Below are 57671 nucleotides of genomic sequence, written 5' to 3'. Positions count from 1 at the left end.
TCCAGGTACAGGTCCTGGATCTTTTCCGCCTCGGCCTCGTAGCCGTAGCGGCGCATCAGGTCGTTGTAGAAGTTGCGACCGCGTGCGCCCATGCCGCCGACGTAGAGCGCTACCACGGGCCGGGCGTACTCGCGCAGCGCGGTGACGTCCTCACCGATGGCCAGCAGCCCACCGGCCACCACGTCCAGCGGCCCCAGCTCCGGTGACCGCTTGGCGGCGCCCGCGCGCAGGGCCGCACCCCACACCTGGTCGGCCTTCTCCGGCAGGAACAGGGTGGGCAGCCAGCCATCGGCGATCTCGGCGGTCAGCCGCACGTTCTTGTCGCCCAGCGAGGCCAGGTAGATCGGGATCGAGGGGCGGACCGGGCGGCTGAGGATCTTCAGCGGCTTGCCGAGGCCGGTGCCCTGCCCCTGCGGGAGCGGCACCGAGTAGATGCCCTCGTGCTCGATCACCTCGCGGCGCCAGATGCGGCGGCACAGGTCGACCACCTCGCGGGTGCGGCCCAGCGGCCGATCGTAGGGCACGCCGTGCCAGCCCTCGACGACCTGCGGCCCCGAGGCGCCCAGGCCGAGCAGCGCACGGCCCTCCGACACCGCGTCCAGGCCCGCCGCCGTCTGCGCGATCAGCGCCGGGGTGCGGCTGTAGATCGGCAGGATGCCCGGGCCGATCAGCATGCGCTCGGTGCGCGCCGCCAGGTAGCCCAGCAGGGTCGGCGCGTCGAAGCCGTACGCCTCGGCCACCCAGACCGCGTCCAGCCCGGCCCGTTCCAGCACGACGACCTGTTCGATCAGTTCCCGGGGGTTCCCCGCGTACTGCAGGGGCACGCTCAGCCGCATCGCCGGCCTCCTCGTCTGGTTCACATATCATATATCTTATTCCCGGCCGGACAGACAGTACTGAGGAGGAGGGACCGTGGCCAGCCCGCTGCTACCCAGACCACAGCTGTCCGACGAGGTGGCCGCCCACCTGCGGGAATCCATCATGTCCGGCGAGTTGCGGCCCCGCGAGTTCGTCCGGCTGGACGCGGTGGCCGCCGAACTGGGGGTCAGCGTCACGCCCGTGCGCGAGGCCCTGCTGGCGCTGCGGGCCGAGGGCATGGTCGAGCTGCAACCGAGGCGCGGCTTCGTGGTGACCCCGCTGACCAGGCAGGACGTTCAGGACCTGTTCAGCCTGCAAGCCCACCTCGCGTCCCAGCTGATGGCGCGGGCCGCCGAGCGGATCACCGAGCAGCAACTGCTGGACCTGGAGCGGATGGCCGCCGACCTGGCCGCCGCCGCGCACGCGGGCAGCCAGTCGCTGGGCGCTCAGGAGTACGAGTTCCACCGGGCCATCAACCTGATCGCCCAGTCGCGCAAGCTGGCCCGGTTCATGGAGCTGGCCAGCCGGTATGCGCCCGGTCGGCTCTACACCGCCGACGAGGACTGGCGGCGGCAGGTGGTCGCCGACCACTCGGCGATCCTCACCGCGTTGCGCGAGCACGACGCCGAGGCCGCCAGGGCCGCGATCCTGCGCCACGCCGCCGACGGCGAACAGCGCCTGCTGCGGCACCTGGACTCGGTCGGCATCTGGGAGTCCTGAGCCGAACCGTCCGTCCACTATGGACGTACATGCTCGGTCACCGCGCGGCAGCACACCGTCACGCCGGAGCCGGCGTTGTGTCGACAGGTTGACGAGCAGGTCACGAAATGCCCCAACAGAACGAATTGCTGGGTGCCATTGTGCCTACTCTGCTGCACTCGACTCGCCGACTCGAAGGAGACTGGCATGACCACGACCCTCGGCTTCGTCGCTCACCAGGACGACTGCATCCTGTTCATGAACCCCGACCTGTGGGGGGACATCCTCGCCGGCCGTTCGCTGTGGACCGTGTACCTGACCGCGGGTGAGGTCCCGTACAGAACGGGGAGAACCTACGGCGGCATGGACTACGCGGACATGCGCATCCAGGGTGCGCGCGCCGCCTACGCCGAAGCCGCCGGCGTACCCAACAGCTGGAGCTTCGAGGCGAAGACCTGGAACGGACACCAGGTCGCCACCAACCAGCTCGACGGCACCGACATCCACCTCGTGTTCTGCTTCATCCACGCCGCGGCCGCGCCGGAGGACCCGACCGGGGACCTGTACCGGATGCTGCACGACCCGTCCTTCGTCGCCAACCCGATCGACGGCCGCCCCGGCTACACGCGGTCCTCCTTCGTGGGCATGCTCAGCGCGATGATCAACGACATCGGGCCGGACTACATCAGGACCCAGTCCACGCGGGGCCACACGGACCTCGCGCCGAACCGGGACCACGTGGACCACACCTCCGGCGCGATCCTGGCCGCCATGGCCAACCTCGACGCCTCCGGCCACACCCGGGTGCGCCGCGACGAGTACCTGGGCTACGTGATCCGCGACGACTCGACCTACCCCGAGGAGCCCTCCGGGCTGGCCGACTTCAAGACCACGATGTGGACCACCTACGCCCCGCACGACCCGGAGGTCTCGGTGAACACCTGGCTCCCGGTGATGGGCAAGCAGTACCGGAGGCAGGGCGGCAGCTACCTGCCCGGCGACCCGTGGACCGCGCCGGTGGACTTCACCAGCCCGGTCTGATCCACGTCGAACGGCAGCGCGCGGTCGGGCAGGACCGCGCGCCGCACGGCGGGACTGGCGCGCGTGGGAGCGGGACTCACGCGCTGGTGGGCGGGACTCGCACACTCCAGACCGGGACTCACGCACCTACGGGCGCGGGACTCGCCCGCCCCTCAGCGGGACCGCGCGCCGCAGGGCGAGACTCGCGCACCTGCGGGCGGGACTCGTGCTCCGCTGGCCGGGACTCGCGCACTGGCAGCCGGGACTCGCCCGCCCCTCAGCGGGACTCGCACCCCACACTGGGATTCACGCACCGGTAGCCGGGACTCGCGCACCTGCGGGCGGGACTCGGCTGCGGCAGAGCGGGACTCACGCACCCCCAGAGCGGGACCCGGCTGCCGCAGAGCGGGACTCACGCACTCCAGACCGGAACACGCGCACCACTCAGCGGGATTCGCGCACCGGTGGGCGGGACTCGCGCCCCTCTCAGCGGGACCCACGCACCAGCAGCCGGGACTCACGCTCCGGTGGCCGGGCCTCACGCTCCGGTGGCCGGGCCTCACCCACCGGTGGGCGGGACTCACGCACTCCAGACCGGGACACGCGCACCACTCAGCGGGACTCGCCCACCGGTGGGCGGGACTCACGCGTCTCAGAGCGGGACTCGCGCTCCACAAACCGGGACTCGCGCTCCACAAACCGGGACTCGCCCACCGGCAGCCGGGCCTCACCCACCAGCAGCCGGATCTCACGCCCACCTCAGCGGATCTCGCCCACCTCGGAGCGGGACTCGCGGGTGGGGTGTTCGGTGGCCTGCCAGCTGGCGAGCAGGCGCAGGCGTTCCTCGGCAGGTGAGCCCGCCGGTGCCGCGTAGGTGATCAGCACCTGGTCGCTGTCCCCCCGCAGGGCCATGGTCACGTAGCTCAGTTCCAGCTCGCCCACCAGCGGGTGGTTGATCCGCTTGGCGCCGTTGGTCTTCTGCTTGACGGCGTGCTGGGCCCACAGCGTGCGGAACTCCGGGGACTTCATGGACAGCTCGCCGATCAGCGCGGCCAGCTCGGGGTCCTCGGGGTAGTTGCCCGCGTCCAGTCGCAGGAGGGCCACGGCCTCGGCGGCCACGGTGGGCCAGTCCGGGTAGAACTCGCGGGCCCCCGGCCACAGGAAGGTGTGCCGGGCGGAGTTGCGGAACTCCGGGGACTGCGTGCTGTAGCCGTACAGCGCGTCTGCCAGGGCGTTCCAGGCCAGGATCTGCATGCGGCGGCCCAGCACGAAGGCGGGCACCTGCTCCATCATGTCCATGGTGCGCTGCACGATCGGGCGCACCCGCTGCTGCTGCGGGGCCGACCGGGACCGCTTGGCGGGCCGCACGAGGTTGCGCAGGTGCACCCGCTCGGTGTCGTCCAGGCGCAGGGCGCCCGCGATGGCGTCCAGTACGGCGTCGGACACCGTGGGGCTGCGCCCCTGCTCCAGGCGCACGTAGTAGTCCACGCTGACCCCGGCCAGCTGGGCCAGTTCCTCGCGCCGCAGGCCGGGGACGCGCCGCCGCCCGAACGAGGGCAGGCCCACCTCGGCGGGCTGGATGCGGGCACGCCGTGAGCGCAGGAACTCGCCGATGTCTTGGGCCACGTCGACCAGTATCGCCGCAGCGGCCGCTCTCAACCTGGTACTGCCACACCCACGGTAGAACCGTGCCCTGGGTAGGGCCTGGCGCGGGCCGCAGGGTTGTCGCCATGACCTCCTACGAGAACCTGACCGACCGCACCGCACTGATCACCGGCGCCGCCAGCGGCATGGGCGAGGCCATCGCCCGGCTGCTGGGCGCCTCCGGGGCGCGGGTGGCCCTGCTGTCCCGGCGGGCCGACCGGCTGACCACGCTGGCCGACAAGATCATCGCCGACGGGGGCCGTGCGCTCGCGGTGCCCGCGGACCTGACCGACTCCGCCTCGGTGGACGCCGCCGCGGCACGGGTGCGTGCCGAGTTCGGGCCGGTGGACCTGGTGGTGAACAACGCGGGCGTGATGCTGCCCAACCCGATCACCGATGGCCGCGAGGACCAGTGGCAGCGCATGATCGACACCAACCTGGTCGGGGCGCTGCGCGTGATCAGGACGTTCGTGCCCGACCTGGTGGAGTCCGCCCGCGCGGGCCGCACCGCCGACCTGGTCGACATCTCCTCGATCGGGGCGCACATGGTCTTCCCCAACTACGCCGTGTACAGCGCGACCAAGGCGGCGCTGACCCACCTGTCCGCCTCGCTGCGCAGCGAACTGGGGCCGCAGGACGTGCGGGTGACCAACATCGAGCCGGGCGCGACCCAGACCGAGTTGACCGACCACCTCGACAGCGCCGAGATGGTCGCGCAGCTCGACGCCCTGTTCACGACCACCGGCCTGCTCAGCGCCGAGGAGATCGCCGACGTGGTCGGCTACGTGACCAGCCGCCCCCGGCACGTCAACCTGCGGCAGATCGTGGTGCTGCCGACCAGGCAGGCGTGAACCCTCAGCCGTCGAGGTCGGCCAGGCGCTGGGCGACCTCCTCGGCCTCCGGGGCGCCCATGCCGGTGAGGATGTGCAGCGCCCTGGTCAGCGACTGCCGTGCCTGGTCCGTCCGCCCGCAGCCGAGCAGGGCCACTCCCCTGCTGTGCAGGGCACGGGCCAGGCCGAACCGGTCGTCGATCGACTCCCGCACCTCGATGGCCTGGTCGTAGTGGTCGACGGCCTCCTCGAACCGCTCCATGGCCAGGTGGACCTGGCCGAGCACGGTCAGTGCGGAGCCCACGCCGTGCACGTAGCCGACCTCGCGCCAGGCGGTGAGCGAGCGGTGGCCGTAGTCCAGTGCCTCCTCGTGGCGCCCCATCGCCAGGTACGCCGAGGCGGTGCCTTGTAGGGCCCAGGCCGCGCCCCAGTGGTTGCCGATCCGCTCGAACAGCTCGGCGGCCCGGCGCAGGCAGGGCATCGCCTCGTCGAACCGGCCCATGGCCACGTAGGTGTTGGCCAGCGCGTTGGTGGCGATGCCCTCCATCCACCGGTCCTCGGTGTCCGGGTAGACCTCCAGCGCCAGCCGGTAGTGCGTCACCGCTTCCTCGTAGCGGCGCAGGTCGTTGTAGACCACACCCAGCGCCGCATGCCCGTTGGCGATGCCGGAGGTGCTGCCGTCCAGACCGGCCTGGTGCAGGGAGAGCTCCAGCATCTCCAGCCACAGGTCCCAGCGCTTGTTGTAGACGTACCAGAAGCTGGACATCGTCTGCGGCAGCCGCCAGGCCACGCCGTGCTCGCCCAGCTGCGCGGCGCGGCGGATCGCGGAGACGATGTTGGCCTCCTCGGCGGCGAACCAGGCCCGGCACTGCGCGGGGTCGGCCGGGTCGGCGAAGGTCCAGTGCCGCGGCGGCGCGACGATGTCGTGCACCGCCTTCTGCGGGATCATCACCCGGTCCGCCGAGTTGGCCGCGTGCAGGTACCACCAGGCCGACCGCCTGCCCGCCGCGTGCCTGGTCTCCTCGTCCTCCTCCTCGAAGGCGCGTTCCAGCGCGTACACCGCGAGCAGGTCGTGGAACTGGTAACGGCCGTCACCGCGCTCCTCCAGCAGGTGCGCCCGCACCAGCTCCTCGAGCAGCGCCTCGGTCTCCGGCCCGGTGACGTCGGCCAGCGCGCCCGCGGCGTGCCCGCTGATGTCCTCGCCCTCGTGCAGCCCCAGCAGCCGGAACATGCGGGCCGCCTGCGGGCTGAGCGCGTCGTAGGACCAGGAGAAGACCGCGCGCACGTTGGAACTCACGTCGTCGCCGGTGTCCAGGGCGTCCAGCCGGAAGTGGGCGTCGCGCAGCTCGTCCACGAACTGGGCCAGCGGCAGGTTCGGGCTGCACCAGGCGCGGGCCCCGACGATGCTCAGCGCCAGCGGCAGGCCCGCGCACAGCTGGATCAGCTCCTCGAAGGCGGCCCGGTCCTCGGCGATCCGCTCGGGGTCGAGGTAGCCCGCGAGCAGCTCGGCGGAGTCCTGCGGGCCGAACAGCCCGAGGGTGAGCTGGCGCGCGTCCCCGGTGGCGGCCAGGCCGTCCAGCCGGTTGCGGCTGGTGACCAGCACCACGCAGCTCTGGTTCGCGGGCAGCAGCGGGTGCACCTGCTCGGTGGACACGGCGTTGTCCAGCACCAGCAGCAGCCTGCGGCCCGAGGCGATGGAGCGGAACAGGGCGGAGCGCTCGTCCAGGGCGGTCGGGATCTTCTCCGAGGACACGCCGAACGCGGTCAGCAGGGTGTACAGCGCGTCGTGGGTGCTCACCGGGTCACCGGCCACGTCGAACCCGCGCAGGTTCAGGTACAGCTGGCCGTCCGGGAACCGGTCGCGCACCCGGTGCGACCAGTGCACCGCCAGCGAGGTCTTGCCGATGCCCGCGGTGCCCTCGATGGTGGTGATCACCACCGTGCCCCCGGTGGTCGGTGCCGTCAGCGGGGGCAGCAGGCCGTTGAGCCGGGTCAGCTCCTCGCCCCGCCCGGTGAAGCGGCGGGTGTCGTGCGGCAGCTGGGAGGGCACTGCCCTGGTCGGATCGGCCGCGGCGGGCTTGTCCCGCGCCAGCAGCGTGTCGTGCAGTTCGCGCAGCACCGGTCCCGGCTGCACACCCAACCGCTCGGACAGCACCTGCTCCCCGGCCTGGTAGACCTCCACGGCGCTGTCGCGGCGTCCCTGGGCGAGCAGGGCGCGGATGAGCAGCGCCCTGGCCGACTCCCGCAGCGGGTGGTCCGCCAGCACCGCGGCCAGCTCCTCCACCAGCTCCGCGTGCCGCCCCATGCGCAGCAGCACCTCGCCGCGCTCCTCCACCACGTCCAGGCGCAGCTCCGAGAGCCTGGCCCGCTCGACGTCGGCGAACGGTCCGGTGATCGTCCCCAGCGGGGTGCCCACGCACAGCCCCAGCGCCTGGTCCAGCGCCCGCAGGGCACCGGCGGCCTCCCCGGCGGCCAGCAGGGTCCGCGCCTGCTGGCGGGCCGCCGCGAACCGCTCGGCGTCCACCGACTGCTCGGGCAGTCGCAGGCAGTAGCCCGAGCCCGCGCTGACGAGCACCTGGTAGGGCGCGCCCTCGCGGCGGTCCGGCTCCAGCACGCGGCGCAGACCGGCCACGTAGGTGTGCACGTTGCCCGCGGCCGTGGCCGGTGGCGTGGCGCCCCACAGGGCGTCGATCAGCTCGGCGCGGGAGATCACCTGGTTGGCGTTGGTGGCCAGCACGGCGAGCAGCGCCTGCTGGCGGGGCGGCCCCACCGGCACCAGCCGCTCACCGATCCAGGCTCGCACGGGTCCCAGCAGCCCGATCCGAACGGGCGTCACGGCATCGAGCACTGCGGGCACTGTCATCGGCGCTGCTCCGAATGTGAGAGCGATCCCTCGGCTCGGTCAACGCTATACCACCCGAGTGGGGGAACAGCAGCCCTGGATTTTCGATCGGTCGGCGGCTGGCCAAGCGGGACTCGCGTGCTGGAGAGCGGGACTCGCGCACCCCAGAGCGGGACTCGCGGGTCAGGTCAGTTCGCGGACCACGAGCTCGCTCACCGGGTCGGCCGGGTCGGTGAACTGGAAGTGGTCCACACCCGGTGGCACCACGAGGCGCACCGACTCCCCCGCCGCCTCGGCGAACCGCTTCGCGAGCTCGACCGGCACGTGCACGTCGGCGTCACCGTGCAGCACCACCACCGGCACGTCCAGTGGCAGCAACGCCATCGGGTCGGTCTCCGGCAGCCGCTCGGCCACCCGGGCTCCCAGCAACTCCGTCACGGCGTTATCGCTCAGGCCCAGCTCGTGCGCCCTGGCCAGGTCGCACAACGGGGCCAGCGCGAGGACCTTGGCCACCTGCGGGCGGCTGTCCCGGTGCCAGCGACTCGTCGGCGGCAGGCGGTGCCGCCCGCTGGCCCACAGCGCGAGGTGGCCGCCCGCCGAGTGGCCGACCAGCACCAGCGGCCGCCCGCCCAGCAGCTCGGGCAGTGCGTCCACGGCCTGGGCCACGTCGTCGAAGGTGCCCGGCCAGCCGCCCGCGCCGCGGACTCGCCGGTACTCGACCGACGCCACCGGGATTCCTTGCGCGGCAAGGTGTTCCGCGAACGGCACCAGGTAGGACCGGTCGTAGGTCTGCCGCCAGTAGCCGCCGTGCACCAGCACCGCGGCGGGCCGCTGCTCGCTGCCGGGCGGCTCCCACAGGTCGATCACCTGGTCGGCGTGCTCCCCGTAGCGGACGGTCCTCACGAGAGGACCTCCGCCAGCACCTCGGCGGCGCGCAGGGCGTCCACGTGGCGCGTGTAGAGCGGGGTGAAGCCGAAGCGCAGGATGTCCGGCGGCCGGTAGTCGCCGACGACCCCGCGGGCGATCAGCTCCTTCATGACGGTCTCGGCGTCCACACAGGACAGTGACACCTGGCTGCCACGCGACTCGTCGGCCGGGGTCACGCTGCGCACCCGGCCGGGCACCAACTCGTCCACGCAGCGCACGAAGAACTCGGTGAGCGCCAGGCTTTTCTGCCGCACCTGCGCGATGTCCACCCCGTCCCAGGCGTCCAGGGCGGCGTCCAGGGTCAGCAGCGAGATGATCTCCGGCGTGCCCGCGCGCGCCCTGGCGATGCCCGGCGCGGGCCGGTACCTCGGCTCCATGCCGAACGGGTCGGCGTGCGAGCACCAGCCGGTCAGCGGCTGGTCCAGCTCGGGCAGCAGGTCCGGCCGCACGTAGAGGTACGCGGGCGCGCCGGGTCCACCGTTGAGGTACTTGTAGGTGCAGCCCACGGCGAAGTCGACCCGGTGCCGGTCCAGTTCCACCGGCAGCGCCCCGCCGCTGTGCGAGAGGTCCCAGAGCACGCGGGCGCCAGCGGAGTGCACGGCCCCGGTCAGCGCGCCCATGTCCCACAACCGGCCGGTGCGGTAGTCCACGTGGTTGAGCAGTACCAGGGCGGTGTCCGGGCCCAGCTCCGCGGGCACGTCCTCGGGCCGCACCGCGCGCACCCTCGCACCGGTCATGCGTGCCGCCGACTCGGTGATGTAGCCGTCGGTGGGGAAGGTCGTGGCGTCCACCAGGACCTCGGTGCGGCCCGGGGTCATGCGCAGGGCCGAGACCACGGCGCGGAACACGTTGACGCTGGTGGAGTCGCCGACCACCACATGGCCGGGCCGGGCGCCGACCAGCGGGGCGATCCGGTCGCCGATCCGCTGCGGGGCGTCCCACCAGCCGCTCTCGGACCAGGAGCGGATGCGCAGCCGCCCCCACTGGTGGCTGATCACCTCGGCCACCCTGGCGGGCACCGCGCGGGGCAGCGCGCCCAGCGAGTTGCCGTCCAGGTAGACCACGCCGTCGTCGAGGTCGAAGCGCTCGCGCACCCAGGCGAGCGGATCGGTCAGGTCGGCCTGCTCGGCCCAGTCGCGGAGGTCAGACATAGCTGCGTGCCGTCCAAAGCTCGGGGAACACGATCTTATTGGCCCGCTTCTCCAGCCACGCAACTCCAGCGGAGCCGCCGGTGCCCTGCTTGGAGCCCATCGCCCTGCGGGTGGCCAGCAGGTGGTCGGTGCGCCAGCGCCCGACCAGCTCGGCGACGTCGGTCAGCGCCTCGCCCAGTTCCACCAGCTTCTCGTGCCTGAGGTCGGCATAGATCCGGGTCCACACCGCCTCCACCCCAGGGTGCGGCTCGTAGCGCTGGGACAGGTCGCGCTCCAGCACCTCGGCGGGCACCTCGAAGCCCTGCCTCGCCAGGTGGGCCAGCACGGCGTCGTACAGGCTCGGGCTGTGCAGCGCGGCCTCCAGCTCGGCGTGCACCCGCGGCACGCCCCGGTGCGGCTGGAGCAGGCTCGCGCTCTTGTCCCCGAGCAGGAACTCCAGGTGCCGGTACATCGCGGACTGGAAGCCCGAGCCCTCACCGAGGGCGGCCCGGTAGGAGTTGAACTGCCCCGGGGTCAGCGAGGCGATCGGCGTCCAGCTCGCGTTCAACGCGGTCAGTTGGGGCAGGCTGCGGTGCAGCGCGGCGAGCGCGTCCTGCGCGCGGTCCTGGGCCAGCGCGTCACGGGCGGTGCGCCACTCGTGCACGAGCAGCGTGAACCACAGCTCCATGACCTGGGTGGTGACCAGGAACGCCATCTCGGCGGGGTCCTCGGACCACGGCTCCTGCAAGGCGGTGAGCACGGACGCCTTGACGTAGCGGTCGTAGGGACTGGCCCCTGCGAACTCCAGTTTCGGCTCAGCGGTGTCCTTGGTGATCACGCCAAGAATGGTGACTCACCAACAGGTCCCGGACCATGGCCGACGTGATGCCCGTTCACGTTCTGGAATTGTGATCGTCAGACTGACAAGGATTTCGACTTACAATCGTCAAATGAGCCTCGATGATCTCGACTGGCGGCTGCTGGAGGAGCTGCAACAGGACGCGCGGACCTCCTTCAACGAACTGGCCCGCAGGGTCGGGGTCTCCGCACCGACGGTGGCGCAGCGGGTGCGCAGGCTGGAGGAGACCGGGGTGATCACCGGCTACCGGGCGACCGTGGAGCCCGCGGCGGTCGGCCTGGACGTGCAGGCGCTGGTGAGCATGCGCTGCTACGGGCCGCGCTGCATCACGCTGCAACCCGAGCGGGTCGCCGACTGGCCGGAGATCCTGCAGATCGTCCGGTTGACCGGGGACATCTGCTCCATCGTGCACGTCGCCGCGACCAGCGTGCAGGAGCTGACCAGGGTGCTGGAACGACTGTGGGGCTACGGCGAGACTTCCAGCGCCATGATCCTGTCGCTGCCGATCCCGCGACGACCGATCGTGCGCCCGTCGTCCTGACCGAACCGGGGGTCCACATGCCAGTGCGCACTGAATACCGACAGGGCACGCCGTGCTGGGCGCACCTGCGCACCGCCGAGGCCGTACGCGCGCAGGCGTTCTACGGCGGGCTGTTCGGCTGGCGGTTCGAGGGCGCGACGGCGTTGCTGGGCGACAAGCCGGTGGCCGCCGTCGGCGCTGGAGACGGTGCGCCCGCCTGGCACACGTACCTGTCCGTGGACGACCTGGACTCCGCCCTGACCGAGGTGCGCGCGGCCGGTGGCGCGGTCGGCGCGGTGCCGCCCGGCGAGGAGTCGGGGCGGGCGGCGTGGCTGGTCGACCCGGCCGGGGCCGCCGTCACGCTGTGGCAGCCCGGCACGCACTTCGGCGCCGGGCTGGTCAACGAGCCGGGCACGATGATCTGGAACGAGCTGCTGACCACCGGGGACGTGGCGGTCGCGCTGGCGTTCTACCAGCGGGTGCTGGGGGTGGGCGTGCTGACCGAGCAGGTGCTGGACATGCCGTACTCGATGTTCGAGGTGGACGGGCAGCCGGTGGCCGCCGTGCACCCGGCGAGGACCGTGAGCACGCACTGGCGGGTGTACTTCGCCACGGCCGAGATCGAGCGGAGTGCCGCCGCCGTCACGGAGTTGGGCGGGGTCGTGGAGCACCCGCCCACACCGACGCCGATCGGGCCCATGGCTGGGATCCGCGACCCGCAGGGCGCCGTGTTCAGCCTGTGGCAGCGGGCAGAACCCGCATGAGCAGGCCGTGCAGGGTGGCGAGTTCGGCCTTCGACAGGGGTGCGAAGGACTCGGCCAGCACCGCGTCCACGACCTGATCGCCCGCACGCAGCAACTGTGTACCGCGCTCGGTGAGCCGGTGGCGCAGGGCCCGGCCGGGGCCCGGCACCCGTTCGATCAGCCCGCGTTCGACCATGCGCCCGGCCAGCGCGCCGAAGGACTGGTCGGTCTGGAAGGTCAGCTGCGCCAGGGCGTGCAGTGAGGCCTCGGGGTTCGCCGCGAGGTGCCGCAGCGCGTCCCACTGCGCCAGGCTGACACCGAGCTCCGTCAACCGCGTGTCCAGCGTGCGGTGGTGCCGGTTCTGCACGCGCTTCACGGCCAGTCCCACGTCCTGCAAGGTCGGTTCCACGCGATCCAGGCTACCTCAGCTTGCTTATCTAAGCATCCTTGTATAAGGATGTTGGGCATGATGACTCTCCTCCTGCACGGCGGCGCGGGGCCTCGGTCGGTGGCCGCCTTCGGTACAGCTCTGCAACAGCGCCACGGGGTGCGGGTGCTCACCCCGACGCACCCCGGGTTCGACGGCACCGACCACCCCGCCGAGCTGGACAGCACCCGTGCGCTCGCCCGCCACTACCGGGACCTGCTCGACCGCCTCGACCTGCGCGAGGTGACCGTGATCGGCTCCTCGATCGGCGGCTGGACCGCCGCCGAACTCGCCCTGCTGGGCACCGAGCGGATCAGCCGCCTGGTGCTCGTCAACGCCGTCGGCATCGAGGTCGAGGGCGCGCCGGTCACCGACATCTTCGGGCTGTCAATGCCCGAACTCGCGGCGCTGAGCTACCACGACCCAGCGCCGTTCGCGGTCGAGCCGAACGAGCAGCAGCGCGCCGCGATGGCGGCCAACCGCGTGGCGCTGGGCAGGTACGCCCCGTCCATGACCGACCCGACGCTGCGCGAACGGCTGCGCGCGGTCTGCGTGCCGACCCTGGTGGTGTGGGGCGAGAGCGACGGGATCGTCACCGCCGAGTACGGACGTGCTTATGCCGCGGCGATTCCCGGTGCGCGCTTCGAGTTGGTGGCCGGAGCCGGTCACCTGCCCCAACTGGAACGCCCCGAGGCGATGCTCGACCTGCTCGCCGACTGGGTCAGCTGACCGCCGACCGCAGGCGGGCGAACTCGGCGGCCAGCTCCGGCAACTGCCAGTGCGCGTTGAGGCCACTCGGATTCGGCAGCACCCACACCAGGGTGTCGCCGATCCGTTCCGGCCGCGCGCCGACACCCGCCTTCGGCTGGCCGAACGCCGTGCGGTAGGCGCCCAGCCCCACCACCGCCAACGCCTTCGGCCGCACCCCGCGCACCAGGTCCGTCAGCACGGCACCACCGGCCCGCAGCTCGTCCGCGCTCAACTCCTCCGCCCGCGCCGTGGCCCTCGCCACCATGTTGGTGATCCCCAGCCCGTGGTCGAGCAGTTCCCGCTGCTGATCCGGTCGCAGTTGCACCGGCGTGAACCCCGACAGGTGCAGCGCGGGCCAGAACCTGTTGCCGGGCCTCGCGAAGTGGTGCCCCGTGGCCGCCGACAGCAGCCCCGGGTTGATGCCGCAGAAGAGCACGTCCAGACCCGGTGCCACCACGTCCGGGATCGTGCTGCCGTACGCCGCCGCCAACTCCGCCTTCGTCGGTCCCACGCGATCAGTGTGCGGCATCACGGTTCGCGCTGCCGCCGGGGGATGCCGTCACCGCCGACAAGTATTCCAGCACAAGGAAAACCCCTTTGCTTCGGACACAAAGAGGGGTTGCGGATCACCGTCGAACGGGCATACTCCGGTGGCGCGAGGACCACACGGTTGCGCGACATCGGCGCGGCTTACCACACAACACAGAGGTGGCAGAACGGCGATGAGCGAGTACCCCTTCGACAACGCCTCGACCGCGGCGTCCACGCGGATGTCCTCGCTGGAGGCCAGTTTCGACGAGAACACCGCGGACGTGCTCGACCGGCTGGGGATCGCACCGGGCTGGCGCTGCCTGGAGGTGGGCGCGGGCGGCGGCTCGGTGGCGCGGTGGATGGCCGGGGCCGTGGGGCCGACCGGGCACGTGCTGGCCACCGACATCGACACCCGGCTGCTGGCGGACATCGCCTCGGACAACCTGGAGGTGCGGCGGCACGACGTGCTGACCGAGGACCTGCCGGCCGGGGAGTTCGACCTGATCCACAGCAGGCTGGTGCTCATCCACCACCCCGGCCGGGACCAGGCCCTGACCAAGCTGGTGGAGGCCCTGGCGCCGGGCGGACTGCTGGTGCTGGAGGAGATCCTGCCCCACGAGCAGGTCGTGCTGCGCGAGCCGTGGACCGGTGCCGCCGAGGCGTTCTGGGCGGTGCAGAGCCGAGTGCTGGCAGAACTCACGGCCAGGGGATCGGACACCAGGTGGGCCCTGAGCCTGCCGGAGCTGTACGCGGGCAACGGCCTGACCGGCATCGGCAGCAAGCGGGTGTGCCCCGCGGAGTGGCCCGGTGGCGGCGCGGGCGCGCGGCTGCTGGCGGCCAACATCGCCGAACTGCGCGAGGCACTGGTCGACCGCGGCGCGAGCGCCTCGGAGCTCGACACGTTCACCGGGCTGCTGGCGGACCCGGGGTTCGCGGTGTCCAGCTATCCCATGATGTCCGTGTGGGGCACCAAACCCGGTGCCAGCGAGCGGGACCACTGAGCGCGTGCGCCCGGTGCACCTGCCCGAGATCGCCGAGCGCATCGAACGGCTCCCGCTGTCCCGCTGGCACCTGATGGTGCGACTGCTGATCGGCACCGCGACCCTGTTCGACGGGTTCGACCAGTTGTTGATCTCCTATGCCCTGCCCGTGTTGCAGCGGCAGTGGGGATTCGGCCAGGCGACCGCCACCCTGTTGATCACTGCTGGGGCGGTGGGCATGCTGGTCGGCGCACTGCTGGCGGGCACCCTGGCCGACACGATCGGCCGGATCCGAGCGGTGGTGGCGTGCATCGTGCTCTACTCCGTGCCGAGCCTGCTGATGGCCTTCGTCGACGACCCGCAGACCTTCATGGTGCTGCGCTTCGTGCAGGGCGTGGGCATCGGTGGCGAGGTGCTCGCCGCCGCGGTGTACATGAGCGAGATCGTCGGTGCCGCCCGGCGCGGCCGGTTCGTGCTGCGCTACGAGGTGGTCTTCGCCGCCGGGTTGCTCTGCGCCGCCCTGGTGTCCTCCTGGGTCATCCCCGCCTGGGGCTGGCGCCCGCTGTTCGTCATCGGCGCCGCCCCGGTGCTGCTGGTGTTCCCCCTGCTGCGCTGGGTCCCCGAGTCCCCGCGTTGGCTGGCCGCACGGGGTTCGGCGCGCACCGAGGCCGTCATGGCGCGCATCGAGGCCGCCACCGCGGCGAGCGCGATCGTGGCACCGCCGGAGTCGCCCGCCGTCGAGCCGGAGCAGGCCGAGCCGGTCGCGCGGGGACGCTACGCGCGCAGGACCGTTGTGCTGGCAGTGGTCTGCCTCAGTGCTTTCCTGGTCAACTACGCGCTCTCCTCGTGGATGCCCGCCATCTACACCGGGCTGTTCAAGGTTCCGCTCGCCGATGCGCTGCGGTACAGCCTGTACTCGATGGTCGCGAGCTTCCTCGGCGCGGGTGTGCTGGCGATCGTGGTCGACCGGGCGGGACGGCGGATCAGCCTGGCCGTCGGCCTGGCCGGGGCCGGGGCGGCCCTGGCCGTGCTGGCCCTGACCGGCCCCCGTGACGGCGGCCTGGTCGCGGTGTTCGTGACGGTCAGCTCGCTGTTCATCTCGGCCACGAACATCGGCCTCTACCTGTACGTGCCGGAGTTGTGCCCGACCAGGGCCCGCGCGCTGGGCAGCAGCGTCGCCGGGGTCTTCATCCGCCTCGGCGTCATCGTGGGGCCGATCCTGGTCGGCGTGCTGTCCACCGGCTTCACCGGGTTCTCGGTCGCACTCGGTGTGCTGGCCGCCGTGGGCATGCTGGCGGCCATCGTGCTGATCGTGTTCGGCGAGGAGACCACCGCCCGCAGGCTGGAGGAGCTCTCCCCCTGACTGGCGCCACTGGCCCGGTGTGCGACCGGAGGAGCCGTCCTCACGGCGGACCGGGCTCGGCGATCGCCCGCGCACGGGCCTTGTACTCGAACCCCAACGGCGTGATCCACCGCTGGATCCCGTCCGCACCCCGCGTGAACCGGTACCGACCGATCGTCTTCAGGCAGTGGTGCACATCGCAGAACGGTCCGAGATTGCGCTCATCCGTCTCACCACCCGAGGCAAAACCCCGCGCGTGGTCGATCTGACATTCCGCGACCGGCCGCAGACACCCCGGCGCCTGACACACCCGGTCCCGCACCATCACAAAATCCCGCAACGCCTTCGGCGGCCGATATCGTTTACGTCCGACCCCGATCGGCATTCCCACCTCATCGGTGAGCACCTTCCGCCAGTCCCCTTGGCCAGCGATTTCACGAGCCAAGTTCGCGTCAACGTAGCCAACCCCGGCGATGTACCCAGGGTCGGCGGTCAACCCCAGCAATGTCTGCACCGAAACGGTGACATCGGTCCGCACCGTCACCGGCCGACCTGAGCCCAACATCCGATCGACGAACACATCGGCCTGCTTCTCGCCCCACGACCGGTCGTCATCCAGGGTCCCGGCATCGGCGTTGATCTGGTCGAAGATCGAACGAGCCTGCACGGCGTCCAGGTACGCGGTCAACTCCGCCATGCCATCAGGCTTGGACACGTAGCGCACCTCGGACCGCCGCACGGCCTTGACGTGCCGACTCTCCTCCCCCAGCGGATCAACCAGGCACACCAGCCGCCCGACCTCGACCGTCAACTCCTTCGAGTTCAACTCCGCGGCCCCAACCAACCGGGCATCCACGCGGCGGGCCTTCGCCGAGTCGAGGTTCTCGGTCAGCTTCCGAACGACCTCGAACCGATCCAGGTCCAGCAACCCGTCCCGCATCAACCCCGCCAGCACCGGCAGCCGATCCAGCGCCGCCGCCTGTTCCTGGAGCCTCCTCGCCCTCCCCAGCGGAATGCGGAGCAACAGGGCGATCTCGTGCGGATCATCAAGTTCGGCGGCGCAGCAGAGCAGATCGAATTCAGCGGACGCGAGGCGCTTCCACACCTCCACCATCCGCTCCGCAATCTCCCGCTGCCCCATGTCACCATTCTACGCCGAATGGCCGACACCGAAGAGTGAATCCCCACGGGCAGTTTTTCCGGGTGGCAATTGGTCTCGAGTCAAACCACCCCTCACCCGCAGGGCGGCGAATACGCCAGCCCGGGGAAGTACCGCCCCCACTCCTGCTCACTGATCACCGGCCAGGCGACCGCGCAGATCTGCGCGACGGCCGCGTGCGGGTCGGTGTCCCAGAGCCGGGTCACGTTGTCGAAGTCCACCGAGACGACCGTCCGCCCGTCGGCGGCGAAGGTGACCGAGGTGAGCGTGCTGGTGTCCGCGAGCAGATCCGCGACCGGCGCGGGCGAGCTCGGGTCGGCGAGGTCGAACAGGTGCAGCCCACCGCCGAGCGTGGACACGGCGAGCCGCCGGTCGTCCTGGCTGAAGGTGATGGCCAGTGCCCCGTTGGGCGTGGGCACCGAGCCCAGCTCGCGGGGGTGGGAGCGGTCGCTGATGTCCCACAGGGTCACGAAGTCCCCGCTGTCGGTGAACCTGCCGATCGCGAGCAGGCGCCCGTCGGTGCTGAACGAGCGCGGGGACTCCGCCAGCTTGCTCGCGAAACTCGCGAGCGGCTGCGGTCTGTCCAGCGAGCTGATGTCCCACAGCTTGCTCTCCCCCGAGCTGGACTGGGTGGCCAGCGTGCGGCCGTCCGAGGACAGTGCGGGCGCGAGGGCGTCGGTCAGTTCCGCGCGCTGCACGGGCTTGCCCGGATCGCTGAGGTCCCACAGCCGGATGGTCCGGGAGTCGACGGTGGTGACGAGCACGCGCCCGTCCCGGCTCAGCCGCAGGAACGGCACCTCCGCCGATCCACCGGGCAACGACCCGAGCCGACGTGGCGCACGGGGATCGGCCACGTCCCACAGCGACACGGACTTGTCCTCGAACGAGCTGACCAGCAGGTGCCCGACCTGGGCGAATTCCGCCGACACGGCAGCGCCGCCGCCGGGGACGACACCCACCGGGCCACCGGCGTCCGGCTTGCCCAGGTCCCACAGCGCGGTCCCGCCGCTGGCACGCGTGGCGAGCAGGCGGCCACTGGCATCGACCGAACCGAAGTTCATGCCCTGGGCCCCGTGCTGCCGCGCGCTCTGCGGCAGGTCCTGCACGGTGACGATCCCGTCCTCCGCACCGGTGGCCAGCTCGCGGCCGTTCGGGCTGAACACCACGGTGGTGATCGGCGCAGAATGCCCTGGCAGCACGGTGATGACGGCGGGGTGGGCCGGGTCGGACACGTCCCACCAGCGTGTGGTCAGGTCGACCCCGCCGGTGGCCACGGTGCGCCCGTCCGGGCCGAAGGCCGCTGAGGTGATCACCCCCGAATGACCCGCCAGCAGTGAGACCTGCCTGGCGTGCCGTGGATCGGACACGTCCACCAGCCGCGCGGTGTTGTCGCTGGCCGCGACGAGCAGCAGGCGCCCGAACGGGCTGAACGCGATCGACATGACCGGGCCGCTGCCCGCCTCGATCGTGCCCACCTCCACCGGGTGCCGCAGGTCGGACACGTCCCACGCGGTCACGCTGCCCATGCCCGCGGTGATCAGCAGGTGACCGTCCCGGCTGAACGCCACCGCGTTGTACGAGGCGCTGATCTCGGACAGCGGCTTGATCGCGGTGGGGTCGGAGACGTCCCACAGCCGCACGGTGTTCCCGCTGCTGGTGGCCGCCAGCGTGCGGTCGTCGGGGCTGAACTCCGAGGCGAGCCGGATGTAGGCACCGGCCGCCTCCGCCGGGGTCGGTGCCGCGAACACGGTCCGCGGCGCGCTGGGGTCGGTCACGTCCAGCAGGCTCGCGGTGCCGTCGTTGTGGCTCATCGCGAGCAGGCGCCCGCTGTGGCTGTACGCGAGCGACCCGGCTGTGCCGGCACCGGTCACCGTGGCGGTGGTCCTGGGGTGGTGCGGGTCGCCGACATCGCGTAGCCGCACGGTGCGGTCGCCGCCCGCAGTGGCGAGTTGATGCCCGTGCGGGTTGAACGCGACGGCCCGGACCGGCGCGTTGTGGTCGGTCAGCCGGCTGGCGTAGGGCTGGGCGAGCGCGTTGAGCACCCCGCTGCGGGTGCGCGCCGAGTCCTCGATCCGGTACGCGGCCACCGCGAGCTGTGCGGCCAGGGCCGGGTTGCTGGCGCGCTGCGCGTTCGCCTCGCTCAACGCACCCTGCACGAGGGCCTGGTCCCGCTGACGGGTGTTGGCGTCCTGCATGTGCACGAAGCCGACCACGCTGACGACCGCCACCACCAGCAGCACGCTGAGCAGGCTGACCAGTTGCCGCAGCCGCCGGGTCCTGCGCCGGGAGTGGAACCGCTCGTCCGCCTCCGCGGCCAGGCTCGCGTCCAGGAAGGCCCGCTCCCGCGCGGTCAACTCCGAACCGTGCGCCTGCGACCAGTCCCGTGCCCGCGCCAGCCTGGTGCCGCGGAACAGCACGCCGGGGTCGTGCCGCAACGACTCCCAGATTTGGGTGGCCTCGGTGAGCTGGCGGTGCACGCGCAGCGCCTCGCGGTCCGCGGCCAGCCAGTCGCGCAGACGCGGCCAGCAGCGGATCAGCGCCTCGTGGGCGACCTGCACGCTGTGCTGGTCCACCGTCAGCAGCCGGGCGCTGACCAGCGCGTCGAGCACCTGCCGGGTGCCCGGGTCGGCCAGGTCGAGTTCCTCGGTGCGGACCCGGCGTGCGGTGTCCTCGGTACCCTCGCCGAGCGCGATCAGGCGCAGGAACAGCCCGCGCGCGATCTCCTGCTGCCGAGCGGAGAAGCCGCGGTAGGTGTCCTCGGTGGTACGGGCGATCGCGTGGTGGATCCCGCCCGCCGCCTCGTAGCCCGCCACCGTCAGCGCGATGCCCTGTCGACGGCGCCAGGTCTCCACCAGTGCGTGCGAGACCATCGGCAGCACCGCTGGCTGTGCCGCGGCGTCGGCCATGATCCGCGCCACCAGTGCCGACTCCACCTGGCAGCCCGCGCGGACCGCGGGCTGGCTGATCGCCTGGCGCAGTTCCTCCGGGGCCATCGCACCGAGCAGCAGCTGGCCCTCCGCGAGGGCCTCGACCAGCTCCGGGTACTGCCCGACGTGGCCGAGGAAGTCCGCCCGCGCGCCGAGAACGACCCTGGCCCGGCTGGTGGCGGACCGCGTGGCCGCGACCAGGGCGGCCACGAACGCGGACCGCTCCACGGGGTCCTGGCAGAGGGTGAAGACCTCCTCGAACTGGTCGACCACCAGCACGAGGTCCGTCTCCTGCGACTGGGCGGCCAACACCTGTCTGATCCTCAGGTGCAGGTTCACCGGGTCCGCCGCGAACTCCGTGTGCAGCTCGGCGGCCGGTTCACCGGCGAAGGCCGCGAGCGCCACCGCGCACTCCTCCAGCGGGTGCGGCCCCGGGGTGAACACCAGCACCGGCTGGCCCGCGCCGGTCAGCGCGGCGACGAGCCCGGCGTGCAGCACCGAGGTCTTGCCCGAGCCCGAAGCGCCGAACAGGCCGGTCAATCGCCGGTCGCCCACCCGGCGGAGCAGGGTCTGGACGATCCGCTCCCGCCCGAAGAACCGGTCGGCGTCCTCGGCTCGGAACGCGGCCAGCCCGGCGTAGGGCGCGTCGTCCTGTGCGGGCGCTGGAGCGGCCTCGCCGGAGGCCAGTTCCTGCCAGCGCGCCTGCCACTCCTCGGTGTCCCCGTCACAGCCGCGCACGTAGGCCAGGGTCACCGCGAGCGTGGGCAGCTTGCGGCCCGCCACGGCATCCGAGAGCGCGGCCGGTGAGTAGTGCGCGAGCCTGGCGAGCTGGCGGTAGGTCGGGCTGCCCGCCTTCTCACGTAGCTGTCGCAGGTCGGCCGCGAACCTCAGCAGCGCGGTGTCCTGCGAGCTCAGCGGGCGTTCGCCACGCGGCATCCGTCGTCCCCCTTTCGACGGATGCTCATTGTTCATACCGCGCTGTTCAGCGTCCACGGTTCGACCCTGGACAACCCGTCTGCCGTACAGCGGAAACCCCTGCACCACGGACCAATGAGGAAGATCACATGAAGCGGGCCCGTCTCGCTACTGCAACGGGCACTGCCAGATCAGCTCGGTGCCCACCCCGTGCCAGGTCCGCACGGCCATGGACCCGCCACAGGACCGGGCGCGGGCCTCGAGGTTGGCCAGCCCGCTGCGGGCCACGTTCTTCGGGATGCCGACCCCGTTGTCCCGGACCACGATCACCAGTTCCTCACCGGCGTCCATGGCCACCGACATCTCGGTGGCCTTAGCGTGCCGCAGTGCGTTGCTCAGCGCCTCGCGCAGCACGGCCTCGGCGTGCTCGGCGAGCGTGTCGGGCACCAGCGTGTCCACCGCACCGGACAGCCGCACGGAGGGCGTGGGCCCGCTGTCGGTGGTCAGCTCCGCCACGGCGTCCAGCAGCCGTCTTCGCAGGCCGTCGCCGTCCTCGCTGGTGGTGTGCAGGTCGAAGATCGAGGTGCGGATCTCCCGCACCGTCTCGTCCAGCTGGGTGACGGCCTTCTGGATGCGCGAGCGCACCTGCGCGTCCGAGACGCGGCGCAACGTGCCCTGCAATCCCAGCCCGGTGGCGAACAGCCGCTGGATCACGTGGTCGTGCAGGTCGCGGGCGATGCGGTCACGGTCGGCCAGCACGGCGAGCAGCCACTTGGCGCGCTGCTTCTCGGCGAACTCCATGGCCACGGCGGCCTGGTCGGCGAAGGAGCTGAGCAGCGGCACCTCGTCGGGCCGGAACCGCGGGGCGCCCTTGCCGCGCACCGCGACCAGCACCCCGGATGGCCCGCCGGGCGAGCGCAGCCCGACGGCGAGCGCGGGCCCGAACCACTCGCCGAGACCGCCCAGCTCGGCGGCGGCGCCGAGGTCGGGGATCAGCCGGGGCACCCCGTCCCGGGTGATCTCGGCGAGCAGCGAGTCCCCGTCCCGCAGGACGCGCCCGGCAAGCCCCTGGCCGCGGTCCCCCGCGCAGGAGGTGACCCGCAGTTCGTCGGCCTGCTCGTCGAGGATCAGGATCAGCGTGCAGTCCGCGCCCGCCAGGTCGCAGACCCTGCGGGCCACCAGCCGCAGCGCGTCACCGGCCGAGCAGCCCGCGAGCAGTTCGGCGCGGATCTCGGCGCTGGCCTCCAGCCAGCGCTGCCGCGACCGGCTCTGCTCGAACAGGCGGGCGTTCTCCACCGCCACCCCGGCCGCCGTGGCCAGCGCCTCCAGCACCTGCACGTCGTCGGCGGTGAACTCGGCGGCCCCGCGCTTCTCGGTCAGGTACAGGTTGCCGAAAACCTCGTCGCGCACCCGCACCGGGGCGCCGAGGAAACTGCGCATGGGCGGGTGGTTGGGCGGCAGTCCCACCGAGGCCGGGTGCTGGGACAGGTCGGCCAGCCGCAGCGAACGGGGGTCGTGCACCAGCACGCCCAGCAGCCCGTGCCCCTGGGGCAGCGGTCCGATCGAGGCGGTGGTGCGCGCGTCGAAGCCGACGTGGATCAGCTCGGACAGCTCCTTGTCCGCACCGAGCACGCCCAGCGCACCGTAGCGGGCGTCCACCAGGTCCACCGCCGCCTGCACGATCCGGCGCAGGGTCGGCTCCAGCTCAATACCCGAGGATACCTCGAGTACCGCGTCAAGCAGGGACTGCAACCGGTCCCTGGCGCCGACGGCCTCCCCGAGCAGGCGCCCGAACTCCGCCTCACCCGGTTGCGTGCCACGCTGCGTCATCTGCACTCCGCGTCCGCCCCCGCGATCTCAACATGATCCAGATCGAGAAAGCCTTGCACGACCGCCAAACGGAGGTCACAGGGGCCTGCCCGCGCAGCAGGGCAACGGTAGTCAGCCGATCACCCCCCGCAACCTCCTGCCGTTGAGCAGCCTGGGAATGATCGCGATCAGGCGGTCGGCCCGGTGCGGGGCCCACCGCCGCAGGTGCTCGGCGGCGACGCGTTCCCTGGGGTGCGCGGACCTGGTGCGCCCCACCGCGATCACGCTCCAACCGCACATGGCCAAGGGGTCGAAGCTGTCCACCTCGAAGGCGACCACGGCGTCGTTGGTGGCCTCGGCGAGCACCCCGCCCTCGACCACCCGGACCAGGATGATGCCGCCGGAGAGCACGAAGGTGACCGGCAGCACCGCGGGCAGGGCTCGGTCGGTGAACACGATCCGGCCCAGCAGCGCGCCACCGAGCAGGCGGAGGCACTCGGCGCGGTCGAGAACCTCCATGCCCGATGAGTCCACAGTGGACTCGTTGAGACTCACCCGACCAGGTTCGCCGGTTTCAGTACCGGCGGGTAGCGCCGGGTGGCACTCGAACCGGTGACCTTCGCCCCTATGATCCGAGGCCATGACTGGGCGTGCGGTGGTGCTGGGTGGCGGCGGTGTGACCGGGATCGCCTGGGAGATCGGGCTGCTCACGGGGTTGACCGAGGCCGGGGTGGACCTGCGCGCGGACCTCGTGGTCGGCACCTCGGCGGGTTCGGCCGTCGGCGCCCAGCTGACCAGCGGCACCCAGCTGCCCGAGCTGTTCGCCCGCCAGGTCGACCCGGCCAAGCAGGTCACCGAGATCCCCGCGGAGATCGACCCCGAGCAGATGGCCCTGCTGTTCGCCGAGAGCATGGCGCAGAACGGGGACCCGCAGGAGTCGTGGCGACGGACCGGCGAGCTGGCGCTGGCCGCGAAGACCGTCGGCGAGGCCGAACGCCGGGCCGTGATCGCCCAGCGGGTGCCCAACCCCGAGTGGCCGTCCACGCGGCTGGCGCTGACCGCCGTCGACGCGTCCACCGGCGAGTTCGTGGTCTTCGACCGGGACAGCGGGGTGGACCTGGTGGACGCGGTGGCCGCCAGCTGCGCCGTACCGGGCGTGTGGCCGCCGGTGACCATCGGTGGGCGCCGCTACGTGGACGGCGGGGTGCGCTCCCCGGAGAACGCCGACCTGGCCGCGGGCAGCGAGCGGGTGCTCGTGCTGCGGGCGCTGCTCGTGCCCGACTACAACCCGCTGGACGAGCAGGTGCGTGCGCTGACCGAGCAGGGCGCGAGCGTGCTGGTGCTGTCCCCTGACGAGGCCAGTCTCACCGCGATGGGCGTCAACGCGCTGGACCCCGCGGTGCGCGAGCCCACCGCGCGTGCGGGCCGCGAGCAGGGGCTGCGTGAGGCCGAGCGGGTGACCGCCCTGTGGCGGCCGTAACACTGCCCTCCTTCGGCGCAATCGGCCGGACATCCCTTGCTGCGACAATGATTTGGTGTCCCGATCGCGTGGCCTGCTGCGCAGGCTCATCGGCATGATGCACCACGACCGCCCGGTGGCCGACCAGGCCCTCGTGCGGGCCCGCCTTGCCGAGATCGCCGAGCTCGTCGCCGCCGAGCACGCCATGGCCGAGGGCTGCCCCAGCGTGGACCAGGAGCTGCTGCTGATGGCCCAGGGCAGCCAGGCCCACCGGGCCCGGCGGCACGAGTGCCTGCGGCGGCGCAAACGGCGCTGACTACAGGCTGAAGGCGATCCCGCGCAGCACCAGCGCGAGCAGGAACACCGCGGTGAACGCCAGGTCGATCGACAGCCCGCCGGCCCGCACCGGGCGCAGCACCCGTCGTACCGGTGCGATCACCGGCTCCGTCCAGGCGTGGGTCAGCGCGCGGGCCTTGCCGCCGCGCACGGAACTGTCGGGCAGCACGGCCAACCAGTCCAGCACCACGCGGACGACCAGCAACAGCAGGAACGCCGTCAGGGCGTACCCGAGCAAGGTTCCGATCAGGCTCATGCCCGTACAACGGGCGGGACCGGCCCGGAAGTGTCCGGTACGCGATGTTCTCAGCCGATTGTCAGGGCGTACCGTGGGAGCCGTGATCGTGCCCGTCCTGGTGGACGACTGGCAGATGGACTGCTGCGGAACCCGCCCCGTGCTCGGTGCGCGCGTGTCGTGGACGCTGAACTGGACCCCTTGGTATGCCGAGCGCGTACCCACGGCCATGCGGCTGCGAGCCCGGCTCGAACCGGGGCGCTTCTCCTGGACCTGCGAGAATCCCGAGGTCGTTCCGGCCATCGCCAGGGTCGGCGGGGTCTCGGTGTACGTCCCGGCACCCGCGCCACTGGCCGAGGAGATCGTCCTGACCGGGGTGCTCCACGAGGACCACCACGACGGCGCCCCACCCGAAACCCCGTTGACCACCGGCCTGATCACCGCGCTGCGGCGGCTGGAGCACGCCACGCTGGTGGACCTGGACGTGCTCCTCAGCGACTGACCAGGCCCGCGTCGTAGGCCAGCAGCCCGGCCTGGGTGCGGTTGGCGCAGTCCAGCTTCACGAGCATCTTGGAGACGTAGCTCTTCACCGTGGTCTCCGACAGGTGCAGCCGCGCGGCGACCTGGGCGTTGGACAGGCCCTCCCCGAGGCAGGTGAGGACCTCGTTCTCCCGCTCGGTCAACGCGGAGATCCGGGCCAGCGCACGCTCCTTGGCCACGTAGCCGGTGGCGGAGGCGGCCACGAGGCGGCGGGCCGCCGTCGGGGACAGCACGGTGTTGCCGTCGGCGGCCACGCACACGAGGCGGATCAGCTCCTCGGGCGGTGTCGACTTGACCAGGAAGCCCGCGGCACCGGCGCGCAGGGCCCGCAGCACGTGCTGGTCGGCGTCGAAGGTGGTGAGCGCGACCACGGCGGGCGGGGCGGGCAGCGCCACGATGTGCTCGATCGCGGTGACCCCGTCGACCTTGGGCATGCGCAGGTCCATCAGCACCACGTCGGGCTCGTGCCGCAGCACTGCCTCGACGGCCGCCGCCCCGTCGTGCGCCACGTCGACCACGGTGAGCCGGTCCGAGGAGCCCAGGATCGTGCGCAGGTGCGCGCACACCATCGGCTCGTCGTCGACCACCAGTACCCGCACGCAGTCGGTCATCAGCCCTCCACAGTCGTGGTCTGCGCGGGCAGCACCGCGAGCAGCTCGAACCCGCCGTCGGCCAGCGGCCCCGCGGTGAGGCTGCCGCTGACCAGTTCGACCCGGTGCCGCAGCCCGAGCAGCCCGGTGCCGCCGCCGGTGCCGCTGAGTCCGGGGTCCTGGGTGAACCGCGGCACGGTGTTGCTGACGCTGAGCCGCACGGCGTCGCAGCCGTAGCTCACCCGCACGTCGGCGATCGCGCCCCGCGCGTGCTTGCGCACGTTGGTCAGCCCCTCCTGCACGATCCGGTAGGCGGTGCGGGTGACCACCGGCGAGGCGTTGCCCGGCTGGCCGTCCACGGCGAACCGCACCTGCATGCCCACCGACTCCGACTCGGCCACCAGCACCGACAGGTCGGGCACCTCGGTGGCGATGTCGGGGTTGCAGCCCGGGGTGGTGCGCAGCACCCCGACCAGCTCGCGCAGCTCGTCCAGGGCCTGGCAGCCGGTGGCCCGCAGCTCCTCGGCGCCGCGCCTGGTCCGCTCGTCCTCGGCGGTGACGCCCATCGCGCCCGCCTGCAACACCATCAGGCTCACGCGGTGCGTCACGATGTCGTGCATCTCCCCGGCGAGCAGCATGCGTTCCTCCGCGCGGGCCTGCTCGGCGATCAGCCGCTGCTCGCGCTCGGCGCGCTCGGCCCGGTCGGTCAGCGCGTGCATGCGCTGCTGGCGGGCGCCGAGGTAGAGCCCGAGCAGCATCGGGTACAGGGTGAACAGCGCGCCGAGTGTCATCGTGACGAAGGAGCCGTGCCAGGGCCGCATCGCGACCACGACCATCAGCACCACGCTGAGCCGCACGCCCCAGGACATCTGGCCGCGTTGCAGGCCGAAGGCGATAGCGAAGGGCGCGGACAGCGGCACCCACAGCGCGTCCATCTCGGTGACCGGCACGAACACGTCGGGCACGACCACCGCGGAGACCGCCATGAACGCCGAGGCCAGCGCGTTGAACACGAGCACGCCGACCGGGTGCCGCCGGTACCACAGCAGGGAGACGGCGGGCAGCACCTGGATGAGCGTGCTGGCCACGGCGGAGAACTCCCAGTCCGGGTCGATGATGAGCACCAGCACCACGATGATGTTCAGCACGATCGCGAAAGGCGTCAGGGTGGCCATGACGTCTCGCCAGCGCGGCGCGGGCATGGCGGGCACGCTAACGGCTGGTGGCGGTACCGGCCCGCGCACAGGCACCGATTTAGGGTAACACCTACGAAAGTTGTTCCCCATTCACCTCTTTCGCCAGTGTCGATGGCACCCCGGATCCGGTTGGCTGGGGCCTCGTCCACAGCGGACCGGCGAGGGGAGGACTGGTGCGCGTCAGCCGATGCGGGCGCGCACCAGTTCGGACTCGCGCAGTCCCTCCACGATGTCCAGCCCGCCGGGGGTGGCCGGATTCGGCCGCAGCACGAAGGACTCCCGGCTGGACGGGTAGTTGCTGGAGGAGAACATGAGCGGGGCACTCAGCCCGTTGGTGTCCACCTTCGTGGTCTCGTGGAACGCCTTCTGCACCCCGGCACGGGTCAGGTCACCCGCGGCACAGGCCCGGCGCAGGATCGCCGCGTAGCCGATGCCGACCACGTAGCCGTAGTCCATGGCCATGGACGGGCGGCCCTCGGGGAACTTCGCCTTGTACGCCGAGGCCACCTCGCGGGCCCCGGGCAGGTCGGCGCCGAACGGGGCGATGGGCGAGGACACCAGCACGTTGCGCTGGAAGGCGGCGCCGAGCTGACCGGTGAGCACGGCCGGGTCGAAACCGGGGGCGCTGACCAGGACCGGCACCGAGTAGTTCAGCGCGGCGGCGGCGCCGACGGCCGAGGCGGTCTGCTGCGGGTAGGTGCTGATCAGCACGGCCTTGGCGCCCGCGGCCTTGAGCGCGGCCACCTGCGGGGCCAGGTCCTTCTGCGCGGAGGGCACCTGCACCCCGCGTACGGTCAGCCCGAGCCGGTCGGCGGCGAACTGGGTCCCCTGTAGGGCGTTGCCGCCGTACTGCGGGTCGTCGTTGTAGATGTGCCCGATCAGGTCACCGCTGTGCAACTGCCCCTGGCGCACCACGTAGTCGATGGTGTTGATCACATCCAGGTCGTAGGTGGTGCCGACCACGACCATGTACGGGTTGCCGAGCAGGTCCTTGGACCAGGAGGTGGGCGCCACCATCACCTGCTGCTGCACCACGTCGGGCTGCAACCGGGCGGTGATGTCCGAGCCGAGCACCTGGAGGAAGCCCAGTACCTTCGGCTCCATCTCGAAGTACAGCTTGGCGGCCTTCTCCGTGTTGAAGCCGGAATCGCTGACCTGCAACTCCACCTTGCGCCCGCAGACCCCGCCCTGCGCGTTGAGCTGGTCCACGTAGAGCTGGTTGCCTTCCACCACGGCCTTGCCCAGCGGTCCGAACGGGCCGGTCAGGTCGCTGAGCACACCCAGCGTGATCGTCGAGTCGGTGACCCCGGTGCCGGTGCGGACCGGCGGGGTGGCCGGTCCGCATGCGGCGACCGCCAGGACCGTCGCGCACAGCGCGAGCACCCTGGCGGTCGGGGTCGTGGTCCATCGGAGTGTGGCAAGCACCCGAAGACCGTAACTTACTACTAGGTAACGTTACTATCAGGTAGTTGAAAGAGCAGCCAGTTGCCTCAACTGGCCCACTCCAGCAGCGACTGACTGCGCTCGGTGGTCCGCAACTGGGCCAGCGCACCCTTCTCCAACTGGCGCACCCGCTCCCTGGTCAACCCGATGCGCTCGGCCACCTCCTGCAGGGTGCACGGGTTGCCGCCGTGCAGGCCGTAACGCAGGGTGACGATCAGTGCCTCCCGGCTGGGCAGGCTCTCCACCACCTCGCGGATCTGCAGGTTCATCTGCTCGCGCTCCACCGCCTCGGAGGCCTTGACCGACTCGGTGTCCTCGATCAGGTCCGAGATCGTGGTCTCCCCGTCGGCGCCCACGGTGGCGTCCAGGCTGGTCGCCTCGCGGCTGGCGCTGCGCAGTTCGAGCACCCGCTGCACCGACAGGCCCACCTCGGCGGCGACCTCCTCCACGGAGGGCTCCCTGCCCAGCTTCAGGTTCAGCTGGCGGTCCGCCTTGGCGATCTTGTTGACCTGCTCCACCACGTGGACGGGCAGCCGGATCACCCGCGTGGTCTCGGCAAGACCGCGCTCGATGGCCTGGCGGATCCACCACATCGCGTAGGTGGAGAACTTGAAACCCTTGGCGTAGTCGAACTTCTCGACCGCGCGGATCAGCCCGATGTTGCCCTCCTGGATGACGTCCAGGAACGGCAGCCCGCGGTGCGCGTACTTGCGCGCCGTGGAGACCACCAGCCGCAGGTTCGCGCGGACCATGTGGTCCTTCGCGCGCTCCCCGTCGGCGACCACCGCCGCCAGGTCCGCCGCGGAGCGACCGCCCAGCTCGCCGGTGCGCAGCAGCTCGGCGGCATAGACCCCCGCCTCGATACGCCGCGACAGGGCGACCTCTTCGGGTGCGGTCAGCAGCGGTGTGGAACCGATGTCGGACAGGTAGTGGCGGACCAGGTCGGGCTCGCCCTGGGCGGAACCCCGAGTTGCCGCCCGCTGCCTGGGCGTGCGCACCTCCACCACGACGACCTCCTTCGTCTGCGCCGGTCCCGCACCACGGGCGCGGCTGTACGCCGCACTCGGTCGGTCCGGGAGAGCGGACCCCGGGTGCCGGTGGCACCTCTCGGTCGTCCGCTCCCTGTCCAACGCGGGAGGGAGACGTGGTATTCCGGAACTCGTGACGGCCCTTTCGGAGGTTCCCTGCGTCACACCCGCGATTCAGCGGGCCGTCCGGCCCACCTTGTCCCTGAGCTGGTCCACGGTGACCGCGTCGTGCACGCGGTCCGCGCGGTGCCTGCCGTGCTCGGCTGTTCTGTCCTCCACGACGGTGTCCTGCTTGGTGTTCTGGTCCCCGTGCATCGCCGCGCCCCTTCCCCGACTTCAGTGCTGCGACGTCTACTCCTTACCCCGTTCGCGCGGTTTCCACGCGGAAAACGCACGATCGGGTAAGCCAGTTCGCATGAATGGCCTACCTCCGAGTGGCGCAGTACACACCAGCGGGGCACGCGGCTCCGCGAACCTGCGGGGGTTCAGGACACGCGGAGCCACGCTGGATCGACGCCGCCCGCACTCGGCTCGCGCTGCCCATCGGGGTGCGCGCCAACGCCGGATGTGAGGGGGGTCATCTCGCGCGGTGGCGCGGGCCTCGCGTCCACCTCGGGCGGAGCGGGCGTCGACCATCCATCACAACGTGGGGCAGGGCCCGGCTGTTCCCTCGGTGTCGCGGCTCACTGTCGCGTCGGGATCGTTCTCCGGGCTGGTGGCCTGTTCCGGGATGAAGACCACCGGCGTACCCGAGGGAGCCACACCTGAGGCGAGCTCCTTCAGCCGCGCGGTCAACAGCCCGATGAAGTCCTCGCGCTGCTTGTGCACCCACTCGTACCCCAGCAGCTGGTGCAGCTCGTGCGCGGTCAGGCACTGGATCTTCACGGCCAGTTCGGACAGCGCGAGACTGTCGTACTCGGGCAGCGGCAGTGCTGATGAGCTGGATCGCATGACGGGTACCTCCTGCCCCTCTTGGGCCAGTACGCCCAGGGTGCACCAGGTCCCTACCCCCGCGCTGCCCCGCCGAACCCCTGTTCACCAGCAACCACACTGTTGGAGCAGCGGAAATCCGCGAATTCGCCCGTTTGACGCGCGGTAGTCACCTGCGCACGGTCCGTCGAGCCCCTTGCCCCATCGGGCCGTCCCCGGGGCAGCGGCAGGCGCCCCATGCCGCCACCGCGACGCGCTGCCCGCCAGGGCCCGCTGTGGCAGGCTCACCGGATGATGTTCGCGAGCCGTGTCCTGCAACGGCTGCTGAGGCTCCCCGCACCGCAGACGCGCCACATCGTGGTCCGCCGCGACCTGCCGATCCCGGCCGCCGACGGGGTGACCCTGCTCGCCGACCACTGGGCACCCGCCAAGCCCGGCGGGCCGCTGCCAACGGTGCTGATGCGCTCCCCGTACGGCCGTCGCGGCCTGGCGGGCACCCTGCTGGCCCGCGCCTACGCCGAGCGCGGCTTCCAGGTGGTGCTGGCCAGCGTGCGCGGCACGTTCGGCTCGGGTGGCGGCGAGTTCCTGGCCATGCGCGAGGACCGCGAGGACGGGCAGGCCACCCTGGACTGGGTCACCCGCCAGCCGTGGTTCGACGGCAGCGTGCTGCTGGCCGGTCCCAGCTACCTGGGCTACACCCAGTGGGCGGTGGCCGCCGGTGCGCCGGCCTGCGTCAAGGGCATGGTCCCGCACGTGACCTCGGCCCGGCTGGCGCTGGCCTTCCTGCGCCCCGGCCGGATCGAGCTGGAGACCCTGCTGTCCTGGTCGGTCAGCACGGCGACCCAGGAGCGGCCGTTCGGCATGATCCGGTCCATCCTGGACGGTGCCAGGATCCGGCGGGCCATGCGGACGCTGCCACTGGCCGTGGCCGACCAGGTCGCGCTGGGCCGCCAGTGGCCGTTCTTCCAGGAGTGCGTGCACCACGACCGCGAGGACCCGTACTGGCGGCAGTGGGACCACAGCGCCGACGTGGCCTCGGTTTCCGTGCCGGTCAACACGATCGCGGGCTGGTACGACATCTTCCTCGCCGACCAGTTGCGCGACTACCGGGCGCTGGTCCGCGCCGGGCGCAACCCCCGGCTGACCATCGGCCCCTGGGTGCACGCCTCGCTGGAGGGCGCCGGTGTCGCCGTGCGCGAGGCCGTGGACTGGGGTGGGGCGCTGTGCCGCGACCAGCCCGTGCCCGCCCGCAAACCCGTGCGGCTGCACGTGATGGGCTCCGGCCGGTGGCGCGAGTTCGACCAGTGGCCGCCCGCGGACCACCCCGCGCGCCGCTGGCACCTGGCACCCGGTGGCGGCCTGGCCGCCGCGCCGGTCGCCGACGCGGCGCCGAGCCGGTTCCGCTACGACCCGGCCCACCCCACGCCCTCACTGGGGGGCGCCCGGCTGGAGGCCCGCGGCGGAGGACGGGTCGACAACGCCCCGCTGGAGCGCCGTGCCGATGTGCTGGTCTTCACCTCACCGCCGCTGGAGCGGGACCTGGAGGTGATCGGCGAGGTCGGCGCCGAACTGTGGATCCGCTCCGACCGGCCGAGCACCGACCTGTTCGTGCGGCTCTGCGTGGTCGACGAGCGCGGGCGGTCCACCAACGTCTGCGACGACCTGGTCCGCGCGGAGGTGGACGGGGTCACGAAGGTCGGCGTGGAGCTGTCGCCGACGGCACAGCTGTTCCGGCGCGGGCAGCGGATCCGGGTACTGGTCAGCGCCGGGGCCTTCCCGCGCTACGCCCGCAACCTGGGCGGCACCGAACCACTGCCGACCGGTACCCGCCTGTACCCCGCCACGATCGAGGTCTGGCACGACCCCGACCACCCCAGCGCCATCCTGCTCCCCACCGCGAGTCCCGCCGACTAGCCCGCGAGTCCCGCTCTCCGGGGCGCGAGTCCCGCGCTGGGACCTGCCCAGCCCGGGGCACACCGCGTGTCGGCGCTTCCGGTACCGCGTGTCCTGCGCTCCGGCCTGTTCTCCCACCCCGTGGGAGATCGGGCGTCAAGCGCGAACACGCCGCACGCGGAGCGCCGACACGCGCCGACCAGGGGTGGGGCAGCGCTGGGCCGAACGTCGTGGGCGTGGCGGCAGAAGGACCAAACCGCGAGCCCCGTCTTGACAGCCGCTGTGGTCTAGTCCAATTGTATGTGACGAGGCGCCGCCACCCTCCTTCCCTGCGGGAGCACCACATGCGCTTGTCCAGAGCCCTACTCGCCGTGGCCGCGATCGCCGTGGCCACCACACCACTGACCGCAGCCGTGTCCCAGGCGGCACCGGCCGCCACCGCGCTGCCCGCCCACGTGTTCGCGCCCTACTTCGAGGCGTGGACCGGCGACAAGCCCGCGACGATCGCCCAGCAGTCGGGCGCCAAGCACCTCACGCTGGCCTTCCTGCAGGCCGCGACGAAGGGCTCGTGCACCGTCTACTGGAACGGCGACACGGGCATGCCGGTGGCGCAGTCCACCTTCGGCTCGGACATCGCCACGATCCGGGCGGGCGGCGGGGACGTGATCCCCTCGTTCGGCGGCTACACCGCGGACAACACCGGCACCGAGATCGCCGACAGCTGCACCGACGTCAACCAGATCGCGGCCGCCTACGAGAAGGTGATCACGACCTACGACGTGCCCCGGCTGGACCTGGACATCGAGGACAACTCGCTGACCAACAGCGCGGGCATCGACCGCCGCAACAAGGCGATCAAGGTCGTGCAGGACTGGGCGGCGGCCAACGGGCGGTCGATCCAGTTCTCCTACACCCTGCCGACCACCACCCACGGGCTGGCCGACAGCGGGCTGAACGTGCTGCGCAACGCGGTCAGCAACGGGGCGCGGGTCGACGTCACCAACATCATGACCTTCGACTACTACGACAACGCCACGCACAACATGGCCACCGACACGCAGACCGCCGCGCAGGGCCTGCACGACCAGCTCAAGCAGCTCTACCCGAGCAAGACCGACGAGCAGCTGTGGGGCTCCATCGGGGTCACCGAGATGATCGGCATCGACGACTTCGGCGCGGCCGAGACGTTCACGCTGGCCGACGCGCCGAAGGTGGAGAGCTGGGCGGTCAGCAAGGGCATCAACACCCTGTCGTTCTGGGCCATCCAGCGGGACAACGGCAGCTGCGCGGGCACCGGCGGCTCGGACAGCTGCTCGGGCATCCAGCAGAACACCTGGGACTTCGCGCACACCTTCGAGCCGTTCACCAGCGGCAGCACTCCCCCGCCAGCCAACGACTTCTCGCTGGCACTGTCCTCGGCAACGGGCTCGGTCGACCCGGGCGGCTCGCTGTCGGCGACGGTGCAGACCGCCGTCACCTCGGGCTCGGCCCAGTCGGTCAGCCTGACCACCAGCGGCGCACCCTCGGGCGTCACCGCCTCGGTCAGCCCCAGCTCGGTCACCGCGGGCGGCTCGGCCACCCTGTCGCTGACCACGACCTCCGCCACGGCACCGGGTTCGTACACGATCACGGTCACCGGCACCACGGCCTCGGGCAGCCACAGCGCGAGCTATGCGTTGACCGTCAACGGGTCCACCCCGCCGAACGGCTCGATCAGCAACGCGGGCCTGGAATCCGGCGCGCTCAGCCCGTGGACCTGCCAGCCCGGCGGCTCGGTGGTCGCGAGCCCGGCGCACTCCGGCACGCACGCGTTGCAGGCCGCCGCGAACGGCAGCCAGACCGGGGAGTGCAGCCAGACCATCACCGTCTCGCCCAACAGCTCACACAAGCTGACCGCCTGGGTGCAGGGCACCTTCGCCTACGTGGGCGTGAGCGGCGGGGCAACCGCCAGCGCGTGGACCTCCTCCTCCGGGTGGACCCAGCTGACGGTGCCGTTCACCACCGGAGCCAGCGGCACGATCACGGTGTACGTGCACGGCTGGTACGCGCAGGGCAGTGTCTACGCGGACGACTTCTCCGTGAGCTGACCCACGCGCCGACGGCGGCCTGGCCTGCGCCTGGGGCAGGTCAGGCCGCCTCTGGGCACGGTGGTTCGTAGGGCAGACCGGGCAGGTACTGCTCCCACTGCGCCTGGGTCATGACCGGCCACACCAGGCGGCACTGCTGGGCGATGGCCAGGTCCACGTCGGTCTCCCAGTGTCGGACCGTGTGGTCGGCGCTGGCGGTCACGACGGTGTGCCCGTCCGGGGTGAAGGCCACCGCGCGGATCGTGTCCCCGTGCGCGGCGATCGTCGCGATCTCCTTGGGAGCACGGCGATCCGTGAGGTCCCACAGCCGCAGGGTGTGGTCCTCGCCCACTGTGGCCAGCTGCCTGCCGTCCCCGGAGAAGGCCAGTGACAGCACGACGTCGCTGTGCCCGGACAGCTTGGCCAGCTCCGTGTTCGAGCCCAGGTCCCACAGCCGCACCGAGTTGTCCCGAGCCGCGACGGCCAGGGTGGAACCGTCCACTGTGTACGCACCGGCGCCGGAGGCGACACCGAGCGAGGCGGTCTTGCGCGGCGCGGTGAGATCGCTGGTGTCCCACAGGGTGGTGTCCCTGTCGCTGCCGACCACCAGCGCGCGGGTCCTCGGGTTGAAGGCCACATAGGACACCAGGCCCTGCTTCGCGGGGACCTTGGCCACCTGCTTGGGGTGCTCGACATCGCTGAGGTCGAACAGCGAGGTGCCGACGGCCAGGACGCGGCTGTCGGCACTCAACGAGATGGACGTGCTGTCCAGCGGCACCGTGATGCGCACCGGCCCGATGCCGCGGTCGAGGTCCCACAGCCCGACTACTTGGCTGTCGCCCGCGAAGAACGAGGCGGCGAGCAGGTGACCGGTGGCGCCGAACCCGACCGCGGTGCCACCGGCCCCGGGGCCCAGGCCCAGCGGTGTCAGCTGGCGGACGGAGTTCCCGTCCTGCAAGTGGATTCCGGCGTCGCGGTCCACGCGTGCCAGCATGCGTCCGTCCCCGCTGAGGGCTATCGCGTAGGTCTCCCCCTTGGTGCGCACCGGTTCCACGAACTGGTTCAGGTCCACCAGTCGCACCACCCGGTCGTGCGCGGCGATGGCCAGCGTGCTGCCGTCCTTGCTGGCGGCGATGGCCAGCGTGCGACCGCTGCCGGTCAGCGTGGCAAGCGCTTGCGGGGCATCGGGATCGGTCGCGTCCCACAACCGGACCGTGGAGTCGTCGCTGCCGGTGGCCAGCAGTCGGCCGCTGCCGACGAACTGCACCGAGCGGACCGCGTTGGCGTAGCCGGAGAGCGTGCCCACCGGTCGAGGGGACTCGCGGGAGCTGATGTCCCACAGCCGCACGGAGTTGTTCACCTCAGCGACGGCAAGTTCCCGGCTGTCGGCGCTGAAGGCCACGGAGAAGGTGTAGTCGGGGCCGTCGGTGAGGCGCCGGATGAGCCTGGGCGAGGACGGATCAGCGAGTTCCCACAACACAATGGCCTCGTGCCCCGACAAGTCCTGGGAGTCGACCGAGGCCAGCGTGCGCCCGTCCGGGCTGAACTGCACGAAGTACATCACGGTGCCGAGCTTGGGCAACTCCGGGCGCGGGCTCAGCCGCGTCGGAGCGGTGACCTCCCACAGCCGCAGGGAATCCCCGTCGGGCTGGTAGCCAGCGGTGGCCAGCTGCTTGCCGTCCGGGGAGAAGCGCACCGAGAAGACCGCCTTCAGCTTACTGTCCACAGTGGACGACGCGCCGATGTGGTGCGGGTCGGACACGTCCCACAGGGTCAGCTTGCCGTCGTGCCCACCGGCCACCAGCGTGCGCCCGTCCCCGCTCCAGTCCAGGGACATCACGGCGCCGTGCGGACCGGTCAGCGCGGGCAGTTCTGCGGGATGGTGTGCATCGGTGATGTCCCACAGGTGTACCGAGGAGTCGTCGCCCGCACTGGCGAGGAAGTGGCCCTTCGGGTCGTACACCACGGTCTGTACCAACGCGGAAAACCCGCCGAGCGTGGTCGAGTACGGAGTGGCCAGCGCGCCGAGCACGCTGCTGCGGGAGGCCGCCGACGGATCGAGCCGGTAAGCCGCGATGCCCAGTTGCAGCGCCAGCGCCGGGTTCACCGCACGCAGCTCGGCGGCCTGGCTGAGCACCTGCTGGGCCAGCGCGTGATCACGTTGCTGCGCGGTGCTGATCGCGTTGGACACGGCGGCGACGGTGCTGATCGACACCAGCAGCAGCAAGATCACCAGCACGGCGGTCAGCTGGCGCAGTCGGCGCACCCGGCGGCGTTCCCCGGTGCGCTCGAGGTCCTCGGCCGCCGTGCTCGCGTCCAGCAGTGCCTGTTCCTCGGCGCTGAGCGAGAACCCGCTCGACGCGGCCCACGCCTGCGCGGTGGCCAGCCGGGTGCCGCGCAGCAGGCCGCTGGGATCGCGGTCCAGCGACCGCCAGGTCTGCGCCGCCTCGGTCAGCGCCCGGTGCGTTCGCAGGCCCTCGCGGTCGGCGTCCAGCCACTCGCGCAGCCTGGGCCAGCCGCGGATCAGCGCCTCGTGCGCGATCTCCACGAACTCGGCGTCCACGGTCAGCAGCCTGCGCTGCGCGAGGTGCTCCAGCACCGCGGTCATGTCCTGCCCGGTGCCGAGTTCGGCGCGAGCGGCCCGGCGCTTGGTGTCCTCGGTGCCCTCGCCCAGGGCGGTCAGCCGCAGGAACAGTTCCCGGGCAACACGTTGCCGCTGCGGGGTCAGCTCCTGGTACGCGGCGTCGGCGGTCCGGGCGATCGCGCGGGAGATGCCGCCCGCCTCGCGGTACCCGCTCAGGGTGAGCGCGCAGCCGCGACGCCGCCGCCAGGTCTCCAGCAAAGCGTGCGACACCAACGGGAGCGCGCCTGGTTGACCGGTGGCGTCGGCGATCACCTCCGCGAGCAGCCCACCCTCCACTGTGTACCCGGCGCGCACCGCGGGCCGCGTGATCGCACTGCGCAACTCGTCGGTACTCATCGGCCCGATCAGCAACTGGCCGTCGCGCAGCGCCCGCGCCAACTCCGCGTGCCGCGCGCAGTGCGGGTAGAAGTCGGCGCGCACGCCCACCACGACCCGGGCCCGGCTGGTCTCCGCCTGGGCCGCGAGCAGCAGCGCCTCGATGAACCGCGCGCGCTCCGCGGGGTCGCGGCAGAGCGTGAAGACCTCCTCGAACTGGTCCACCACCAGCAACAGGTCCTGCTCGGCCACGACCTCGCGGGCCCACAGGTGCAGTGCGGCCGGGTCGGCGGTCAGTTCCTCGGCGAGAGCGGCCGGTGACCTGCCGGTCAGCCCGGACATGCGCACCGCGCACTCCTCCACCGGGCGCGGACCAGGGGTGAACAGCACCACGCTGGCCGGATCGGACGCGCCCGCGACCAAGCCCGCACGCAACACTGAGGACTTGCCCACCCCAGAAGCCCCGAACACCGCGGTGAACCGCTGCCTGGCCACCTTGCCCCGCAGGTCCTCGGTCACCGCCTCCCGCCCGAAGAACCGTTCCGCGTCCGCGGGCTGGAACGCGGCCAGCCCGGCGTAGGGCGGTTCGGCCCCGTCGGCGGGTTCGGGCTCCTGCAACTCGTGCCAGCGCTGCTCCCAGTCGGCGACCGGCCCGCCGCAGGCCCGCACGTAGGCGAGGGTCACCGCCAGCGTCGGCAGCTTGCGCCCCGCCGCCGCTGCCGAGAGCACGGTCGGCGAGTAGTGCGCGTGCCTGGCCAACTCGCGGTAGGTCGGCTGCCCGGCTTGCCTGCGCAGTTCCCGCAGGTCAGCGGCGAAGCGCAGGACCGCGCTGTCCCCCTCCTCGAGCGGCCGCTCCTGACGAGCCATTCGCACCCCCAGTGACGGCGCACAGTGTCGCGGGCAGGGGGCAGGGCCGTCCAGCGGCTTGCGCCGGTGCGGGCGCGCACGGCACCGGAACGTGGGACTCGCGTGCTGGCGGGCGGGACTCGCCGGGCACAGGACGGGACTCGCCGGGCACAAGGCGGGGCTACGCGTCCTGGCGGGGGAGGGTGAGGTCGCGGGCGGTGGCGTAGCGGGCGCGGACCTCGGGTGCGGGCTCGGCCTCGTGGGTGCGGGCGGTCAGGGCGCTCCAGCGCGGGGGCTCGTCCGTGCCCAGCAGGGCCCAGGCGGCCTGCCTGGCAGCTCCGTCGGCGACGAACTCGCTGGGTTCGGGCACGACCACGGGGCAGCCGAACACGGCGGGCGCGATGCGCCGGACGGCCTCGGCACGGGCGCCGCCGCCGACCAGCAGCACGCGGCGCACGGGAACGCCTTGGGCCACCAGGGCGTCCACGGCGTCGGCGAGGCTGCACAGCAGGCCTTCCACGGCGGCGCGGGCCAGGTGGGCGGGGGTCATGGTGTCCAGCCGCAGCCCGTGCAGCGAGCCGGTGGCATCGGGGCGGTTGGGCGTGCGCTCCCCCTCCAGGTAAGGCACGAGCACCAGCCCGTCGGCGCCGGTGGGGGCGGTCAGGGCCAGCTGGGACAACTGGTCCAGGTCCACGCCGAGGGTGCGTGCGGTGGCGTCGAGCACGCGGGCGGCGTTCAGGGTGCAGACCAGCGGCAGGAAGCCGCCCTGGGCGTCGGCGAACCCGTTGACGGTGCCGGTGGCATCGGCGCTGGGTGCGTCGCTGCGGGCGAAGGCGGTGCCCGAGGTGCCGATGGACACCACCACGTCACCGGGTTCGGCCTGCACGCCCAGGCAGGCGGCGGCGTTGTCCCCGGCACCGGCACCGAACCGGCCGTGCAGGGAGTCGGGCTCGGCGACCTCCGGAACGCGCACGGAATGGCCGAGCGCCAATTCGAGCAGGTCCTCGCGGTATTTCCCGGTGAACGGCGACCAGTAGCCGGTGCCGCTGGCATCGCTGCGGTCGGTCAGGAAGGTGTCAAGACCCGACAGCCGCCAGGTGAGCCAGTCGTGCGGCAGGCACACGGTGGCGGTGCGGGCGGCGTTGTCCGGTTCGTGGCGGGCCAGCCAGCGCAACTTGGCCACGGTCAGCGAGGCCACCGGCACGCTGCCCACGGCCTGCGCCCAGGCCTGCGGCCCACCGAGGTCCGACACCAGGTCGACCGCGGCGGCTGCCGACCTGGTGTCGTTCCACAGCAGCGCGGGCCGAACGGTGCGCCCGTGGGGGTCCAGGCACACCATGCCGTGCTGCTGCCCGGCGACCGAAACGGCCGCCACGTCCTCGAGCCCACCCGCGTCCGCGGTGGCCTGCCGCACCGCCTGCCACCACGCCTCGGGGTCGACCTCGGTGCCCGAGGGGTGCGCCGCCCGGCCCTGCCGGACCAGTTGCCCGCTCTCGGCGTCACGGATCACGAGCTTGCACGACTGCGTGGACGAGTCGAAGCCCGCGACCAGTGCCATGCCGTTCCTCCTCAGCGCGCGCCGAGCGCGTGTTCCAGGGCCAGTTGGCTCAGCTCCACGAAACCGTAGCCCTTCTCGCCCGCGGCCCGCGGATCGAACTCGTTGTCCGCCAACAGGTCCCGGTAGGTTTCCCCGCGGCGCAGGGTGGGGATGGACAGCTGGGCGACCTTGCTGGTCTCCAGCGCGCGGTGCACCTCGGGGTCGGCGCGGAAGGCCGCTGCCCGCTCGCGCAGCAGCAGGTAGGTGCGCATGTTGGCGGCGGCGCTGGCCCACACCCCGGCCCGGTCCTCGGTGCGCAGCGGCTTGTAGTCGAAGTGCCGGGGGCCGTGGTAGCCCCCGTGTTCGAGCAGGTCGACCAGGAAGAAGGCGGACAGCAGGTCGCCATGGCCGAAGATCAGGTCCTGGTCGAAGCGGGGACCGCGCTGGCCGTTGAGGTCGATGTGGAACAGCTTGCCCTGCCACAGGGCCTGGGACACCCCGTGCACCACGTTGAGCCCGGCCATCTGCTCGTGGCCGACCTCCGGGTTGACCCCGACCAGCTCCGGCCGGTCCAGGGAGGAGATGAACGCCAGCGCGTGCCCGATGGTGGGCAGCAGGATGTCCCCGCGCGGCTCGTTCGGCTTGGGCTCCAGGGCGAACCGGATCGGGTAGTGCTGGTCGGTCACGTACTGGGTGAGGATGTTCATGGCCTCGCGGTAGCGCTCCAGCGCGGCGCGCACGTCCTTGCCCGCGTCGGTCTCCGAGCCCTCCCTGCCGCCCCACAGCACGTAGGTCGCGGCGCCGAGTTCGGCGGCCAGGTCCAGGTTGCGCAGCACCTTGCGCAGCGCGAACCGGCGCACGGAGCGGTCGTTGCTGGTGAGGCCGCCGTCCTTGAACACCGGGTGGCTGAACAGGTTGGTGGTGGCCATCGGCACCACGAGCCCGGCGGCGTCCAGTGCCTTGCGCCAGCGGGCGATCCGGTGCGTGCGGTCGGCCTCGTCGGCGCCGAACGGGATCAGGTCGTCGTCGTGGAAACTCACCCCGTAGGCGCCCAGCTCGGCCAGCCGCTGCACGGCCTCCACCGGGTCCAGTGCCTCGCGGGTCGGGTCGCCGAACGGGTCGGCCCCGCGCCAGCCGACCGTCCACAGCCCGAAGCTGAACCTGTCCGCAGGGGTGGGCGTGCTGGTCATCGAGGTCCTCCCTGACTTAGTTCAGCGGCAATACTAAAAGGGGCGTGCAGGAATCTGCAACGGTCCGTGACTCTTTGTTGCCCAGTCACGGGATACGCCCCAACCCTGTTGCCATGGAACCACTCGACAGACGCACCCTGCTGCGGATGCTCGCCGCCACCGGGGCCGCCGTGGGCGCGGGCGCACTGGGCACCGCCCCGGCCTTCGGCACCGAGCAGGCCGCACCGACCATCTCCAGCTGCGCGACCTGGGGCGCCCGCGCGGCCACGGAGACGATCACGGTGCTCAACTCCCGGCCGACCAAGATCCTGGTGCACCACACCGACACCCCGAACAGCACCGACTACAGCCAGGCGCACGCCTTCTCGCTGTCCCGGTCCATCCAGGACCACCACATCGACGACAACCACTGGATCGACACCGGGCAGCACTTCACCAACAGCCGGGGCGGCTACGTCACCGAGGGGCGGCACCAGAGCCTGGCCGCGCTGCGCGACGGGCACAAGATGGTGCGCGCGGCGCACTGCCCCGGCCAGAACGACATCGCCATCGGCATCGAGAACGAGGGCAACTACATGTCCACGCAGCCACCGGCGAAGCTCTACAGCTCGCTGGTGTCCCTGTGCGCCTACATCTGCACCCAGTACGACATCAAGCCGACCGCGATCTACGGCCACCGCGACTACTACAACACCGACTGCCCCGGGGACGTGCTCTACAAGATGCTGCCCCAGCTCCGCAAGGACGTAGCCGCCAAGCTCTGACCTCAGGAGGACCACCATGTTCCGCGGACGAACCCTGCTCACGTCCGGAATCACCGCTCTCGGTTTGACACTCGGTGCCACCGTTGCCGTGGCGGCGCCCGCCGCACCCCAGGCGGCGTCCTGCTCCAGCCCGGCGACCAGCAACCCGCGCACCTGCGCGCAGGCCGTGTCCTGGGCCAAGAGCCACGTCGGCGCCACCAGTTCCGACTACGACCACCGCTGCGACCACGTGGTGGGCCTGGCCTACGGCCGCTCGGCCAGCGGGCACGCCAGCGCCGCGCAGCACTGGAGCTCGACCCCCGCCAAGTACAAGCACACGGGCACCGACGTACCCGCGGGCGGCCTGGCCTTCTTCAGCATCCCCAACAGCCCGTACGGGCACGTCATGATCTCCATCGGCGGCGGCGAGTTCGTCTCCAACGACATCGTGGCCAAGGGCAGGCTCAGCAAGACGACGATCGGCACCGTCCAGAGCAGGTGGGGCGGTCACTACCTGGGGTGGAGCAACCCCTGGTTCTAAGGATTCCGTTGCATACGCGTCCTTGATATGCGATAAACGTAGTCATGTCCGGTACACGACTACTGATTCAGTGGCGCGAGCGGCGTCTGGCAGGAGAGCCATGAGCAACACCCCAGACGCGCGGCGACTGTCCGACGCCGCCCGCGACCACCTGTGGATGCACTTCACCCGGCACGGCGGGACCGAGTCCGAGATCCCGGTGATCGTGCGCGGCGAGGGCGCGTACGTGTGGGACGCGCACGGCCGCCGCTACCTCGACGGGCTGGCCGGGCTGTTCGCGGTCAGCGTGGGCCACGGCCGCGAGGAGCTCGCCGAGGCCGCCGCCAAGCAGACCCGTGAACTGGCGTACTTCCCGCTGTGGGGCACCGCGCACCCGACCGCGGTGGAACTGGCCGAGCGGCTGGCCACCGACGCGCCCGGCGACCTCAACCGCGTGTTCCTCACCGTCAGCGGCGGCGAGTCGGTGGAGACCGCGTGGAAGCTGGCCAAGCAGTACTACAAGCTGGTCGGCAAGCCCACCAAGCACAAGGTGGTCAGCCGGGCGCTGGCCTACCACGGCACCTCGGCGGGCGCCCTGTCGATCACCGGCCTGCCCGGTGCCAAGCAGGACTTCGAGCCGCTGGTGCCCAGCACCTTGAAGGTGCCCAACACCAACTTCTACCGTGCTCCCGAGCACGCGGACGACTACGTGGCGTTCGGGCGGTGGGCCGCCGACCAGATCGAGCAGGCCATCGTGCTGGAGGGCCCGGACACCGTGGCCGCGGTGTTCCTGGAGCCGTTGCAGAACACCGGCGGCTGCTTCCCGCCACCGCCCGGCTACTTCGAGCGGGTGCGCGAGATCTGCGACACCCACGACGTGCTGCTGGTCTCCGACGAGGTGATCTGCGCCTTCGGCAGGCTGGGCCACGACTTCGGCGCCAAGCGGTACGGCTACCAGCCGGACATGATCACCACCGCCAAGGGCCTGACCTCGGGCTACGCCCCGCTGGGCGCGGTGCTGGCCAGCGACCGGCTGATGGAGCCGTTCCTGCGGGGCACCACCACGTTCATGCACGGCTCCACCTACGGCGGGCACCCGGTGTCCTGCGCGGTGGCCATGGCCAACCTGGACATCATCGAGCGCGAGGGCATCTACGACCACGTGCGGGCCAACGAGCAGGCGTTCCGGTCCACCCTGGACAAGCTCCACGACCTGCCCATCGTCGGGGACGTGCGCGGCGCGGGCTTCTTCTACGGCATCGAACTGGTCAAGGACAAGGCCACCAAGGAGACCTTCACCGCGGAGGAGTCCGAGCGGGTGCTGCGCGGCTTCCTGTCCACCGCGCTGTTCGACAACGGCCTGTACTGCCGGGCCGACGACCGGGGTGAGCCGGTGGTACAGCTGTCCCCGCCGCTGATCTGTGAGCAGAGCCACTTCGACGAGATGGAGCAGGTCCTGCGCTCGGTGCTCACCGAGGCGTGGACCAAGCTCTGAGCCCGACTTGTGACGGGTACCGACCTGTGCCCCGGTCACTGAGGATGAATGCCTCAGTGACCGGGGAGAGGGACGAATGCGTCGTTTGTTCAGAGTGCTGACCGCGGCCGCGCTGGCCGTGGCCTCGTTGGCGGTGGCCGCCCCCACGGCGGGTGCGGCCACCGACGACATCCTGGCGAAGCTCAGGGCGGTGCCGGGGCTGACCGTGGAGGCGGAGCAGCCCGCTCCGGCGCCCTACCGCTTCTTCGTGCTCAGCTACACCCAGTACGTGGACCACAGGCACCCCTCGGCGGGCACCTTCCAGCAGCGGCTGACGCTGATGCACCGGGCCACCGACCGGCCGATGATCCTGCACACCACGGGCTACAACATGCCGGCGGGCCCGTTCCTCTCGGAGCCGACCAAGCTCACCGAGGCCAACCAGATCTCGGTGGAGCAGCGCTTCTTCACCCCGTCCCGCCCGCAACCCGCGGACTGGTCGGACCTCAACATCTGGCAGGGGGCCACCGACCACCACCGCATCGTCGGCGCGCTCAAGGCGATCTACGGAGGCAGGTGGATCTCCACCGGGGCCAGCAAGGGCGGCATGACCTCGGTCTACCACCACCGGTTCTACCCCGGTGACGTGGACGGCTCGGTGGTCTACGTGGCACCGGACGACGTGAACAACGACGAGGACTCGGCCTACGACCGGTTCTTCGCCAAGGTGGGCAGCGACCAGTGCCGCACCGACATGCACACGTTGCAGATCGAGGCACTGCACCGCAGGGACAAGCTGACCGCGCTGTTCGCCGACTGGGCCAAGGCCAACAAGCAGACCTTCACCCTGGTCGGCGACGTGGACCACGCGCTGGAGTACCTGGTTGCCGAGGCGCCGTGGGCGTTCTGGCAGTACAGCAAGGCCGCCGACTGCGCGAGCATCCCGAAGACCACCGCCAGCGACGCCGAGGTGCTGGGCTGGTTCGACAAGGTCAACGGGTTCAGCGGCTACACCGACCAGGGCAACGAGAAGTTCGTGCCGTACTACTACCAGGCGGCCACCCAGCTCGGGTACCCGAAAGTGCGCTACGACCACCTCAAGCGCGAGCTGCGCTACCCGCCGAGCACGGCGCGCACCTTCGTGCCCAAGGAGATCAAGACCTCCTTCGACCCGTTCACGATGCTGGACATCGACCTGTGGGTGAAGTTCAACTCCAGCCACTTCATCTTCGTGTACGGGCAGAACGACCCGTGGGGTGCCGAGCCGTTCCGGCTGGGTCCGGGCACCAGGGACTCCTACTGGTACCAGGCGGTGGGCGGCAACCACGGCTCCAACATCGCGCAGCTGACCAGCGCCGAGAGCACCCAGGCCACCGCGGCGCTGCGCCGCTGGGCCGGGGTCACCGCCCCGGCCAGGCCCACCGTGGGCGCCGAGCTGAACACCGCACTGGACAAGGAGTTCAGCCTGCGGCGTTGAGTTCGTGCTGCCGGGCCGGTCACGTGCTGACCGGCCCGGCAGCCGTGCCGGATCAGTGCGCCTGGTGTGCGGCGCTCCAGCAGGCGTCCTGGCCCTGGCAGGCGGACATGGCCTGCAACGCGTTGTGCAGCATCGTCAACCTCGCCGCTGGGAGCTTGCTCGCGGTGTTGTGCAGCTCCGAGGAATCAGTGCGGCGGTCGTAGTACTCCTTGGCGCCACCGGAGTACTCGACGTAGGTGTAGTCGGCCGTGCGCAACGCCTGGTAGCTCGGCGGGTTGCCGCTGTTGGCCGCCGGGAAGTCCGGGTCCTCGGGGGTGGTGTCCGGCCCGTGGTGCTCCACCAGTGCGGCCGTGCGCCAGTCCGGTGGGCTCTGCCCCCTGAGCAACGGAACCAGGCTGTGACCGTCCACTGAGGACGGTGTGTCGGCCTTGCCCAGCTCCGCGAAGGTCGGGCGCAGGTCGATGTTCTCCACGGGAGCCGCCACCGTGCGCCCGGCCGGGATTCCCGGCCCGGAGACCACCAGCGGCACGCGCACGTCGGTGTCGAAGGCGGTCATCTTGCCGGGGGTGAGCCGGTACTCCCCCATGTGGTAGCCGTTGTCGGAGCTGAACACGATCTCGGTGTTCCCAGCGACCCCCGCCTTGGACAGCGTGTCCTCGATCGAGGCGATCATCCGGTCCACCGACTGCACCGCCTGCACCCGCTTGCGGAAAGCGGTGTCGATCCTCTGCTTCTCCTTGTCGGTCAACGGGGTGCGCTCGGCGAGCCAGGCGGGGGCGTCGCTGGGCAGGGTGTCGTAGGCCGCGCCCTGCGGTGCCTTGAGCCCGGGGAAGGACGAGGCGTCCTGCGGCGCCGGGGTGTACGGGGCGTGCGGGGCGAAGCTGGCCACCTCCAGGAAGAACGGCGAGTGCGCCGAGGCCGAGGAGGTGATGAAGTCCGAGGCCTTGCCGCTGAGCACGTCGGTGAGGTAGTCCCTGGGCTGGGAACCGTGGTGCACGACCTTGTGGTTCTCGTTGAGGTCGTAGTCGAACTCCGGGTACCCGTTGCCCGCCACGTCCCACTCGTCCCAGCCCGGTGGCACGTAGTTGGCCTGGCCACCCACGGTGCCGCCCGGCTGGTAGCCGTTGAGGTACTTGCCCATCATGCCGGTGCGGTACCCGGCGTGCCGCAGGGAGGTCGCGGTGGTGTCGTTCTCCTCCCCCTTGCCGTTGAAGGTGCCGAACCCGCCGTCGTCACCGCCGTTGGTGTAGATCCCGGTGTTGTGCGGGAACCGGCCGGTGAAGATCGAGGACCGCGAGGGGCAGCACAGCGAGTCGGTGACCGTGTAGTTGCTGAAGGAGGTGCCCGCCTTGGCCAGTTCCTGCACGTGCGGCATGTACTGCACGAGATTGGTGGCCAGGTCGTCGGTGAGCACGAACACGATGTTGGGCTTGGCCTGCTCGGCCGACGGCGCGGCCTGCGCCCCGGGCAGGGCGCACGCGGCGGCCCCCAGGCCCACCGCGAGCACCAGCGCCGTCACCGCGGCGATCAGGCGGGTGCGCCGGGGAGGCGCACCGCCCGCAACCGTCCAAGACCTTCCTCGAATGTCCATGCCAGCGAAAGCTAGTGCCGCTGGCTGAAGGAGAGCTGATGGCGCTTACCCGGCGAGCAGGTCCTGCAACTGCTTGACGGCACGGGTGAGTTCGTCGGCGAAGCGGTGCATCTCCTCGGCGACGTGTCGCGGCGTGCTCAGGTAGAGGTTCCAGCGGTCGGGCAGCAGCACGTAGGCGACCCCGATGCACTGCGGGCTGGTCGAACCGAACCCGAAGTACTGGATGTTGTTGGACGGCGCGGAACTGGTGCTCAGGTAGTCGTCGCGCATGACCAGCCAGCCCGGCGAGCTGTACAGGGCCGGTGCCTGCTGCACGCCACGGCGCTTCTGGATCAGTTGCAGTTCCCACAGGTGCTGCTCCGGCGCGTCGCCCGCCTGGCATTCCTTCGCCCGCGCCACGTGCTTGGCCGCCGCAGCCCGCAGCGCCTCCCGCCGCGCGTCGGCGGAGCGGTCCGGGTCGTCCATGGCCGCGACGAACGCCAGCACCTCGGGGGTGACCACACGCATCGCCTCGGTGCGGCCGTTGCGGTACTGTCGGGTCGCGATGGACTCGTAGGTCGCGCCGGTCAGTCCCTTGGCCCGCTTGTGCGCGAGCTGGTAGGCCATCTGCGCGAAGGCGTCCGGCGACATCCCGAGCTGCTTGGCGCGGTTGGCGCCGAAGTCGAACGACACGGTCTTCGTGGCCGTCGCGTCCGCGTACGCGGCGAAGGACTTGCCCGCCTCACGGGCGTCCTCGCGCAGCGCGTCGTCCACTGTGAACTCGACCGGCGCGAACGCCGGGACCCCGCTGGCCGCCTCGCGCGCGGACCGCTGCCCGCTCAGCAGCGCGTCGGTGAACGCGAGGATCGTGGTCCCGTCCAGCTCGCAGTGCTCGACGTTGATCCCCGCGTTGCCGTCCTGGAACACGACGAACGAGACGGCCTTGTCGAACCACCGGTTCCCGCTGTCGCCGTGCAGCAGTTCGTCGCACGCCTGCTGGGTGTCCGCGGGCGCGAAGTCCTCAAGGCACAGGCAGAACAACGCCGTCTCGATGGTGTCGAGCGCATCGGCGTTGCCCGCGGCCAGCAAGGCCGCCCTGCTCGAGGCCCAGTCCGCGCGCGCCTTGGTCGTGAAGTGCCCGACCGCTGCCGCACGGTCCTCGACGACCTGGCCCGACTCCTGGATCGCGCGCAGCCCGGCCGCGATCTGCTCCGGGGTGTGCGGGCGTCCCACCGGGTCCAGCACCTCCATCCGGAACGGCGTGTCCCGGAAGAACACCACGATGTGCCGCGCGCCCGAGGGACCCGGCCAGTCCTCGCGGTACGGGGTGCGCGCGGTGTCCAGCACCTGGCCCGGGATCCGCGTCGCGGAGAACAGGAACTTGTGCTGCACCATCGATTGCGGCTGTCCGCGCAGGACCACCGGGGCGAGCAGTTCCTCGTCCAGCTTGAGCTTGTGGTCGACAGCGGAGGCGACCAGCTCGGCCGCGCGCTCGACCTGTCCGAGCGGGGACTGCTTGAACAGGAAGAAGAAGTTGGCGTTGAGCGCGATCCGGTCCCTGCGGCCGAGGTAGCGGTACGGCCAGAACGTGTCCAGCCAGCTGTGCACACCCGCGGACCGGTCGTAGGCCTCCAGCGCGGACTGGAGTTCATGGGCTGGGCTGTCCGGCGCCAGGAAGTCCGCGACGGCCGCTTCGGTCTCCGCCAGCTGCTCAGGGGTCAGCAGCGGGGCGCACCACTCCAGGAAGCGGCGGCAGGTGTCCTCGAGCGTGGGCAACGGGACCCGGGGCAGTCCCTCCTCGTTGCCGAAGGTGCGGGTGGACCACTCCGGACTGCTCACGGTCATCCTCGTTCTCGAAGGGTGCTCAGGGCGGACTCCAGCCCGGTGGCGGCGCCGTGCGGCCAGGACAGGTGGAGCTGGGCGTACAGCCAGCCCTCCGTCTCCAGCCCCTGCGGATCCACCCCGGCTGTGGACAGCGTGTCCAGGATCTGCGCCTGTTCCTCCGCGGAGGCGAAGCGGCGCTGCTTGAACACGCCGTGGATGCTAGCGGTCTGGTATCCCAGTTCGGCCAGGCCCTCCGCCACCGGTTCGTAGGGGAACATCCGCAGCACGAAGTGCGCCATCCACGGCCGTGCGCCGCGTGCGATGCGGGTCAGCGTCTTCTCGGTGACGTACCCGACGCAGCCGGTGGACACGACGAGGTCGACCTCGTCCAGGAGGTCCTGCTGCTCGGGGTCCGGTTCGTTGGCTTCGAGGTCGGCTGGGATCGTCTCGTCGAGAAAACCCGCGGCGTGCGCGTACTCCAGCGCCGGTACCGAGGCGTCGAGGCCGACGAACCGCACGCCGGTGGCCCCGCCGTTGGACCGCACCAGCTGGCGGTCGCGCGCGAGCAGCTCCTCGTGGTCCAGCGAATCCGCTTCGCCGTAGTGCTCGAACAGTTCGTCCATCGTCGTGTCGCACCGGTTCAGCACCCCGTTGACCCCGTAGGAGCACCCGACGTCGAGCACGGTCGGTTCGGCGACCTGCCGGTCCTCGCGGTAGCTCTCGATCAGCGTGCTGAAGTACGGCTTGGCCAGTTGCGGGATCTGGTAGTCGAGCCCGCGCAGGGTGCCGAAGAACGCGCGGGGATCGGGTGCGGTGTAGATGTCGTCGAAGGAGATCTTGCCGGTCTGGTCCAAGGGCACGGGCTGGCTCCTGACTCAGTCGAGCAATGCGTCGCCACGGACGGATCCGGCCAGGTGTGCGGGCAGCACCCGGCCGAACAGCTGTCTCGTGCGCTCCGGGCTGCCCACCACGCCGGGGCGCTCGCTGTAGGCGAAGATCGCCGAATGGCGGGCGAGCGCACCGTGCACCGCCGTGACCCGGTGCAGCGAGTACCGGCCGAGGAACAGCTGGAGATCGCCGGGGCGCAGGTCGAGCTGGCGCACGAGGTCGCTCTTTCCGGCCAGCGCCGCCCGGACCGCGTCCAGGTTCTCGTCGGTGGCCGACCGGATGTTCGGGCAGTACTCGAACCGCCCGCCGCCCCCGGCCTCCTGGGTGAGCATGCTGACGGTGAACTCGTTGGTGTCGAAGTGCCACGGGTGCGCGCGGCCCGGCTCGATCACGTTGAGCGTGAGCCCGGACAGCGGGTCGGCGAGTTCGTGCAGCGCGGGCTGGCTGAAGCAGTCGGCGACGAACCGCTGGAACACCGGGCTGGTGTAGAGCTGCTGGATGATCGCGGTCGCCGGGATGTGGTCGCGCGCCACGAAGGCGTTGCCGCGCTCCATGATCGTGCGACCGGGGTGGTCCTCGGGCAGCGGGGTGTCCAGCGCGATGTTGTACGCGTTGACCCGTTCCACCTTGGCGTAGGCGTGCGGCGCGAAGGCCGCGCACTCGGTGCGCAGCAGGTCCTGGAACTGCGGGCGGATGAAGTCCTTCAGCACGCTGCACCCGAGCTCGCGCAGTTCGGCTCTGCTGCGGTCGACGATTTCCCGCCACGCCGCGCTGCCCACCTCGGTGAGCGGATATCTGTCGGTGTCGAGGAAATCGAGGGCGGTCACGGCGTCAGCAGTGCTCATCGACGTCCTCTCGCGAGGTGAAGCAGCAGCGCTTTCCCTGATCGTCAGAAAACGTTTAGCACATGATCATCCTGGCAGCCCTGGAGTTGTGATCGGTCGCACACGGCAACTGTTTTGGAAATCAGCGCGCGGGGAGCTCGCTGGCGGCGCTGTGTGGACGGTGCCCTCAGAATGGGCGATGAGGAACAGTGGACAGCCCGGTGTCGCGCAGCAGGAAAGGAGATCAGCTCCTGACCGCCCGCCGGGCTGTGCGCGTTGGCCGTGGCGAGCCCGCCGAAATCCAGAAGCAGCAAGGAATTGTCACCTTCGTACAAGGCGGACCCGTCCCCGCACTCCCCTGAGGCCGTCAAGTCATCGGCCACGCCCAGGTTCGAGCCGTCCGGCATCGAGGTGAGCGCGACTGGTGTGCCCGGGATCGGAAAGGAGGCTGCCCACTCCCCTCCATGTTCAACTTATAGCGCACCGGGGGGCTTGCGGCAAGGCCCCGGTGATGCCTCAGAATCCTCGGGCCAAGGCCACAACCTGCGGAAACTGGGGGTAGCGGAGTGCGGGTGCTGTTGTCGACGTACGGATCACGGGGGGACGTCGAGCCGCTGGTGGGTCTCGCGGTGCGCCTGATGGAACTCGGCGCGCAGGTGCGGGTGTGCGCGCCGCCGGACGAGGACTTCGCGCGGCGGCTGGCCGGTATCGGGGTGCCGCTGGTGCCGGTGGGCCCCTCGGCGCGCGAGCTGACCCTCGCGGCACCGCCACCATCCTCCCTGTCCCAGCGCGCGGCCAAGTTGATCGCCGACCAGTTCGAGGCGGTCACCGCGGCGGCCGAGGGCTGCGACCTGCTGGTGGCGACCGGCATGCTGCCGGCCGTGGCCGGTGCCCTGTCGGTGGCCGAGAAGCTGGACCTCCGGTCGGTGTTCGTGGCCTTCCAGAAGATCGTCCTGCCCTCGCCGCACCACCCGCCGCTGGCCTACCCCGGCCACCCGCTGCCGCCGGGGATCACCGACAACCGCGTGCTGTGGGATCTGGACGTCCAGGTCACGACCGCGCTGTTCGGCGAGGCGCTCAACACCAACCGGGTGTCCTTCGGCCTGCCCCCGGTGGCCGGGGTTCGCGACTACGTCCTCGGCGACCGGCCGTGGCTGGCGACGGATCCGGTCCTGGACCCGTGGCAGGAGACGGCGGAACTCGACGTGGTGCAGACCGGCGCGTGGCTGCTGCCCGACACCCGCCCGCTCCCGGAGGACCTGGTGGCCTTCCTGGACGCGGGCGCGCCACCGGTGTACGTGGGCTTCGGCAGCATGCCCATGCACGGCTCGACCGACCCGGCCCGGGTGGCCATCGAGGCGGTCCACGCGCAGGGCCGTCGCGTGCTCGTGTCCCGAGGCTGGGCCGAGCTGGCCCAGATCGACGGACAGGACGACTGCTTCGCCGTCGGCGAGATGAACCACCAGGCGCTGTTCCGCCGGGTGGCCGCCGTGGTGAACCACGGCGGCGCGGGCACCATGACCACGGCCGCCCAGGCAGGTGCCGCCCAGGTGGTGGTCCCCCAGGCGGGTGATCAGCCGTACTGGGCGGGTCGGGTGGCCGAGTTGGGCATCGGCGCGGCGCACGACGGGCCGATCCCGGGCTTCGAGTCCCTGTCGGCCGCGCTCCGGACGGCCCTGACCCCGCGGACCCGCGCGCGAGCGGCCGCCGTGGCCGGGATGATCCGTACCGACGGGGCCGTGGTCGCCGCGCAACTGCTGCTCGACATGCACAACCGAGAGAAGCCACCAGTGCCCGCGTGAACCGCGCGGGAAGGTCCAGACCTTGCCGATCAGCTAGCCGCCGTGAGGGGAATGTGTCAGCTCAGGGGTACGAAGAGGAATTGCGGTCCGAACGCGGTTACGTGGCCGGGCTCTACGCGCGGCTGGACGCCGAGCGCGCGCGGGTCAAGCGCGGGTACACCGCGGCGCTGGCGGGAAACGGCGGGACGCTGCTGGAACGCGACGACGAGGTGCGCACGCTGGCCCGGGAGGTGCGGCGGCTGGACGTGGCCGACGACGGGCTGTGCTTCGGCCGGTTGGACACCATCTCGGGCGAGCACTCCTACATCGGCCGGATCGGCCTGTTCGACGAGCAGAACGAGTACGAGCCGGTGCTGCTGGACTGGCGGGCACCGGCCTCGCGCGCGTTCTACGTCGCCACCGGCGCGAACCCGGAGAACATGCGTCGGCGCCGCCAGTTCCACACCCGCGGGCGCCAGGTGCTCGACTTCACCGACGAGGTGCTCGGCCGTCCCGGCGAGGGCGAGCGCGGGGACGCGGCCCTGCTCGCGGCGGTCAACGCACCGCGCGGGGACGGGATGCGCGACATCGTGGCGACGATCCAGGCCGAGCAGGACAGGATCATCCGACTGGACCACCCCGGGGTGCTGGTCATCGAGGGCGGACCGGGCACCGGCAAGACCGTGGTGGCCCTGCACCGGGTCGCGTACCTGCTCTACACCCAGCGGGAGCGGATGGAGCGGCACGGGGTGCTCGTGGTCGGGCCCAACCCCGCGTTCCTGAACCACATCAGCCGCGTCCTGCCCTCGCTGGGCGAGTCCAACGTGGTGTTCACGACCACCGGCGACCTCGTGCCCGGCCTGCACGTCACCGCCGAGGACACCCCGGAGGCCGCGCGGCTCAAGGGTTCGCTGAAGATCCTCGACGTGCTCGCGGCGGCGATCGCCGACCGGCAGCGGCTGCCGGAGGACCCGCTGCCGATCGAGTTGGCGGGCATCCCGCTGCGGATCGACGCCGCGACCGCGGAGTGGGCCAGGGACGAGGCACGGGCGAGCGGGCAGCCGCACAACGACGCGCGCTCGGTGTTCACGGAGATCATCACCTACGTGCTCACCGAACGGGCGATAGGCCGGATCGGCAAGGGCTGGCTGACCAGATCGGACCGCGACGCGTGGGAGAAGATGCGAGCGGACCTGCTCAAGGACCTCGCGGAGGACGAGAGGTTCACCGCGGCGCTCGACGAGCTCTGGCCGGTGCTGACGCCGCAATCCCTGTTGGCGCCGCTGTACACCTCTCGTGAACGGCTGCGCGCGGCAGGCGCCGACGAGGCGCTGTGGCGCGCCGAAGGCGAGGCCTGGACGGTGTCGGACGTGCCGCTGCTCGACGAACTGGTCGAACTGCTGGGCCGCGACAAGTCGGTCGACCAGGCTGCCGAGCAGGAGCGCAAGGCCGAGGCCGAGTACGCCGCCCGCGTGATGGACAGCCTCGTCAAGCGCGAGGACATGATGGACGACGAGGACCACCTGTTCGCCCACGACCTGATCCAGGCCGATGAACTGGCCGACCGCTTCCTGGAACGCGACACCAGGGAACTGGCCGAACGCGCCGCCGCGGACCGGGAGTGGACCTACCGGCACGTCGTGGTCGACGAGGCCCAGGAACTGTCCGAAATGGACTGGCGGGTGCTGATGCGGCGCTGCCCCGGCCGGTCCTTCACGGTGGTCGGCGACCTCGCCCAGCGCCGGTCGGCGGCCGGGGCGGCCTCCTGGGACAGCATGCTGGAGCCCTACGTGCCCGGCCGCTGGGCCTACCGGTCGCTGTCGGTGAACTACCGCACCCCTGCGGAGATCATGACCGTGGCCGCCGCGGTGCTCGCCGAGTTCGCGCCCGAGGTCCAGGCACCGGAGTCGGTCCGCGCCTGCGGGGTCCAGCCCTGGTCCAGGCGGGTCACCGAGGAGGAACTGCCCGCTGCCATCGAGGAGTTCGTCCGGGCCGAAGCCGGTCGCGAGGGCACCAGCATCGTGATCGGGCCAGCCGGTGTGCCGGGCACGGTGCCGGCCTCGGAGACCAAGGGCCTGGAGTTCGACGCCGTCCTGGTCGTGGACCCGGAACGGATCCTCGCCGAGGGTCCGCGCGGCGCGGCCGAACTCTACGTGGCGCTCACCCGCGCCACCCAGCGCCTGGGCGTCCTGCACCAGGGCCCGTTGCCGGAAGTCCTGACCGGACTCGCCGAGACCGCGTAGCGCTCTGGCGCACCGCCGAGCCGACCGCGCACTGGTCGGCCCGGCGGCACGGGCTAGTGCGGTGTCCGGCGCCCGTCGTCGGTGCTGCCGCGCCCAGGCGGCGCCTCGCCGCACCGCCCCCGCGCCCCCGTACACCCAGTACGAGGACACGGGGGCGGCACGCCGATCCATCCACCTGGATCACGACATCACCCGACGACGGTCTTGGACACCGCACTAGGGTCGAGGCACCCACACCTCGAACTCGGACAGGCCCCAGCCGGTGCCCCCGCCACGGTTGGGCGCCACCACGCGCAGCCCGGTGGTGCTGACCGGCGGGAAGCTGACCACCGTCATGGCGTTGCCCACCGGCGCGGACCGCGTTGTCAGGTCAGCCCAACCGCTGCCGGTCCGGTACTGCACGGTGAAGTTCGCCGGGACCCGCACCCCTCCCCCGTCGTCGTAGAACCAGAGCCGGAGTTCGTCGACGGTCACCGGGTTACGCAGGTCCACCGCGTAGCTGTCGGTGGGGTTGGGTGAGGCGTAGCTGGTCCAGCGGCTGTTCTCCGGGATGCCGTAGCGGAAGACGATGCCGTCAACGGCGTTCCACGGGTTGTCGTACGGCGAGGTGTAGCTCGCGCTGGGCTGCGAGCCGGTGGCCGACCGCTGGCTGTTGGTGGCCACGTTCACCAGGTTCGACCTGGGCTGCACGACGGTTGGTCCAACATGGACGGTCACCGGTTCAAGTCCACTCCGGACAGTGGCGAGCGTGCCGTCCACGTACACGTGCAGACCCGGTCCCTGGCCGTAGCGCGAACCGGTGCGGTCCCACAGGACCGTCACGTTGTGCCCGTGGTACGGCGTGTTCTCCAGCGCGAAGTAGTCCCAGCTGGCCGGGGCCAGCGGCCTGACCGTCAGCGTGTCACCGGCCTGGCCGCGCAGGCCGATCAGCCCGGAGATGACGTTGTCGTTGTACGTGGAGTGGTTGTAGTCCTCGCTGTGGTTGACCCCGTCGTAGATCCACCGCGCCTGGTCGGGGTCGTGCGCCTCGGCCACGTACGGCTTGCCGTCCTTGTACTGGGTGGCCGCGTAGGTGTGCAGCAACGACACGTAGTCGGCCGCGGTGATCACTCGCTGCGAGGGGTAGTCCTGCAACAGGTTGGCGAGCCCGGTCAGCGTCTGCGCCGTCTCGTACGGCCAGGACGGGCCGTCCCAGCGGCAGCAGTTGGCCGCCTCGTGCATGAACCACTTGCTGCGCCGCTCGGTCGTGGTGGGTCCGTAGGCGGCACGGAAACCGTTGGGGTCCAGCAACTGTGCGAAGGCCGTGGCGTCCGAGGGCTGCGGCATGTCGAACATCCACGGCACGAAGCCCATTTCCTCGCGGGTGCCCAGCAGCGCGTGCGAGGGGTTGTTGTCACGGGGCATGTCGTAGAAGAACTGCCTGGCCGGGTCCCACAGGTGTGCCTGCATGGCGGTGCGCAGGCGGTCCGCACGGCCGTCGAACTCGGCGGCCGTGGCGTGGTCGCCGGTCAGCTCGGAGATGCGGGCGATCGCCCGCGCGTCCCCGTACTGGTAGGCGTTGATCGTCGGCCGGAAGCCCGCGCCCCCGTGGTAGGGGTCGGCGGATTCGTAGGAGGAGGGTGAGAACTCGGTGGCGTCCCAGACCGGGACCTGCCAGTACAGGCCGAGCCCCTGGTCGAAGTGGTTGGCCCACCCGTCGTACTGGCTGATCAGCGCCTGGCGCTCGGTGGCGGTGAACGCGGCGTCGCCCGCGGCGAGGTACTGCTGCCACACGGCGTTGGCCGCCCAGAAGCTGTACTCGTGCGCCCAGTCCGCGGCGTCCTTGTTCAGCTCCTCGGTGCGCGGCTTGGCGAACTGGCCGGGGCCGTGCAGCCAGTAGTCGATGTCGTCGCGGACGTAGCTCTGGTCGCGCAGCCAGCGGCCCTCGGTGATCTGGTGACCGGCGGCGGCCACAACTCCCCCGTACGGCGCCCCGTAGCTGACCGGGTTCAGGAACTCGCTGGACAGCCAGCCGTACTGGGTCCCGGTGTAGACCAGGTGTTCCCGGTAGGTCTGCCACCGGTAGTAGTACACGTCCTGGACCTGTTTGTCCGGTACCTCCAGGAACGGGATGTTGCGCTGGTACCAGCCCGGGTCGTCCACCTTGCCGAGCAGGGCCGGGTGGTCGAGGAAGGCGGTGGCGCCCGCCTCAGCGGCCGTGGCGGGCGCCACCCCGACGGTGCCGAGCACCGCCGCCAGCAGAACGGTCAGGACAGCACGCGCCACAGGTGGTCCTCCGTCCCGTTGTCAGCGTACTGCGTGACCTGCGCGGAGTCGGCCATCGACTGGTCCTGCACCGCCAGCACCTTGCCGCTGCGCTGGTTGACGATCTTCGACCAGCCGCCGCCCGCGTCCACGATGCGCCACACGTGGTCCGGGGTCCCGTTGTCCACGTACTGCTGCACGTGCGCACCGTCCTCAGTGGACTGGTCGTGCACCGCGAGCACCTTGCCGCTGTGCCGGTTCACGATGCGCACCGTACCGTCCCCGTTGGGCGTGATCGCCCACAGGTGGTCGGTGGTGCCGTTGTCGGCGTACTGCGTCACCTCGGCGCTGTTGGCCAGCGACATGTTCAGCACCGACAGCACCTTGCCACTGTGCTTGTTCTGGATGCGCACCCACTTGGTGGGCCCGGATGCCTTGCTGGGCAACAGGGCGAGCATGCCGCCGACCACGGGGCGCGCGGCGAACCCGCGCTCGTTGCCGCTGGCCACCACGTACCAGTCCGACAGCGGGGAGTGCCCGCTCGTGCCGTTGGCGAAGTTGTAGACCCCGTTGATCAGCGTGTCACGCACCGGGTACGCGGCCAGCCAGGCGGCGGTCCAGACCTCCCAGTCACCCTTGGTGTAGTCGTTGCGCGGATCCAGGACCACCCCGTAGGCACCGGCGTTGCGCTGGTACCAGGCGGCCTCCTGGACCGCGACGCCCTCGGGCACCAGGTCCAGCCCCAGCAGGGCGTCGGGATAGCCGTTGTACTTCAGGCTCCACGTGTTGTCCTTGTCGTAGGCCAGCTTCAGGTGGTCGCCCGCGTTGTCCTGGGCCTTGTCGAACCACTGGCTGATGTAGGACCGCGCGGTGGACAGGTAGTGCTGGGCGTCGGCGGTGTTTCCGTTGGCCGTGGCCACGAT

Annotated in this window: 47 protein-coding genes (2 of these 47 running past the window's edge); 19 read left to right on the top strand and 28 right to left on the bottom strand. The window is 71.3% G+C overall.

Translation table 11 applies throughout. From position 1 onward, the window contains the following. Positions 1-836, bottom strand: partial view of an LLM class F420-dependent oxidoreductase gene (locus KALB_RS16655; RefSeq protein ID WP_025356848.1) — the 5' portion only. The gene continues 193 nt to the left of window position 1, outside the view; only the first 836 of its 1029 coding nucleotides appear in the window; its start codon is at positions 834-836; its stop codon lies beyond the left edge, outside the window. 76 nt (positions 837-912) lie between these two features. On the opposite strand from KALB_RS16655, the gene KALB_RS16650 reads away from it, so the two are divergent. Both KALB_RS16650 and KALB_RS16645 read left to right on the top strand, forming a co-directional pair. Beyond that, on the top strand, positions 913-1578 hold the full coding sequence (locus KALB_RS16650; protein ID WP_025356847.1) for a GntR family transcriptional regulator: 666 nt from the start codon (positions 913-915) through the stop codon (positions 1576-1578). Between the two features lie 186 nt (positions 1579-1764). Then, positions 1765-2598 (top strand): PIG-L family deacetylase, encoded by an 834-nt coding sequence (locus KALB_RS16645; protein ID WP_025356846.1) that lies wholly within the window; start codon positions 1765-1767, stop codon positions 2596-2598. 738 nt (positions 2599-3336) lie between these two features. Here the strand turns inward: KALB_RS16645 and KALB_RS16640 are convergent. Then, the gene (locus tag KALB_RS16640) at positions 3337-4203 is read right to left on the bottom strand and encodes a helix-turn-helix transcriptional regulator (protein ID WP_025356845.1); all 867 of its coding nucleotides are present in this window, start codon (positions 4201-4203) and stop codon (positions 3337-3339) included. A 104-nt stretch (positions 4204-4307) separates the two neighbouring features. Here KALB_RS16640 and KALB_RS16635 point away from each other — a divergent pair, with 104 nt between their 5' ends. Continuing rightward, positions 4308-5072, top strand: coding sequence for an SDR family oxidoreductase (locus tag KALB_RS16635; RefSeq protein ID WP_025356844.1), 765 nt, complete (start codon positions 4308-4310; stop codon positions 5070-5072). Between the two features lie 4 nt (positions 5073-5076). Here KALB_RS16635 and KALB_RS16630 read toward each other — a convergent pair whose 3' ends face one another. The 4 genes from KALB_RS16630 to KALB_RS16620 all read right to left on the bottom strand — a co-directional run bounded on the left by KALB_RS16630 (position 5077) and on the right by KALB_RS16620 (position 10788). After that, positions 5077-7914, bottom strand: coding sequence for an AfsR/SARP family transcriptional regulator (locus KALB_RS16630; protein ID WP_042220434.1), 2838 nt, complete (start codon positions 7912-7914; stop codon positions 5077-5079). A 162-nt stretch (positions 7915-8076) separates the two neighbouring features. After that, positions 8077-8796, bottom strand: coding sequence for an alpha/beta hydrolase family protein (locus tag KALB_RS43960; protein WP_025356842.1), 720 nt, complete (start codon positions 8794-8796; stop codon positions 8077-8079). Next, entirely contained in the window at positions 8793-9971 is a 1179-nt protein-coding gene (gene kynU, locus KALB_RS16625) for a kynureninase (protein ID WP_025356841.1), read from the bottom strand. Before kynU ends, KALB_RS43960 begins: the two co-directional genes overlap by 4 nt. Continuing rightward, positions 9964-10788, bottom strand: coding sequence for a tryptophan 2,3-dioxygenase (locus KALB_RS16620; RefSeq protein ID WP_236650273.1), 825 nt, complete (start codon positions 10786-10788; stop codon positions 9964-9966). Before KALB_RS16620 ends, kynU begins: the two co-directional genes overlap by 8 nt. Positions 10789-10900: 112 nt before the next feature. On the opposite strand from KALB_RS16620, the gene KALB_RS16615 reads away from it, so the two are divergent. Both KALB_RS16615 and KALB_RS16610 read left to right on the top strand, forming a co-directional pair. Continuing rightward, entirely contained in the window at positions 10901-11350 is a 450-nt protein-coding gene (locus tag KALB_RS16615; protein ID WP_025356839.1) for an Lrp/AsnC family transcriptional regulator, read from the top strand. Between the two features lie 17 nt (positions 11351-11367). Beyond that, positions 11368-12093 carry a VOC family protein gene (locus KALB_RS16610; RefSeq protein ID WP_025356838.1) on the top strand — a complete coding sequence of 242 codons (726 nt, stop codon included), beginning with the start codon at positions 11368-11370 and terminating at the stop codon, positions 12091-12093. Here KALB_RS16610 and KALB_RS16605 read toward each other — a convergent pair. Next, complete coding sequence (locus KALB_RS16605) at positions 12062-12481, bottom strand: MarR family winged helix-turn-helix transcriptional regulator (protein WP_025356837.1); 420 nt, start codon at positions 12479-12481, stop codon at positions 12062-12064. The two genes, KALB_RS16610 and KALB_RS16605, sit on opposite strands and share 32 nt — an antisense overlap. Before the next feature lie 57 nt (positions 12482-12538). On the opposite strand from KALB_RS16605, the gene KALB_RS16600 reads away from it, so the two are divergent. Continuing rightward, the gene (locus KALB_RS16600; RefSeq protein WP_025356836.1) at positions 12539-13228 is read left to right on the top strand and encodes an alpha/beta fold hydrolase; all 690 of its coding nucleotides are present in this window, start codon (positions 12539-12541) and stop codon (positions 13226-13228) included. Here KALB_RS16600 and mug read toward each other — a convergent pair. Then, a complete protein-coding gene (gene mug / locus KALB_RS16595; RefSeq protein WP_025356835.1) occupies positions 13221-13778 on the bottom strand; it encodes a G/U mismatch-specific DNA glycosylase in 558 nt (185 codons plus the stop codon). The two genes, KALB_RS16600 and mug, sit on opposite strands and share 8 nt — an antisense overlap. A gap of 193 nt (positions 13779-13971) precedes the next feature. Here mug and KALB_RS16590 point away from each other — a divergent pair, with 193 nt between their 5' ends. Continuing rightward, positions 13972-14781 carry a class I SAM-dependent methyltransferase gene (locus KALB_RS16590; RefSeq protein ID WP_025356834.1) on the top strand — a complete coding sequence of 270 codons (810 nt, stop codon included), beginning with the start codon at positions 13972-13974 and terminating at the stop codon, positions 14779-14781. 4 nt (positions 14782-14785) lie between these two features. Next, positions 14786-16123, top strand: coding sequence for an MFS transporter (locus tag KALB_RS16585; RefSeq protein WP_025356833.1), 1338 nt, complete (start codon positions 14786-14788; stop codon positions 16121-16123). Between the two features lie 40 nt (positions 16124-16163). Here the strand turns inward: KALB_RS16585 and KALB_RS43955 are convergent, their stop codons facing one another. The 4 genes from KALB_RS43955 to KALB_RS16565 all read right to left on the bottom strand — a co-directional run bounded on the left by KALB_RS43955 (position 16164) and on the right by KALB_RS16565 (position 23467). Beyond that, entirely contained in the window at positions 16164-17243 is a 1080-nt protein-coding gene (locus KALB_RS43955; protein ID WP_025356832.1) for an HNH endonuclease signature motif containing protein, read from the bottom strand. Between the two features lie 92 nt (positions 17244-17335). Next, positions 17336-21124 carry an nSTAND1 domain-containing NTPase gene (locus KALB_RS16575; protein WP_025356831.1) on the bottom strand — a complete coding sequence of 1263 codons (3789 nt, stop codon included), beginning with the start codon at positions 21122-21124 and terminating at the stop codon, positions 17336-17338. Positions 21125-21271: 147 nt separating this feature from the next. Continuing rightward, positions 21272-22933, bottom strand: coding sequence for a sensor histidine kinase (locus KALB_RS16570; RefSeq protein ID WP_025356830.1), 1662 nt, complete (start codon positions 22931-22933; stop codon positions 21272-21274). Between the two features lie 111 nt (positions 22934-23044). Beyond that, positions 23045-23467, bottom strand: a complete 423-nt coding sequence (locus tag KALB_RS16565; protein WP_025356829.1) for a pyridoxamine 5'-phosphate oxidase family protein — start codon at positions 23465-23467, stop codon at positions 23045-23047. An 85-nt stretch (positions 23468-23552) separates the two neighbouring features. Here KALB_RS16565 and KALB_RS16560 point away from each other — a divergent pair, with 85 nt between their 5' ends. Both KALB_RS16560 and KALB_RS16555 read left to right on the top strand, forming a co-directional pair. After that, positions 23553-24392: a patatin-like phospholipase family protein gene (locus tag KALB_RS16560; RefSeq protein ID WP_025356828.1), complete on the top strand. Its 840-nt coding sequence runs from the start codon at positions 23553-23555 to the stop codon at positions 24390-24392. A gap of 55 nt (positions 24393-24447) precedes the next feature. Next, complete coding sequence (locus KALB_RS16555; protein WP_025356827.1) at positions 24448-24687, top strand: hypothetical protein; 240 nt, start codon at positions 24448-24450, stop codon at positions 24685-24687. Here the strand turns inward: KALB_RS16555 and KALB_RS16550 are convergent, their stop codons facing one another. Then, entirely contained in the window at positions 24688-24963 is a 276-nt protein-coding gene (locus KALB_RS16550) for a YggT family protein (RefSeq protein ID WP_025356826.1), read from the bottom strand. It lies immediately after the preceding gene. Positions 24964-25045: 82 nt separating this feature from the next. Here KALB_RS16550 and KALB_RS16545 point away from each other — a divergent pair, with 82 nt between their 5' ends. After that, the gene (locus tag KALB_RS16545) at positions 25046-25444 is read left to right on the top strand and encodes a DUF6578 domain-containing protein (RefSeq protein WP_025356825.1); all 399 of its coding nucleotides are present in this window, start codon (positions 25046-25048) and stop codon (positions 25442-25444) included. On the opposite strand, the gene KALB_RS16540 is transcribed toward KALB_RS16545, so the two are convergent. The 6 genes from KALB_RS16540 to KALB_RS43950 form a co-directional block, all read right to left on the bottom strand. Next, the gene (locus KALB_RS16540) at positions 25434-26093 is read right to left on the bottom strand and encodes a response regulator (RefSeq protein WP_030108591.1); all 660 of its coding nucleotides are present in this window, start codon (positions 26091-26093) and stop codon (positions 25434-25436) included. The genes KALB_RS16545 and KALB_RS16540 overlap by 11 nt on opposite strands. Next, the gene (locus tag KALB_RS16535; RefSeq protein WP_158510754.1) at positions 26093-27274 is read right to left on the bottom strand and encodes a sensor histidine kinase; all 1182 of its coding nucleotides are present in this window, start codon (positions 27272-27274) and stop codon (positions 26093-26095) included. The genes KALB_RS16540 and KALB_RS16535 overlap by 1 nt, the downstream gene beginning before the upstream one ends. A 174-nt stretch (positions 27275-27448) precedes the next feature. Beyond that, entirely contained in the window at positions 27449-28693 is a 1245-nt protein-coding gene (locus KALB_RS16530; protein WP_051912992.1) for an ABC transporter substrate-binding protein, read from the bottom strand. A 65-nt stretch (positions 28694-28758) separates the two neighbouring features. Then, the gene (locus KALB_RS16525) at positions 28759-29718 is read right to left on the bottom strand and encodes a sigma-70 family RNA polymerase sigma factor (protein ID WP_025356821.1); all 960 of its coding nucleotides are present in this window, start codon (positions 29716-29718) and stop codon (positions 28759-28761) included. A 195-nt stretch (positions 29719-29913) separates the two neighbouring features. Continuing rightward, a complete protein-coding gene (locus KALB_RS47595) occupies positions 29914-30054 on the bottom strand; it encodes a hypothetical protein (protein ID WP_158510753.1) in 141 nt (46 codons plus the stop codon). Positions 30055-30378: 324 nt separating this feature from the next. Beyond that, on the bottom strand, positions 30379-30690 hold the full coding sequence (locus KALB_RS43950; RefSeq protein ID WP_025356820.1) for a DUF8129 domain-containing protein: 312 nt from the start codon (positions 30688-30690) through the stop codon (positions 30379-30381). Positions 30691-30960: 270 nt separating this feature from the next. Here KALB_RS43950 and KALB_RS16515 point away from each other — a divergent pair, with 270 nt between their 5' ends. Continuing rightward, positions 30961-32583, top strand: a complete 1623-nt coding sequence (locus KALB_RS16515) for a CocE/NonD family hydrolase (protein ID WP_025356819.1) — start codon at positions 30961-30963, stop codon at positions 32581-32583. Positions 32584-32906: 323 nt separating this feature from the next. Then, complete coding sequence (locus KALB_RS16510; protein WP_025356818.1) at positions 32907-34649, top strand: glycosyl hydrolase family 18 protein; 1743 nt, start codon at positions 32907-32909, stop codon at positions 34647-34649. Positions 34650-34689: 40 nt separating this feature from the next. On the opposite strand, the gene KALB_RS16505 is transcribed toward KALB_RS16510, so the two are convergent. The 3 genes from KALB_RS16505 to xylA form a co-directional block, all read right to left on the bottom strand. Continuing rightward, on the bottom strand, positions 34690-38454 hold the full coding sequence (locus tag KALB_RS16505; protein ID WP_025356817.1) for an nSTAND1 domain-containing NTPase: 3765 nt from the start codon (positions 38452-38454) through the stop codon (positions 34690-34692). 160 nt (positions 38455-38614) lie between these two features. Then, the gene (gene xylB / locus KALB_RS16500) at positions 38615-39991 is read right to left on the bottom strand and encodes a xylulokinase (RefSeq protein WP_025356816.1); all 1377 of its coding nucleotides are present in this window, start codon (positions 39989-39991) and stop codon (positions 38615-38617) included. A gap of 11 nt (positions 39992-40002) precedes the next feature. Continuing rightward, positions 40003-41160: a xylose isomerase gene (xylA, locus tag KALB_RS16495; protein ID WP_025356815.1), complete on the bottom strand. Its 1158-nt coding sequence runs from the start codon at positions 41158-41160 to the stop codon at positions 40003-40005. A 113-nt stretch (positions 41161-41273) separates the two neighbouring features. Between xylA and KALB_RS16490 the strand changes: the two genes are divergently transcribed. The 4 genes from KALB_RS16490 (at position 41274) to KALB_RS16475 (ending at position 45374) form a co-directional block, all read left to right on the top strand. Next, positions 41274-41924 carry a peptidoglycan recognition protein family protein gene (locus KALB_RS16490; RefSeq protein ID WP_025356814.1) on the top strand — a complete coding sequence of 217 codons (651 nt, stop codon included), beginning with the start codon at positions 41274-41276 and terminating at the stop codon, positions 41922-41924. Between the two features lie 16 nt (positions 41925-41940). Then, on the top strand, positions 41941-42444 hold the full coding sequence (locus KALB_RS16485; RefSeq protein ID WP_025356813.1) for a hypothetical protein: 504 nt from the start codon (positions 41941-41943) through the stop codon (positions 42442-42444). Positions 42445-42544: 100 nt separating this feature from the next. Further along, complete coding sequence (locus KALB_RS16480) at positions 42545-43918, top strand: aspartate aminotransferase family protein (protein ID WP_025356812.1); 1374 nt, start codon at positions 42545-42547, stop codon at positions 43916-43918. A gap of 76 nt (positions 43919-43994) precedes the next feature. After that, positions 43995-45374: an alpha/beta hydrolase family protein gene (locus KALB_RS16475; protein ID WP_025356811.1), complete on the top strand. Its 1380-nt coding sequence runs from the start codon at positions 43995-43997 to the stop codon at positions 45372-45374. A gap of 52 nt (positions 45375-45426) precedes the next feature. On the opposite strand, the gene KALB_RS16470 is transcribed toward KALB_RS16475, so the two are convergent. Genes KALB_RS16470 through KALB_RS16455 form a run of 4 tightly spaced genes read right to left on the bottom strand, consistent with a single transcriptional unit; the run spans position 45427 to position 50501 of the window. Continuing rightward, entirely contained in the window at positions 45427-46965 is a 1539-nt protein-coding gene (locus KALB_RS16470; protein WP_042220410.1) for a sulfatase-like hydrolase/transferase, read from the bottom strand. 45 nt (positions 46966-47010) lie between these two features. Further along, positions 47011-48789, bottom strand: a complete 1779-nt coding sequence (locus KALB_RS16465; protein ID WP_025356809.1) for a choline/carnitine O-acyltransferase — start codon at positions 48787-48789, stop codon at positions 47011-47013. Continuing rightward, the gene (locus KALB_RS16460; protein ID WP_025356808.1) at positions 48786-49628 is read right to left on the bottom strand and encodes a class I SAM-dependent methyltransferase; all 843 of its coding nucleotides are present in this window, start codon (positions 49626-49628) and stop codon (positions 48786-48788) included. The genes KALB_RS16465 and KALB_RS16460 overlap by 4 nt, the downstream gene beginning before the upstream one ends. Before the next feature lie 15 nt (positions 49629-49643). After that, positions 49644-50501, bottom strand: coding sequence for a HalD/BesD family halogenase (locus KALB_RS16455; protein ID WP_025356807.1), 858 nt, complete (start codon positions 50499-50501; stop codon positions 49644-49646). 545 nt (positions 50502-51046) lie between these two features. Between KALB_RS16455 and KALB_RS16450 the strand changes: the two genes are divergently transcribed. Beyond that, positions 51047-52282 carry a glycosyltransferase gene (locus KALB_RS16450; protein WP_025356806.1) on the top strand — a complete coding sequence of 412 codons (1236 nt, stop codon included), beginning with the start codon at positions 51047-51049 and terminating at the stop codon, positions 52280-52282. A gap of 53 nt (positions 52283-52335) precedes the next feature. Then, positions 52336-54504 (top strand): RNA polymerase recycling motor ATPase HelR, encoded by a 2169-nt coding sequence (helR, locus tag KALB_RS16445; RefSeq protein WP_030108153.1) that lies wholly within the window; start codon positions 52336-52338, stop codon positions 54502-54504. A 216-nt stretch (positions 54505-54720) separates the two neighbouring features. Here helR and KALB_RS16440 read toward each other — a convergent pair whose 3' ends face one another. Further along, the gene (locus KALB_RS16440) at positions 54721-56769 is read right to left on the bottom strand and encodes an MGH1-like glycoside hydrolase domain-containing protein (RefSeq protein WP_025356805.1); all 2049 of its coding nucleotides are present in this window, start codon (positions 56767-56769) and stop codon (positions 54721-54723) included. Continuing rightward, positions 56751-57671 carry the end of a glutaminase domain-containing protein gene (locus tag KALB_RS16435; RefSeq protein WP_236650271.1) on the bottom strand. It continues 1593 nt past the right edge of the window, so the window shows 921 of its 2514 coding nt (coding positions 1594-2514); the start codon falls outside the window, past its right edge; the stop codon is at positions 56751-56753. Before KALB_RS16435 ends, KALB_RS16440 begins: the two co-directional genes overlap by 19 nt.

This window comes from Kutzneria viridogrisea DSM 43870 (assembly GCF_000525635.1).
In the GTDB taxonomy this organism is placed as follows: Bacteria; Actinomycetota; Actinomycetes; order Mycobacteriales; family Pseudonocardiaceae; genus Kutzneria; species Kutzneria viridogrisea.
The sequence above is the reverse complement of the archived record's forward strand: the minus strand, read 5'-3'. Positions and strand labels throughout refer to the sequence as shown.

Coding starts and splice junctions, on each gene's coding strand:
- KALB_RS16645 (WP_025356846.1), top strand. CDS start 1,765: ATGACCACGACCCTCGGCTTCGTCGCTCACCAGGACGACTGCATCCTG.
- KALB_RS16635 (WP_025356844.1), top strand. CDS start 4,308: ATGACCTCCTACGAGAACCTGACCGACCGCACCGCACTGATCACCGGC.
- KALB_RS16630 (WP_042220434.1), bottom strand. CDS start 7,914: ATGACAGTGCCCGCAGTGCTCGATGCCGTGACGCCCGTTCGGATCGGG.
- kynU (WP_025356841.1), bottom strand. CDS start 9,971: ATGTCTGACCTCCGCGACTGGGCCGAGCAGGCCGACCTGACCGATCCG.
- KALB_RS16615 (WP_025356839.1), top strand. CDS start 10,901: ATGAGCCTCGATGATCTCGACTGGCGGCTGCTGGAGGAGCTGCAACAG.
- KALB_RS16610 (WP_025356838.1), top strand. CDS start 11,368: ATGCCAGTGCGCACTGAATACCGACAGGGCACGCCGTGCTGGGCGCAC.
- KALB_RS16600 (WP_025356836.1), top strand. CDS start 12,539: ATGATGACTCTCCTCCTGCACGGCGGCGCGGGGCCTCGGTCGGTGGCC.
- mug (WP_025356835.1), bottom strand. CDS start 13,778: ATGCCGCACACTGATCGCGTGGGACCGACGAAGGCGGAGTTGGCGGCG.
- KALB_RS16590 (WP_025356834.1), top strand. CDS start 13,972: ATGAGCGAGTACCCCTTCGACAACGCCTCGACCGCGGCGTCCACGCGG.
- KALB_RS43955 (WP_025356832.1), bottom strand. CDS start 17,243: ATGGGGCAGCGGGAGATTGCGGAGCGGATGGTGGAGGTGTGGAAGCGC.
- KALB_RS16575 (WP_025356831.1), bottom strand. CDS start 21,124: ATGCCGCGTGGCGAACGCCCGCTGAGCTCGCAGGACACCGCGCTGCTG.
- KALB_RS16570 (WP_025356830.1), bottom strand. CDS start 22,933: ATGACGCAGCGTGGCACGCAACCGGGTGAGGCGGAGTTCGGGCGCCTG.
- KALB_RS16560 (WP_025356828.1), top strand. CDS start 23,553: ATGACTGGGCGTGCGGTGGTGCTGGGTGGCGGCGGTGTGACCGGGATC.
- KALB_RS16550 (WP_025356826.1), bottom strand. CDS start 24,963: ATGAGCCTGATCGGAACCTTGCTCGGGTACGCCCTGACGGCGTTCCTG.
- KALB_RS16540 (WP_030108591.1), bottom strand. CDS start 26,093: ATGACCGACTGCGTGCGGGTACTGGTGGTCGACGACGAGCCGATGGTG.
- KALB_RS16535 (WP_158510754.1), bottom strand. CDS start 27,274: ATGCCCGCGCCGCGCTGGCGAGACGTCATGGCCACCCTGACGCCTTTC.
- KALB_RS47595 (WP_158510753.1), bottom strand. CDS start 30,054: ATGCACGGGGACCAGAACACCAAGCAGGACACCGTCGTGGAGGACAGA.
- KALB_RS43950 (WP_025356820.1), bottom strand. CDS start 30,690: ATGCGATCCAGCTCATCAGCACTGCCGCTGCCCGAGTACGACAGTCTC.
- KALB_RS16515 (WP_025356819.1), top strand. CDS start 30,961: ATGATGTTCGCGAGCCGTGTCCTGCAACGGCTGCTGAGGCTCCCCGCA.
- KALB_RS16510 (WP_025356818.1), top strand. CDS start 32,907: ATGCGCTTGTCCAGAGCCCTACTCGCCGTGGCCGCGATCGCCGTGGCC.
- KALB_RS16505 (WP_025356817.1), bottom strand. CDS start 38,454: ATGGCTCGTCAGGAGCGGCCGCTCGAGGAGGGGGACAGCGCGGTCCTG.
- xylB (WP_025356816.1), bottom strand. CDS start 39,991: ATGGCACTGGTCGCGGGCTTCGACTCGTCCACGCAGTCGTGCAAGCTC.
- xylA (WP_025356815.1), bottom strand. CDS start 41,160: ATGACCAGCACGCCCACCCCTGCGGACAGGTTCAGCTTCGGGCTGTGG.
- KALB_RS16490 (WP_025356814.1), top strand. CDS start 41,274: ATGGAACCACTCGACAGACGCACCCTGCTGCGGATGCTCGCCGCCACC.
- KALB_RS16485 (WP_025356813.1), top strand. CDS start 41,941: ATGTTCCGCGGACGAACCCTGCTCACGTCCGGAATCACCGCTCTCGGT.
- KALB_RS16480 (WP_025356812.1), top strand. CDS start 42,545: ATGAGCAACACCCCAGACGCGCGGCGACTGTCCGACGCCGCCCGCGAC.
- KALB_RS16475 (WP_025356811.1), top strand. CDS start 43,995: ATGCGTCGTTTGTTCAGAGTGCTGACCGCGGCCGCGCTGGCCGTGGCC.
- KALB_RS16470 (WP_042220410.1), bottom strand. CDS start 46,965: ATGGACATTCGAGGAAGGTCTTGGACGGTTGCGGGCGGTGCGCCTCCC.
- KALB_RS16465 (WP_025356809.1), bottom strand. CDS start 48,789: ATGACCGTGAGCAGTCCGGAGTGGTCCACCCGCACCTTCGGCAACGAG.
- KALB_RS16455 (WP_025356807.1), bottom strand. CDS start 50,501: ATGAGCACTGCTGACGCCGTGACCGCCCTCGATTTCCTCGACACCGAC.